Raw genomic sequence first — 55,825 nt, 5'->3', positions numbered from 1 at the left:
GTTCCCGCACTACGCGGACTACAACGCCTCCAAGGCCGGCATCCTGGCGCTCTCGCGCACGATGGCCGTCGAGCTCGCCCCCGAGATCCGGGTGCTCGCGCTCGCGCCGGGCGCCGTGCTCACGCCCATGCAGCGGGCCGAGTACACCGACGAGATGCTCGACGAGGTCAACGCCAACATCCCGCTGGGCCGGCACGCCGACCCGTCCGAGATCGCCGGCTTCCTCGTCTACCTGGCCTCCGACGACGCGCGTTTCATGACCGGTCAGCACTACATCGTCGACGGCGGCGAGACTGCGAGGGCAGCCCTGTGACCCGTACCACCACCCAGATCCCCATGCCGACCGTCGACATCTCCTCCTGGTCGGAGGCGATCCGTCGGCACGCCGTCCGCGCCAACCCGTACCGGGAGTTCGAGCGCACCGCCGCGCACGCCGAGGAGGCGCTCGCCACCCTCGACCACGACGACGTCCGCGCGCTGCTCGACTTCAAGCGCAAGGGCGGACCCGGCGGACGCCTGCTCATCCGCAACGGCGCGATCGACCCCGACCTGATGCCCACCACGGAGTCCACCGAGGACATCGAGAACGGGAAGGGCACCTACTACAGCGAGTTCACGCTGATCATGCTCGGCAAGCTGCTCGGCGAGCCCTTCAGCTACAGCCAGGAGCGCAACGGCGCGATCATCCACAACGTGCGGCCGGCCAAGCACAACGAGACCAACATCTCCTCGGACAGCTCGGCCGTCATCCTCGACCTGCACAACGAGAACATCTACCACCCGGTCCAGCCCGACTACCTGATGCTGAGCGGGCTGCGCCGCGACCCGGCCGGGGTCGCCAAGACGCTGGTGATCGGCGCGGACGAGATCCTGCCGCTGCTCAGCGCCGAGGACATCGAGACGCTCTCCGCGTTCCAGTTCCGCACGAGCGTCGACTACAACTTCGGCAACAGCGACGCCGCGCGCGGCAACGGCCCCGCGATCCGCGTCCTGTTCGGCGACCCGGCCTCGCCGATGATCGCGTACGACGACGAGTACATCGCCGGTACGAACCCCCGCGCCCAGGCCGCCCTCGACCGGCTGCGGGTGGTCCTGCACGAGAACATGTACGCGGTCGACCTCGGTCCCGGCGAGACCCTGCTGCTCGACAATCTCAAAACCGTGCACGGCAGAACCGCGTTCACGGCACGCTACGACGGGACCGACCGCTGGCTGCAGCGGCTGCTGGTCTCGCGTGACCTGCGCCGCGCCGAGATGCTGCTCGGCGACGCGCAGCGGACCGTGACGTGGAACTACGAGCCGGGGAAGTTCTATGGGTACGTCGACTACCGATGACCGTGCCGTGCCGCCGGCCGACCTCAAGGCCGAGCGGACGCGTGACCGGGTCGCCCTGGCGGCGATCTTCGCGATCCCGCTGATCTGGGGCATCGGCTTTCCGCTCACGCACAACGCGGTGGAGGTGGTCGACCCCGGTCTGTACGCGTTCGCCCGCTCGCTGGTCGCGACGGTGGCGCTGCTGCCGTTCGCCCTGCCGGTCGCGCTGCGCGCCAGCCGCAAGGCCGTCCTCGGCGGGCTCGTGCTCGGCCTGTTCAGCGCGCTCAACATCGTCAGCCAGAGCTACGCGCTGCACTACCTCTCCTCGGCGAGCACGGCGTTCTGCGTGACGATGTGCATCGTCTTCATCCCCTTCGTCTCGGCCGCGCTCGGCCAGGGGTGGCCGTCGAAGGTGGACCTCGCCTCGGTGGTCGTCGGTGTCATCGGCGCGTTCATCGTGCTCGGGCCCGACCTCGACGACATCTCCGTCGGCTATCTGTGGGGCGGGCTCGCGGCCTTCGCCATCGCGATGACCATCTCGATCATCGGGAAGCTGACCTCGGAGCCCGAGTCCGGGCAGGTCGACCGGCTGGCCCTGGGCTTCTTCCAGGTCCTGTTCGGCACCCTGGCGCTGCTGTACTTCCCGTTCAAGCGGGACCTCGCGCCGCTGACCGAGACCAGGGTGTGGATCGCGGTCGTCTTCATGGGCGTCCTGTCGACCGCCCTGGCGATCTACCTCCAGACCCGCTACCAGCGGCGCGTCGGCAGCGCCCGCACCTCGGTGATCTTCAACCTGGACCTCGTGTTCGCCAGCCTCTTCGGGCTCGTCAACCGCGAGTCGCTGAGCCTGTCGCAGATCTTCGGCGGCGCGGTCATCTTCCTCGCGTCGATGCTGGAGAGCCTGCGGGACATGTGGATCAAGGCGAAGGAGAAGGGGCGGACGAAGGAGAAGGAGCAGGCGACGGCGGACGGGCGGATCCCCGCCCAGTCCGCGTCGGACCAGGCCCCTTAGGGCCTGTCCGGCGGATCATGACCGGGGCCGCGGCGTCTGGCACGGCGCCTCGCCGCGTTGCCGAAACGCCCCGATAGCTCCCGCTATCGAGACGCTCCGGCGCCTTGCGATGCACCGCACCAGACGCCGCGTCCTATCCGGCCCTGATCCGCCGGACAGGCCCTAGGCGGCGGTTCGCCACGGGCTCCGCGAGAGCGGCCCCGTGGCGAACCCGCTCCTGTGTCACGGCGTCCGTACGAGCGCGTCCTGACGGATGCCGGTCTCCGCGAGCGGCTCCGGGGACGCGCCGTCGCGCCGTCCGCGCCGGCCCAGCCACAGCAGCCACCCCCACAGCAGCACGAACGCGACCGCGCCCACGGCGAGCCCGGCGCGCAGCCCGGGCGTGCGGAAGTCGCAGCCCACCGAGGTGCGCGCGCCGTCCACCCGTACCGCCACCAGGCCGCCGTACGCCTCCGCCGGGCGGCCCTCGCAGCTCCAGCCGGCGATCCTCGGGGCGGCGATCACGACCGTGCCCCGCGTGCCCGGCAGCAGCCGCGCGCGGATGCCGCTGTCGGTGACCTCGACCGCGACCGGGGCCGAGGCCTTCAGGTCGGTGACGGCCGCCGTCAGACGGGACCGGTCCAGGCAGCCGATCTCGTGCTTCTTGCCGCGCTGGCCCTTCAGGGAGACGAGCGCGCCCGCCGCCTTCTGCTCACCGAGGGAGGTCAGCGCGGCCCGCCGCTTCGGCAGCTCGCCGGTCATCTTCACGACCTTGCCGTCCTCGCCGAGCCGGGCCTTCCCCCGGAAGTCCGGCGCCCACAGGAAGACCTCGGTGCCGACCGGGCAGGCCGCCCCCTTCGCCGGGAGCGTGTACACCGACGCGCCGAGCAGCAGTTCCTGGTTGCGGAACGGCGAGGCCCCGTACCGGGGCGCCGGCGCGCCCTCCGGGCGGACCGTCACCAACGGCAGCAGCGCGTCCGCCTCCGTCCGCACCACCCGGTCGCCGCGCCAGCGCGCGCCGACGCCGAACAGCGCGTCCGTCACCGGGTTGTCCAGACTCTGCAGGTTGCGTCCGCGCGAGGTCCAGCCGCCGCCGAGCGAGGCGAGCGTGGTCGTGAGCACCGACGGCGTGTGGCTGCTGTAGTACGCGGCGCCCTGGCCACCGAAGAGCATCGGCTCGTTGCCGGTGATCTGCTCGCGGCCCGAGTCGGTGCGGTACGCGGGCCAGCCGTCGGCCTTGTCGAGCGCCGCCGTCCGCCGGTCCTGCTCCGCGCCCCACGCCGGGTAGTCGTCGAGCCTGCCGAGCCGCTCCCGGTCCGCGTACGCCGTCGTCGCCGCCGCCTGCGCGACGAGCACGCCCGCGAGCAGCGCGGCCGCAACCACCGGCAGCTTCCCGCGCCGGGCCAGCCACAGCCCGCCGCAGGCGCCCGCGACACCGAGCGCGAACAGCGGGTACGACCAGCCGGTGACCAGGTCGCTGGTGATCGCGCCCAGGCCGGCCACCGCGACCACGCCGACACCGCCGAGCAGCGCGCGCCGCCCGGGCCAGCCGTGGGAGAGGACGGTCCACGCGGCGATGACAAGCACTCCGGAGAGGACGAAGGTCTGCCGGTACGGGCTGCCGTTGGGCGTGGCGAAGACGTGCCACACCAGGTGCGTGGGTCCCCACTGCATCGACACGGCGACCGCGACCGTGAAACCGGCCCACAGCAGCCGCTCCCGCCGGGGCACCTTCCGGTGGAAGAGGAGGGCGCCGGCGAGCAGCAGGGTTCCGGTGCCGACGAACGCGGCGGGGGTGGTGAAGCTGTACGTGGCGGGGAGCAGCCGGGCGAAGAAGTCCGTCCAGGCGGCGGGCTGGAACTGGTTGGTCCAGCCCGGGTACGCGCGCGTGGAGCCGAGGAACACCGGGACGAGGACCGGCGCGGCGAGCCCGATGCCGAGCAGCACGGTCGCGACCGCCCGCACGACCACCCGGACCCGCAGCTCGTGGACGACCGCGAGCCGGACCAGGAGGACGAGCGCGGCGCCGATCGTCGCCATGTAGGCGGTGTAGAAGTTGCCGACCCAGCACAGCGCGACGACCAGTGGCCCGAGCAGCGGCCTGCGGCCCTGCCGTACCCACTCGCCGACCAGGCACAGCAGCGGGAAGGCGATCAGTCCGTCGAGCCACATCGGGTTGTAGGTGGCCTCGATGACCGACCAGCCGCACAGCGCGTACGAGGCGCCGAGCACCGCCGCCGCCCACCACGCGCCGGGCCGCGTCCGCAGCAGCGCCAGGGTCATGGCGGCCCCGGCCGCGGCCATCTTCAGGAGCGTGACGGCGTAGACCGCGTACTCGATGTCGTCGCGCGGGAAGAGGGCGACGAGCAGCGCGAACGGGCTGCCCAGGTAGGTCCCGAGGTCGGGCAGGAAGCTCGAGCCCCAGCCGGACTGCCAGTTGAGCAGCAGCCCGCCGTCCGCCCGTCCGTGCAGCAGGTCCCAGAGATGGGCGTGGTACGGGACGAACTGGTTGGCCAGGTCGTTGACGCCCCGGCGCTCGGGACCGAAGGGGAAGGTGCGGGCGACCGCGTCCCCGACGCAGACCGCGAGCGCGGTGAGGAGGGCGGCGAGCGAGGCGGCGGGTCCCGTGCCGCGACTTTTGACAGCCGATGTCGTCTGAGCAGGCATGATGGTGCGAATATGCCAGTACGGAAGGCGAAAAAGTGATCTAGCGGGCCTCGTTCACGCAATGGTCGACTCCTCGTCATGTTTCGAATCGGCAAGGGTCATCCACGTCGGTTGTCGTGTCCTTCGTGCTGCTCTCGATCGTGGTCCCGTGTTTCAACGAAGAGGAGATCATCGGTCGCTTCCACGACCATGTGACCTCGGAACTCTCCCGCTTCGACGGGGAATTCGAGCTGGTCTACGTCGACGACGGAAGTCGCGACCGGACCCTCCCCCTGCTGGAGGAGATCGCCGAATCCGACCCGCGCGCCCGCTATGTCTCCTTCAGTCGCAACTTCGGCAAGGAGGCCGCCATGCTGGCCGGCCTCCAGCACGCCGAGGGCGACGCCGTCGTCATCATGGACGCCGACCTCCAGCACCCGCCGGAGCTCGTGCACCGCATGCTGGCGCTGCACTCCGAGGGGTACGACCAGGTCATCGCCAAGCGCACCCGCAAGGGCGACCGGGTGACCCGTACGCTGACCGCCCGCGCCTACTACTGGGCGATCAACCGGCTGGTCGACGTGGAGCTGGTGGACGGCGTCGGCGATTTCCGGCTGCTCTCCCGCCGTACCGTCGACGCGATCCTCGAACTCACCGAGTACAACCGCTTCTCCAAGGGCCTTTTCGCCTGGGTCGGATTCCGCACCACCACATTCGAGTACGAGAATGCGGTGCGTGAGGAGGGCCGCTCGAAATGGACCTTCGGAAAGCTGCTCAACTACGGGCTCGACGGTCTCCTCTCCTTCAACAACAAGCCGCTGCGGGCCGCCGTCTACCTGGGCATGGTCCTGGTCTCCGTGGCGCTCGCGTACGCGGCCTGGATCGTCGGTGACGCGTTGGTCAACGGCGTCGACACGCCCGGCTACGTCACCCTCCTCGTGATCGTCACCGCGCTCGCCGGCGTCCAGATGGTGATGCTGGGGCTCGTGGGCGAGTACGTCGGACGTATCTACTACGAGGTGAAACGGCGGCCCCACTTCCTGGTGAAGGCGACGAACGCGGACGTTCCACGCCCGAGGTCCGCGAGCACCGCCACCACCCGAACGCGTGAGTCGTTGATCGAGACAGTCACGTCGAAGTAGTGGCCCCGGCCACGGCGACTGCCTACCATCGATCACCGCAAGGTCGTTCTACTGACGCACGACCCACGCCGGGAGGCTCCATTGCACCGCCGCACCGCGCTCTCCGTCTCCGCCGCGCTCCTCGCCGCGGCCCCGCTGCTCGCCGCGTGCGGCGGTGAGCCCCACCCCGGGGCGGCGGCCGTCGTCGGGGGCGAGCGGATCGAGGTGTCCAGCCTCCAGGCGCAGGTGCGGGACGTGCGGACCGCACAGGAGGCGTCCCCGCAGGCCGCGCAGCTCATCCAGGCCACCGGCGACCTCAGCCGCGAGAAGCTCAACGTGATGATCTTCGACCGGGTGGTCGACAAGGTCGCCGAGGACAACGGGATCACGGCGAGCCGCGGCGAGATCCAGCAGACGCGCGCCGAGTTCGCGAAGCAGAGCGGCGGCAAGGAGCAGCTCGCCGCGACGCTGCTCCAGCAGCAGGGCGTCGCCCCGGACCAGATCGACGGGGTCGTGCGCCGCACGGTCCTGATGAACAAGATCGCCGAGAAGCTGGGCATCGCGAACACGCCGGAGGGGCAGAAGAAGCTCCTCGGGATCTTCACGGCCGCGTCCGAGGAGCTCGACATCGACGTGAACCCGCGCTTCGGCGCGTGGGACGACACGAAGATCCAGCTGGGCGCCTTCACCGCGCCCTGGCTGCGGCAGATCAGCCAGGACCCGGCGGCCGCGGAGGCGGGCGCGTAGCGGGTGTCCCGGGCCTTTCCGGCGCCACGTAAGGTCGGAAGGGTGAACGCCGAATCACCCGCAGAGCCCTTGGAGCAGCCGGCCGACCCCGGTCGCGTCGTCCTGCTCACCGCCAGCCACCGTGTGGCCCCCGGACTGCTGTCCTGGCCCGCCTGGCAGGCGCTGCACGGCGCCGACCGGGTGCTGTGCGCCGACGAGCACCACCCGCAGCTTCCGTACCTCCGCGAGGCCGGTGTCGCCGTCGAGCACGCCCGCCCGGACGCGCGGGAGCTTGTCGACGCGTGCGCCGGGGGCCGGACCGTGCTGGTCCTGCCCGGCGGCGAGGGCGACCGGGCACTGACCGACGGGCTCGCCCGCCTCGCGGGGTCGGGCCGCGTCACCATGCCCGACCTGGAGCTGCTGCCCGGCTCCTACGACCTGCCGGGCGCCCGCCTCCTGGACCTGGTGCAGGTCATGGACCGGATCAGGCGCGAGTGCCCCTGGTCCTCGCGCCAGACGCACAAGGGGCTCGCCAAGTACGGCATCGAGGAGTCGTACGAACTCGTCGAGGCGATCGAGGACGGCGACCGGGACGAGCTGCGCGAGGAACTCGGCGACGTGCTCCTCCAGGTCGTCTTCCACGCGCGGATCGCGGAGGAGGACGAGGAGGCGCCGTTCTCCGTGGACGACGTCGCGGGCACGATCGTCGAGAAGCTGATCCACCGCCATCCGCACGTCTTCGGCGACGCGAAGGCCGAGACGCCGGAGGAGGTCAAGGAGCACTGGCTGCGGACGAAGGCCGTCGAGAAGCAGCGCGACTCGGTCACCGACGGCGTCCCCCTCGGCCAGCCGGGCCTCGCCCTCGCCGCGAAGCTCGCGGGCCGGGTCCGCACGGCCGGCCTGGACGTTCCCCTCCCCCAGGGCGAGGGCATCGGCTACGAACTCCTGACCCTGGCGGCCGAGGCGGAGGCGGAGGGCGTCGACCCGGAAGCCGCCCTCCGTGCGGCGGCCCGCGCCTACCGCGACGCGATCCTCGCGGCGGAGGACCAGTAGGTTCCGCCGCTCACGGCGTGTGGGGGGAACGGGCCGCCGGGTTGTGCCAGTGGGGTTCCGGGCGGGCCAGGAACCATTCCGCCGTGCCCAGGGGGCGGGCGTCCGCCGCCGGCGCCGGGAGGCGGTCGTGGTGGACCCGGGGGACGCCCAGGTCGTCAAGGGCGGGCAGGGTCTCCGCCAATAACTCTGGCGGGCCCGCCATATACACGTCGTGCGCCCGCCAGTTGCCGCACGCGTACAGCGCCCGCAGCAGCCGCTCCGTCGCCTGCTCCCGAGGACGTTCCGGTGCCGAGGCGATGTACGTGACGTTCAGGCCGGGTATCCGCTCCCGCAGCCGCTCGGCGTCCTCCTTCCCGTACAGGTACTCCTTCGCCCGGGCGACCAGGAAGAGCCGCGCCCCGACCCCCTCGGGGCCGGCCGCGACCTCCTCCAGGAGCGCCTTGACCGGCGCCCAGCCCGTCCCGGCGGCGATGTACGTGCGCGGGACGTCCGGCGCGGTCCGCGCGGTCAGCGCGCCGCCGGGCGCGCTCAGCCGGAGCGGCTCGCCCACCCCTACCGCCTCGACGAGCGCCGTGCTCATCGCCCCGCCCGGGATCCGGCTCACATGCAGGTCCACCGTCCCGTCCGGCCGCGCCGCGTTCGCCATGGAGTAGGTCCGCCACACCCGGGGCACCCGCAGCGAGCTGACCCCGACGTACTGCCCCGGCCGGTACGCGAAGGGCCTGCGCGGCTTCACCGTGAGCACCGCCAGGTCCTCGTCGAGCCGCTCGTGCCGGACGACGACGGCGTCCCACCAGGCCGGCTCGCCCTCCGCCTCGGCCTGCTCGGCGCCCCGCATCATCTGCTCGGCCACCTGCCCGTACGCCTCGCCCCAGGCCTTCTCCGCCTCGATGCTCCAGGCGGTTCCGGCGGCGTGCGCGAACGCGGCGGTCAGGCTGGATCCGACGGCGGCGTAGAGCGCGGGGGAGGCCAGGAACTTGCGGTGGTCGCGGCCCAGATGGGCGAGGTAGTCCGCGAGCCCGGGGTCCTCCAGACGGGTCACGACATGGGTGAGCGCGGCGAAGAGCCGGTCGCGCTGGGCCCGCAGGTCCTCGGGGAAGAGTTCGCGGACGCCCGGGTTGTGCCAGAACAGATGGGAGTAGAAGAAGGCGACGGCATGCTCGGCCCGTCTCTCGACGACGGCGAACGTGCTTCTGAGCAACTCGGCATCCACGCGGGAGAATCTAGGCCACGGCCCTTCACAGGACGATCACATCTCGTGGACCGGTCGCCCGGAGGGCCGGCGTGCCGCCGACCTTGTAACGTCGCAGGGTGAGCACGCCCCCCGCCGACAGCACCGCCGAGCACCCCGCCGACAAGCCCGCCGGGCACCCCGCCCCCGAGCTCTTCACCTGGGAATTCGCGACCGACCCGTACCCCGCCTACGCCTGGCTGCGCGAGCACGCGCCCGTGCACCGGGCCAAGCTGCCCAGCGGGGTCGAGGCCTGGCTGGTGACGCGGTACGCGGACGCCCGGCAAGCGCTTGCCGACCAGCGGCTCTCGAAGAACCCGGCACACCACGACGAGCCGGCGCACGCCAAGGGGAAGACGGGGATCCCGGGGGAGCGCAAGGCCGAGCTGATGACGCACCTGCTCAACATCGACCCGCCCGACCACACCCGGCTGCGGCGCCTGGTCTCCAAGGCGTTCACCCCGCGCCGGGTCGCCGAGTTCGCGCCCCGGGTGCAGGAGCTGACGGACCGGCTGATCGGCGGCTTCGCGGCCAGGGGCTCGGCCGACCTCATCCATGAATTCGCTTTCCCCCTGCCCATCTACGCCATCTGCGACCTGCTCGGGGTGCCCGAGGAGGACCAGGACGACTTCCGGGACTGGGCCGGGATGATGATCCGGCACGGCGGAGGGCCGCGCGGCGGGGTGGCGCGGTCGGTCAAGAAGATGCGCGGCTATCTCGCGGAGCTGATCCACCGCAAGCGGCTCGATCCCGGCGACGACCTGATCTCGGGGCTCATCAAGGCCTCCGACCACGGCGAGCACCTCACCGAGAACGAGGCCGCCGCCATGGCCTTCATCCTTCTGTTCGCCGGCTTCGAGACGACCGTAAATTTGGTCGGTAACGGCGTCTATGCCCTACTTGGTCACCCCGGTCAGCGCGAGCGCCTGCAGGCCTCGCTCGCCGCGGGCGAGCGGGGGCTCCTGGAGACCGGTGTCGAGGAGTTGCTGCGCTACGACGGGCCGGTGGAGCTGGCGACCTGGCGGTACGCCATGGAGCCGCTGACGATCGGCGGCCAGGAGATCCCGGCGGGCGACCCGGTCCTGGTCGTCCTCGCGGCCGCCGACCGCGACCCGGCGCGCTTCGACGCGCCCGACACGCTGGATCTGGCCCGGCGCGACAACCAGCACCTCGGCTACGGGCACGGCATCCACTACTGCATCGGCGCGCCGCTCGCCCGGCTCGAAGGACAGATCGCCCTCGCGACGTTGTTGACTCGCCTTCCGGACCTGCGACTTGGCGCCGATCCGGACGAACTGCGGTGGCGCGGAGGACTCATCATGCGCGGCTTGCGCACCCTTCCGGTGGAGTTTGCCCCAGTTGTGAAGTGACGCTCCGTCAAGACTGTGACTTTTACGTGATCTCCGCTGCATCGACTTGTGACTGACGTTCGAATGCCGCTACGTTCACCGTCACCTCAGCAGTCACACGGAAGGCAGCCCGCATGCGCTCCGGGAACGGTCGACACCGCAGACCCCGCCAGGCCCCCGCCATCGTCGTCGCCGCAGGCGTGACGGGATCGGCCCTCGCGCTGCCCCTCCTGGCGGCGGGCTCCGCCTCCGCCGCGGACGCGGCGACCTGGGACCGGGTCGCCGAGTGCTCCTCGGGTGGTCAGTGGAGCGCGCACTTCGGCAACGGGCTCTACGGCGGACTCCAGTTCTCCCAGGAGAGCTGGGAGCGCCACGGCGGTCTCGCATACGCGACGAGCGCCGACCTCGCCAGCCGCGCCCAGCAGATCGCGGTGGCCGAAAAGGCCCTTGCCGCGGGCGACACCCAGTGGGCCACCTGTGCGCCGATCGCCGGCCTGACCAACGACGGCGCCAAGCCGGACGTCGACCCCGGACCGGGCGTCAAGCCGTCCGAGCCCACGGGCCCGCTCCCCGAGTCCAACCGCACCTCCGGCCTCCCGTCGGACTCCGCGCAGTCCGCGGCCCCCTCGGACAAGTCCTCCACCCCCTCCTCCGAGGCCTCCACGCCGTCCACGGCCACTCCCGAGACCTCCGCCACGCCCGAGACGTCCCCCACGGCGCCCGAGACCTCCGGTACCCCGTCCGCGCCGGGCAACGGCAAGCACCGGGGCGACGCGGCACCGGAAGAGACGGGCAATACGGACAAGGATCGCGAAAAGGGCCGCCACGCCCTGCCTTCTGACACGCAGACGACGGACGGTTCCGTCGAGAGCGGTGCGAAACTGGACAGTACGGACAACACGCCTGCAGAGGACATCACCGACGCTATCGGCGAATACACCGTCAAGCCCGGCGACAACCTCACCGAGATCGCCCAGCGGAACGAACTCCCCGGCGGCTGGGGCGCCCTGTACGACGCCAACCGCACGGTCGTGGGCGCCGACCCGGACCTCATCATCCCTGGCCAGAGCCTCGATCTGACGCCGGACAAGGCTGCGGACAAGGCCGCGGACAAGGCTGCCGGGGCGGACGCGCCGCAGGGGTAGTTCGGGGCTGAATGTCCGGTTCTGTGCAAGTGAGACATGGGTCTCTTCGTCTCAACTGGCGTGTCTCGTCCACGAACTCCCCTTCCGTCACCTCTCACCTGCGTAAACGCCCTTTGTCCCGAGGCAAGTAGGGGGGATTTGTCCCCCATGGACGTCTTTGAACTTCCCCCGGGTCTGTGTCTACGGTCGTGACCGCTCGCCACCGCGGGCCCCGTCGACCGAAACGCCGAATCCTGCCGTCGGCCGATGGGAACAGTCGTCGCGTCAAGCGCCGTAGGCAGGAGCGGGGGACCCAAGGTAAGTGCCGTCCCCGGCCGTTGAGACAGACGGCCGAAGGACCGGCTTGGGGTGAAGCCGCGCGCAAGGTCGCGCGGCCGGGCAACTCACATGGCCCGAACCCGACAGCTCACCTCGCAGGCGTCGGTGAGGAGAAGTCCCATGCTGTTTTCCGCCAAGGGCAAACACCGTCGTCCCTCCAAGGCCACCCGCGCCGTCGCCCTCGCCGGTGTCGCCGGTGTCGCCGTCGCCGCCCCCCTGATGGGCGCCGGCACCGCCTCGGCCGCCACCGTCTCCGAGTGGGACAAGGTCGCCCAGTGCGAGTCCGGCGGCAACTGGTCCATCAACACCGGCAACGGCTACTACGGCGGCCTGCAGTTCTCCAACTCCACGTGGGCCGCCTTCGGTGGCACCGCGTACGCCGCGAGCGCCGACCAGGCCTCGAAGTCGCAGCAGATCGCCATCGCCGAGAAGGTCCTCGCCGGCCAGGGCAAGGGTGCCTGGCCGAGCTGTGGTGTCGGCCTCTCGTCCGCCACCCCCGGTGTCGTCGCGGAGAGCGCGCCGCAGCCGGAGCGTCAGGCCGAGCAGCCGACGACCCGCAGCGAGCAGCGGACCGCCCCGAAGGCCCCGGCCAAGAAGGCCGAGTCCAAGAAGACCGTCACCACCCCGACCGGCAAGAAGGTCAAGAAGGGTGACGGCGAGTACAAGGTCGTCGCCGGTGACACCCTGAGCACGATCGCCGCCGCCCACGACGTCAAGGGCGGCTGGGCCAAGCTCTTCGAGCTCAACAAGGACGTCGTCGAGGACGCCGACCTGATCTACCCGGGCCAGCAGCTCCACCTGAAGTGAGCCCGGCGGCTCGCGTGAGTCCGGCGGCTCGCGCGCGCCCCACGACCCTCCCGCGGTGACCACCCCGGTCCGCAGCGTCCTTCCCCCGTGCGCTGCGGGCCGGGGTTCCGCGCTGTCCGGGGCCGGGTCGCGGACGGTCCTCGGTGCGGCCCCTGGTACGGACCCCGCCCGGTTACCGCCGAGTAGATTCGGGGCCCTTTGGCCCGAGATGCATGCCCTTGGGTCCTTTTTCGTCCCAGGGGGCGGGCGCCCGGCTGGCTGGAGCCCTGGAGCCGGTTAGGCTCTTGTCGCAAGGCCAAAGCGACCCTGCACCGCAAGCGTCACATCTAGCGTCACATCCCAGAAGGAGATGCTCGTGCCGTCCATCGACGTCGTCGTAGCCCGGGAAATCCTGGACTCCCGAGGCAACCCCACGGTCGAGGTCGAGGTCGGCCTCGACGACGGCAGCACCGGCCGTGCTGCCGTTCCGTCCGGTGCCTCCACCGGTGCGTTCGAGGCCATTGAGCTCCGTGACGGAGACAAGAACCGCTACCAGGGCAAGGGCGTCGAGAAGGCCGTCCTCGCCGTGATCGAGCAGATCGGCCCGGAGCTCGTCGGCTACGACGCCACCGAGCAGCGCCTGATCGACCAGGCCATGTTCGACCTGGACGCCACCGACAACAAGGCCTCCCTCGGCGCCAACGCCATCCTCGGCGTCTCCCTCGCCGTCGCGCACGCCGCGTCCGAGGCCTCGGACCTCCCGCTCTTCCGCTACCTCGGCGGCCCGAACGCGCACCTGCTGCCCGTTCCGATGATGAACATCCTGAACGGCGGCTCGCACGCCGACTCCAACGTGGACATCCAGGAGTTCATGATCGCGCCGATCGGCGCGGAGTCCTTCTCCGAGGCCCTGCGCTGGGGCACCGAGGTCTACCACACCCTCAAGTCCGTCCTGAAGACCAAGGGCCTGTCCACCGGCCTCGGCGACGAGGGCGGCTTCGCCCCGAACCTGGACTCCAACCGCGAGGCGCTCGACCTCATCCTGGAGGCCATCAAGCAGGCCGGCTACGTCCCGGGCAAGGACATCGCGCTGGCGCTCGACGTCGCCGCGTCCGAGTTCTACAAGGACGGCTCGTACGCGTTCGAGGGCAAGTCCCGCTCGGCCGCCGAGATGACCGAGTACTACGAGGAGCTCGTCTCCGCGTACCCGCTCGTCTCCATCGAGGACCCGCTGTTCGAGGACGACTGGGCCGGCTGGAAGGTCCTCACGGACAAGCTGGGCACCAAGGTCCAGATCGTCGGCGACGACCTGTTCGTCACCAACCCGGAGCGCCTGGCCCGCGGCATCGAGGACGGCGCCGCCAACGCGCTGCTCGTCAAGGTCAACCAGATCGGTTCGCTGACCGAGACCCTCGACGCCGTCGAGCTGGCCCAGCGCAACGGCTTCAAGTGCATGATGTCGCACCGCTCCGGCGAGACCGAGGACGTCACCATCGCCGACCTCGCCGTCGCCACCAACTGCGGTCAGATCAAGACCGGCGCCCCGGCCCGCTCCGAGCGCGTCGCCAAGTACAACCAGCTCCTGCGCATCGAGGAGATCCTCGACGACGCGGCGGTCTACGCCGGCCGCAGCGCGTTCCCGCGCTTCAAGGGCTGATCCGTAGCCCCTGAGCACCCCGAGTCACCCTCGGTTACGTACGTCCCCGCACCCGGTCCCGTACCGTGTGCGGGGACGTCCGTTCTGAAGGGGAGGCGCGTACATGGCCCGGGACCGGTTCTCGACCGCGACCAGGATCCGGCTGCTCGGCGAGCAGACCGCAGCCCGCGTGTACCGCTCCCAGACCCGCCGCCAGGCCCGCCGCTCCCGGCTCACCGGCCGCGCGGCCTTCCTCGCCCTGGTCGTCTGCTCGCTCGTCGTCGCCCTCGCGTACCCGATGCGGCAGTACGTCTCCCAGCGCGGCGAGATCGCCGAGCAGGAGCGCCGGGCCGCCGAGGCCGCCGCGCGCGTGGAGGAGCTGCGGGACGAGAAGGCCCGGCTCCAGGACCCCGCGTACGTGCGCAGGCTCGCCCGTGAGCACCTGCACTACGTGATGCCCGGCGAGACCGGCTTCACCGTGAACGACCCCGAGGCCGAGCGCGACCGCCGCGCCGAGCAGGGCGAGGCCGACCGGCCTTGGTACTCCGACCTCTGGGACGGCGTCGACCGCGCCGACGCGGGCCGCTGACCCGGCGACGCGCGATGATGGACCACTGACCGCCCGACCGCACTCGCCCCGACGCACCGCCCGACGCAACCGCACCCGACGACGAGAAGACAAGACGCAGCATGGAAACGCCCCCTCCGCAGACCGCCCGCACCGAGCCGACCGAGGCGGACGTCGCCGCGTTCGAGGCCCAGCTCGGTCGCCCGCCCCGGGGGCTGCGCGCCATCGCGCACCGCTGCCCCTGCGGCAACCCGGACGTCGTCGAGACCGCGCCGCGGCTCCCGGACGGCACCCCGTTCCCCACCACGTACTACCTGACCTGCCCCCGGGCCGCCTCCGCGATCGGCACCCTGGAGGCCAACGGGGTCATGAAGGAGATGCAGGCCCGGCTCGCCACCGACCCGGAGCTGGCCGCCGCCTACCGGGCCGCGCACGAGGACTACATCGCCCGCCGTGACGCCATCGAGGTCCTGGAGGGCTTCCCGAGCGCCGGCGGCATGCCGGACCGGGTCAAGTGCCTGCACGTCCTCGTCGGCCACTCGCTGGTGGCGGGCCCCGGCGTGAACCCGTTCGGCGACGAGGCGCTCGCGATGCTGCCGGAGTGGTGGGCCAAGGGCCCCTGCGTCACTCCCTGCGCCGACAAGGAAGAGGACGCGACGTGACCCGGGTCGCGGGCATCGACTGCGGTACGAACTCCATCCGGCTGCTCGTCGCCGATCTCGACCCCGAGACCGGCGAGCTGGTCGAGCTGGACCGGCGGATGAAGGTCGTCCGCCTCGGCCAGGGCGTCGACCGGACCGGCCGGCTCGCCCCCGAAGCCCTTGAGCGGACCTTCGCCGCCTGCCGCGAGTACGCCGCCGTCATCAAGGAACTGGGCGCCGAGAAGCTGCGGTTCGTGGCCACCTCGGCCTCCCGGGACGCCGAGAACCGCGCGGAGTTCGTGAGCGGCGTCCTGGACATCCTGGGCGTCGAGCCCGAGGTGATCACGGGCGACCAGGAGGCCGAGCTCTCCTTCACCGGCGCCACCGGCGAACTGCACGGCACGGAGAAGTACCTCGTCGTCGACATCGGCGGCGGCTCCACCGAGTTCGTCGTCGGCAACAGCCACGTCGAGGCCGCCCGCTCCGTCGACATCGGCTGCGTCCGGCTCACCGAGCGCCATGTGCGCAGCGACCCGCCGGCCGCCGACGAGGTCGCCGCGATCCGCGCCGACATCCGGGCCGCCCTGGACCTCGCCGAGGAGACCGTGCCGATCCGCGAGGCCGGGACCCTGGTCGGGCTCGCGGGCTCGGTCACCACGGTGGCCGCCATCGCGCTCGGGCTGCCGGAGTACGAGTCGGAGAAGATCCACCACTCCCGCGTCCCGTACGAGAAGGTCGCCGAGATCGTCGAGCGGCTGCTCGCGTCCACCCACGACGAGCGCGCGGCGATCCCCGTGATGCACCCCGGGCGGGTCGACGTGATCATCGCCGGGGCGCTCGTCCTGCTGGAGATCATGGAGCGGACCGGGGCCCGCGAGGTCGTCGTCAGCGAGCACGACATCCTCGACGGAATCGCACTCTCGGTGGCATAACGGGCACGCCGCGCGGCCACCGGCGACACCGCGTCGGGAAAGTTCGTGAAGTTCTTCACAAGGAAAAGGGCCCTGGTGGGGGTCGGGGAGGGCCATCTGGGCCTCCAACACCCCTGCCGGGGCTCTTTCGTAGGCCGACGGCCCTGTTCGCTCGATGTTTCCATCGTGTGAACGCACCCCATGGTTCAGGGTTACCGGAGCCTCTCCGGGCCAGTTCAGTAGGGGTGAACAACGTTCACCCCTGCACTGTGGTTCCTTTGCACGACCATGACCTGGGTCACGTGGGCGGCGGAGTGTAGCAGAGGTGGTCCACAACCTTGTGAAGGGGCGCACGAGCGACCCCCCTGGGAGGGGTGGATACTCGGATGCATGAGCACCACGGAGCGTCCCAGGATCCTCGTAGTAGGCGGTGGGTACGTAGGCCTGTACGCAGCTCGACGCATCCTCAAGAAGATGCGTTACGGAGAGGCGACCGTCACGGTCGTCGACCCGCGCTCGTACATGACGTACCAGCCCTTCCTCCCCGAAGCCGCCGCAGGCAGCATCTCCCCCCGCCACGTCGTCGTCCCGCTGCGACGCGTCGTGCGCGGAGCCGAGGTGCTCACCGGCCGCGTGACCACCATCGACCAGGACCGCAAGGTCGCCACGATCGCGCCGCTCGTCGGCGAGGCGTACGACCTGCCGTTCGACTACCTGGTCGTCGCGATGGGCGCGGTCTCCCGCACCTTCCCGATCCCCGGCCTCGCCGAGCAGGGCATCGGCATGAAGGGCGTGGAGGAGGCCATCGGCCTCCGCAACCACGTTCTGGAGCAGCTCGACAAGGCCGACTCCACGACCAACGAGGAGGTCCGCCGCAAGGCGCTGACCTTCGTCTTCGTGGGCGGCGGCTTCGCCGGCGCGGAGACCATCGGCGAGGTCGAGGACATGGCCCGGGACGCGGCGAAGTACTACACCAACGTGAAGCGCGAGGACATGCGCTTCATCCTGGTCGACGCCGCCGACAAGATCCTCCCCGAGGTCGGCCCGGAGCTGGGCCGCTGGGGCAAGGAGCACCTGGAGAGCCGCGGAGTCGAGATCTACCTCTCGACGTCCATGGACTCCTGCGTCGACGGTCACGTCGTGCTGAAGAACGGCCTCGAGGTCGACTCCAACACGATCGTGTGGACCGCGGGCGTCAAGCCCAACCCGGCGCTCGCCCGCTTCGGCCTCCCGCTCGGCCCGCGCGGCCACGTGGACGCCCAGCCGACCCTCCAGGTCACCGGCACCGACTACATCTGGGCCGCCGGCGACAACGCCCAGGTCCCGGACCTCGCCGCGATCAAGGCCGGCGTCCCGGCCGAGCGCGCCTGGTGCCCGCCGAACGCCCAGCACGCGCTGCGTCAGGCGAAGGTCCTCGGCGACAACGTGGTGTCCGGCATGCGGGGCTTCCCGCAGAAGGACTACTCGCACGCCAACAAGGGTGCCGTGGCGGGTCTCGGCCTCCACAAGGGCGTCGCGATGATCGTCATGGGCAAGATGAAGATCAAGCTCAAGGGCCGGCTCGCCTGGTACATGCACCGTGGCTACCACGGCATGGCCGTGCCGACCTGGAACCGCAAGATCCGCGTCTTCGCCGACTGGACCCTCGCGATGTTCCTGAAGCGCGAGGTCGTCTCCCTCGGTGCGATGGAGACCCCGCGCGAGGAGTTCTACGAGGCGGCCAAGCCCGCCCCGGCTCCCGCCGCCGCGAGCCAGGAGAAGGCCAAGGCCTCCTAGCTCCACCGCTTCACCGCTGTTCCCGCAAGGGCCGTCCGCCATCCGTGGTGCGGACGGCCCTTCGGCGTGTCCGGACGCCGACGGGTCGCGCCGAGCGCCGCCCGGGTGTTTTGCCGAGTCGTTGCGCGCCTACGGGACGAAAAACGCCTACGGAGGGTGTTTACGTGGTGACGAGCATTTCTGGGGCACGACATCACGGAGGTGTGCACCATGGCCGACGCCGCTTTGCGGCTGACCACTCTCGCGGAGGACCTGCTGGGGGCCCCGCTCCCGGTGCGGCTGCGAGCCTGGGACGGCACCGAGGCCGGGCCCGCGGACGGCCCCGTCCTGATCGTCCGGCACCGCCGGGCCTTGCGCCGGCTGCTGTGGAAGCCCGGCGAACTCGGCCTGGCCCGGGCGTGGGTGGCCGGTGAGATCGACGTCGAGGGCGACCTCTACACCGTCCTCGACCGGCTCGCCGGGGTCTTCTGGGACCGCGGCGAGGCGACCAGGAGCGCCCTGGAGTCCGTACGCGACCCGAGGCTGCGCGCCGCGGCCGCCGCGTTCCTGAAGCTGGCCGGGCCGTACCCGCCGCCCGCGCCGCCCGCCGAGGAGGTCCGCAGGCGCTCCGGCTCCCGGCACAGCAAGCACCGCGACAAGCAGGCGATCAGTCACCACTACGACGTGGGCAACGACTTCTACGCGCTCGTCCTCGGGCCGTCGATGGTGTACTCCTGCGCGTACTGGACGGACGGCGGGAACCTGGAGGACGCCCAGCGCGACAAGCTGGACCTGATCGCCCGCAAGCTGCGCCTGAAGGAGGGCGACCGGCTCCTGGACGTCGGCTGCGGCTGGGGCTCCATGGCCATCCACGCGGCCCGCGCTTACGGCGCCCAGGTCGTCGGTGTCACCCTCTCCCGCGAGCAGGCCGCCTTCGCCCGCAAGCGGATCGCCGAGGAGGGCCTGACGGACCGGATCGAGATCCGCGTCCAGGACTACCGGGACGTCAAGGACGGCCCGTACGACGCGATTTCCTCGATCGGCATGGCCGAGCACGTGGGCGAGGTCCAGTACCGCGAGTACGCCGACATACTGCACTCCCTGCTCAAGCCCGGCGGCCGGCTGCTCAACCACCAGATCTCCCGCCGCCCCGAGCCGGACGAGGCCGCCTACGAGGTGGACGCGTTCATCGACGCGTACGTCTTCCCCGACGGCGAACTCGCCCCGATGGGCCGCACCCTGACGACCCTGGAGGACGCCGGCTTCGAGGTGCGGGACGTGGAGGCGATCCGCGAGCACTACGCCCTGACGCTGCGCCGCTGGGTGGCCAACCTGGAGGCCGACTGGGACCGGGCCGTACGGCTCACCTCGCCGGGCCGGGCGCGGATCTGGCGGCTCTACATGGCCGCCTCCGCGGTCTCCTTCGAGCGCAACCGGATCGGCGTCAACCAGTTCCTCGCGGTGAAGACCCCGGAGTCGGGGACCTCGGGCGTGGCGCTGCGGCCGCGGGTCTGGAACGAGAAGGCGTAGCGGCTTCCCCGTACGCCGAAGGGCCGGGCTCCCGCGGGGGGAGCCCGGCCCTTGGCCGTCGTATCGCTGCCGTACGGACCGGAGTTACTCGGTCTTGATCGCGGTCAGCATGTTCAGCCTGGCCGCGCTGCGGGCCGGCCACAGCGAGGCGAGGACACCGACGAGTCCGGCCAGGACCAGGAAGATCCCGATCCGGTCCCAGGGCAGGACCAGCGCGTAGCCCGGCAGGCTCTTGGCGAACGACTCGCCGATCGCCCAGCCGAGGAACGAGCCGAGGCCGATGCCGACCAGGGCGCCGAAGAGCGAGATGACCACGGCCTCCAGACGGACCATCCGCTTCACGCGGCGCCGGTCGAGACCGATCGCCCGCAGCATGCCGATCTCCTGCTGACGCTCGAAGACGGACATGGCCAGGGTGTTGACGACGCCCAGGATCGCGATGATCAGGGCCATCGCCAGCAGGCCGTACATGATGTTCAGGAGCAGGTTGATCTGGCCGCCGAACTCGTCACGGATGTCCTTCTGGTCCATGACCTTGATGGCCGGGTTGTCGCCCATGGCCTTGGCGAGCGCCTTGTCGTTGGCCGCCGAGGCACCGCCGTCCATCGAGACGAAGATCTGCGGGATGTACGTCTCCTGCTCGTGGGCCGTGATCGTCTTCGCGTCGATCATGACCGGCGAGAGGAACTCGCTGTCCTTGAAGATCGCGCCGACCGTCAGCTTGCCCTTCTGCTTGTCGCCGTACTCGACCGGCAGCGTGTCGCCGACCTTCCAGCCCTGCTTGGTCGCCGTCTTGTCGGCGACGGCGATCCTGCCCTCGCGGAGCGAGCCGAGCGAGCCCTGCACGGTCTCGACCTTGATGAGCTTCTCGATGTCGCCCGGGGTGACACCGGAGGCCGAGACGTCCTTGCCCTTGAGCGTGAACCAGCCGGCCATCTGCGGGGAGACCGCGGTGGCGCCCGGGGCCTTCTCGATCGCGGCCAGCGCCTCCTTGTTCATGCCGCCGCCGCTGGCCATGGTGACCATGTAGTCGGCGCGGATCTGGTCCGTCGTCATCTTGTCGAGGGCCGTGCCGACCGACGTGCCGAGCACGGTGAGGCCGGTCACCAGGGTCAGACCGATGGCGAGCGCGGAGCCGGTGGCGCCGGTGCGGCGCGGGTTGCGGACCGCGTTGAGACCGGCGAGCTTGCCGGAGACCCCGAAGAGACCGACGAAGAGCGGGCGGATCAGGGCGATCACCGGGCGGGAGAGCAGCGGGATCAGGACGATCACGCCGACGAGGGTGAGGAAGGCGCCGCCCGCGATGAGCAGCTGGCCCTCGTCGCCGCCCTTGCCGGCACCCATCACGATCAGGACCGCGCCGATCGCGGTGATCACGGCGCCGATGGAGTTGCGGACCACCAGCGACTTGGTGGTCGCCGCCGCGTGGACGCTGCTCATGGCGGCGACCGGCGGGATCTTCGCGGCGCGGCGGCCGGGCAGCCAGGCGGCCACGATGGTGATCTTGACGCCGACGGCGAGCGCGGCGATGAGCGGGGTGGCGGTGAGGACCAGCGGGCCGCCGGGCACCTTCAGGTCGAAGGCGTTCATGCCCGAGCGGAGCGCGACGGCGAGCCCGATGCCCAGGGCGTAGCCGACCGTCGAGGCGATGACGCCGACCAGGCCGGCCTCGATGAGGACGGACCGGGTGATCTGCCGACGGGAGGCGCCGACGGCGCGCATCAGGGCGAGTTCCCTGGTGCGCTGGGCGACCAGCATGGTGAAGGTGTTGGCGATCAGGAAGATGCCGACGAAGAGCGCGATGCCGGCGAAGCCGAGCAGGACCTTCTTCAGCGCGCCGAGGCCCTCCTCGATGTCCTTGGCCTGCTGGTCGGCGAGGGCCTGGCCGGTCTGGGCCGTGGCGGACTTCGGGACGACCTTCAGGACCTCGTCCAGGAGCTTGGCGGCGTCCGTGCCGGGCTTGGCGGTGATGGTGGCGTCGCGGTAGAAGCCCTGCTTCACGTACTGCTGCTGCGCGACGGAGTTGTCGAACACGACCAGGCTGCCGCCGGCCTGGACCGCGCCGTCCTCGGTCGTGAAGACGCCGGAGAGGGTGTACTCCTTCACCGGGCCGTTGGTGGCCACGCGGACGGTGTCGCCGACCTTGTAGCCGCCCTTGGCCGCGGTGTCCTTGTCCAGGGCGATCTGGTTGTCCTGGAGCGGGCCCGCGCCCTGGGTGAAGTCGAACGCCCGGTCCTTGCCGTCGGCGCCGGGGGCGAAGTTGGTGCCCTTGTTGGACCAGCCGACGCCGATCAGCTTGCCGTTCTTGTCCGGCACGCCGGCGAAGCCGTCGACGCGGCCGGTGACCGAGGCGACGCCGTCGAGCTTGCCGACCTTGTCGAGCACGGCCTGCGAGAGACCGGGCGTCTTGGCGGCCTCTTCGGGGCGCGGGTACATGGTCACGGCGACGGCGACGTCGTCGTAGCTCTTCGCGGACTGGTTGCGGAAGGCCTGGGAGAGGGTGTCGGTGAAGACCAGGGTGCCGGAGACGAAGGCCACGCCGAGCATGACGGCGAGCACGGTCATCAGCAGCCGGGCCTTGTGCGCGAGCACGTTGCGCAAGGCGGTACGGAACATGGGTGTGTGTCCTGGAGTGGGGCGCCCCCGGTGAGCGGGGACGCAGAACGTCTAAGGGCAGCGGAGGCGGGGCCGGGTGCGTGGGCCCCGGCGCGTCAGCTGGTGCGGCCCTTGGCGTCGAAGGCCTTCATCCGGTCGAGGACGCCGTCCGCCGTCGGGTTCAGCATCTCGTCGACGATCCGGCCGTCCGCGAGGAAGATGACGCGGTCCGCGTAGGAGGCGGCGACCGGGTCGTGGGTGACCATGACGACGGTCTGGCCGAGCTCGCGCACCGAGTTGCGCAGGAAGCCGAGGACCTCGGCGCCGGAGCGCGAGTCCAGGTTTCCGGTCGGCTCGTCACCGAAGATGATCTCGGGGCGGGAGGCGAGCGCGCGGGCCACGGCGACGCGCTGCTGCTGGCCGCCGGAGAGCTCGGTGGGGCGGTGGCCGAGCCGGCCGGAGAGGCCGATCATGTCGATGACCTTCTCCACCCACTGCTTGTCGGGCTTGCGGCCCGCGATGTCCATCGGCAGCGTGATGTTCTCCAGCGCGGTCAGCGTCGGGAGCAGGTTGAAGGCCTGGAAGATGAAGCCGATCTTGTCCCGGCGCAGCTGGGTCAGCTGCTTGTCCTTCAGGGTGGACAGCTCGGTGTCGCCGAGCCGCACCGACCCGGAGCTGAAGGAGTCCAGACCGGCCACGCAGTGCATCAGGGTCGACTTGCCGGAACCGGACGGGCCCATGATCGCGGTGAACTCGCCCTGCCGGAAGTCCACGGTGACACGGTCGAGGGCGACCACCTGGGTCTCGCCCTGTCCGTAGACCTTCGACAGATCCTGGGCGCGGGCGGCCACCGCGGTGGCGCGGGACACGGTGGGGGTGGTGGTCACGAGGCGGACTCCTGTCACTGCGGGTGTTCGGTGCTGTTCGGGAACCACTCCATCGTTTCGAACGTTGGGGCACGGGTCGTCCGCCCACATGCCCGTTCACGGGGGCGACTGGAGTCGGACCGGGCTGCCCGCCCCTCCTCCTGAGGTATGACGGGACCCCTGAGGGCGGGTGAGGCGGGGGTACCCCCGGGGGGATTGCCCGGTCGGGTGGCGCGGATGCGGCGAGTTTCCGTCATTCCCTCGGGCGGACCTTCGCGCTCGCGAGCCGCGTCACAGTTCGCCGGAACAGGCCCCACCTGCGCTGACGCACCCTCAGACGTCAATAAAATAAGACAACATCGGGCCAGCGTTCCGCTGAACGAGGGAAGCGTCCCGATAGGCTCATGTGCGAATGCGGAGCCGCGCCCCATGCCCGGATGGTGGAATGCAGACACGGCGAGCTTAAACCTCGCTGGCCTTCGGGCCGTGCCGGTTCGAGTCCGGTTCCGGGCACCATCACCCCCGTCGTCGGGCCGCCGGCTCCAGCGGCCTCGCTGACGATCTCGTAAAGATCCTCCCAGAGCACTAGAGAGTTTGCTTTGCTTCCGCATTACTCTTGACGCAAGGCCGCGCAGTGCGGCCATGGAGGAGTGAAATGAGGAGCAGCAACCCGGTCTTCTCGCGACGGGGGTTCAGCCGCGACAACGGCTACGCCGGTTTCAACGCGCAGCAGCCGCAGGCCGGGGGCCCCGCCGTCGGAACCAACCCGTACGCCGAAGGCGCGACCAACCCCTACGCGACGAACCCGTACGCGCAGGACACCCAGCTCGGGGCCCCGCAGCAGGCGCGCGGCAACGTGATGACGATCGACGACGTCGTGAGCCGTACGGCCATGACGCTCGGCACGGTCGTGGTCACCGCCGCCCTCGCGTGGTTCCTGCTTCCGGTCGACCCGGCGAACCTCGGCAAGTCCTACGGCATCGCCATCGGCGCCGCCCTCGTGGCGTTCGTCCTGGCCATGGTGCAGTCCTTCAAGCGCAAGGCCTCGCCGGCGCTGATCCTGGCCTACGCGGCGTTCGAGGGTGTCTTCCTCGGCGTCATCTCGGCCGCGGTCTCGACCTACATCTCGCCCGGTGTGGTCGTGCAGGCGGTGCTCGGCACGATGGCGGTCTTCGCCGGCGTGCTGATCGCGTACAAGATGCGCTGGATCCGTGTGACCCGCCGCTTCTACGGCTTCGTGATGGCGGCCGCGATCGGCTTCATCCTCCTGATGGCGGTCAACGCGCTCTTCTCGCTCTTCGACGGCGCCGGTGACGGCCTGGGCTTCCGCAGCGGTGGCCTCGGCATCCTCTTCGGTGTCATCGGCATCATCCTCGGTGCCTGCTTCCTCGCCCTGGACTTCAAGCAGGTCGAGGACGGCGTGACCTACGGCGCCCCGCGCGAGGAGGCCTGGCTGGCGGCCTTCGGCCTCACCATGACCCTGGTGTGGATCTACCTGGAGATGCTGCGTCTCCTGTCGATCCTGCAGGGCGGCGACGACTGACGCGCCACGCGTGTGTGACGAAGGGCCCGTCCGGCTTCCGCCGGGCGGGCCCTTCGCCGTCGGTCGGCAGGGCCCGTCGGCCGGACGGGCCCTGCCGTCAGTTCCCGAGGGCCGCGTCCAGGAGGACCCTGGCCGCGTCTCTCGCGTGGGCGGCCGGTTCGGGGGAGCCGTCGATGCCGGCGACGGCCATGGCGCCGTTGGCGAGCAGCGCCAGCTGGTCGGCCAGCTCCGACGGTGCGCCGAGGGCGTTCGTCTGCTCGGCGAAGTACTCCCGCAGGGCCTGCTTGTGGCCGCGGGCGATGGCGGCGACGTCCGGTGAGATGCCGCCCATCTCCCCGAAGGTGTTGATGAACGCGCAGCCCCGGAAGCCGGGGTCGGCGAACCACTCCCCGAGGTAGTCGAAGACCGCCAGGGCGCGCTCGTACGGGCTCGTGGCGTGCGCCGCCCCGTGGGCGGCGATGGCCTCCCGCACGGCCCCGTCGCGACGGTTGAGGACCGCCCAGACGAGATGGTCCTTGGACGGGTAGAGCTGGTAGAGGCGCTTGAGCGAGACGCCGGACGCGGTGCGGATGTCGTCCATGCCGACCGCCTGCACGCCGCGCTCGTCGAACAGCGTCTCCGCGGCTTCCAGGAGCTGTCGCTCGGCGGTCTCGGTGTCCATCGTCCGCTCACCCCCGGAGTGGGAGAACCATCGTTCTCCCACTGTACGCGCTCTCCGAGCTCCGGGTGTCAGAGCAGTCTGCGGGCGGCCCGGCGCAGGTCGTACTCGTGGATGATCGCCTTCGCGTGGCCGTACGCGAGGTCGTGGGCGCCCCGGAGCCAGCTCACCTTCTCCTCGAAGCGGACGAGGGAGGGGCCTTCCTCGACCGTGCGGAGCCAGTCGGAGACTTCACGACCGGTGCAGTGCGGGATGCGGGCGAGCAGCTTGCGATGGGTCTCTTCGGAGAATGCGTGGGACATGGGCGCCTCCGGACGCGTGGTGCCGTCGTGCTCCTTCCGGTCACCGTGCCTGAGCGTCGGCGCGTTGGCAACAGTGCCGGACCGGCGCGTAGGGTCGCGGAGTGCTTGATACGAGTGAACTGACCGCCGCCGTCGAGCGGTTCGCCGACCGGTTGCGGGCGGCCCCGCAGAGCCGCCTCCAGCGCGGCGCCGCCGCCGAAGGGCTCGCGCTGGCCAGGGAGTTGGCCCTGCGGGCGGAGCGGATCGAGGCGTCGGAGGGCGCGCAGGGCGGCGCTCCGGACGGGGCGTCCGCCGGGGGGCGCGTGATGCCGGACGCCGGCATGTTCGTCGTCGCCGACCAACTCCTGGTCGCCGGCACCGATCTGGCCGAAGCGTTGCGAACGGCCCCGGCCGGTCCCCGTGAGCGGGAACTGGGCGAGGCCGTGGGTCTGGTGCGGGAGGCCGCGGCGCGGTCCGGGGTGTAGGGCCGGAGCCCATGCCCGCCCCGCGCGCGTCAGTGCGAGGCGATCACGCGGTCGGCGAGGATGTACACGTTCTCCTCGTCCGCCTCGCCGAAGGAGAACGTCAGGGCGTACGCGCCCGAGACGCCCGAACCGCCGAGCAGCACCGGCGTGCGGCCGGACCGCAGCGCGTCGGCGAGGCGCTCCGCGGTCTCGCGGTGGCCGGGGGTCATGCAGAGCGTGGTGCCGTCGGCGAAGACGTACACGTCGAGCGTGCCGAGCGGGCCGGGGCGGACGTCGGTGAGCGCGGTACGCGTGTCGGCGAGCTCCTCGAGCCGGGAGACCGTGCGCTCGTGGTCGGTGACCACCGGCGTCTGGACCGGCACGAAGTCCGGGTGCGAGGGGTGGCGGCGGCGGGCCGCGGCCAGCTCGGGGGAGTCCTCCGCGTACTCGGTCAGCTCCGGGAACTCCTCCAGGACGCTGTCGACGCCGGCACCGACGCCGTCGAGCGCGGCGGCCTCGGCCTCCATCGCCTCCAGGCCCACGAAGTCGGCCTGGCGCGGGACGTAGAACGGGCCGCCGTCCTCGGCGGGACCGCCGAGCCCGCCGAGCAGGGAGGGCGCGTCGGCCGCGTCACGGGCCTCCTGGGCCGCCCAGAAGGCGCGCGCCTCGGCGAGCTCGCGCTCGCGCTCCTCGGCCAGCGCCTCGGCCACCGCGGCGCGTATCTCCGCGGCGGGCGTCTGGCGGGCGTGCGGGACGGACACCCCGTGCGCGGCGGCGAGTTCACCACGCAGGGCGACGACCTGCTTACGGAGACCGTGGGCAGCGTGCAGGGCAGCGGCACCCACGACCGTGGCGGCGGCCGTGGTCACCAGCAGGGCAAGAGACATGGCGCTCACTGACGTACTCCCGATTCCGAGTCGATCCCCCGACTTCCTACAACAGCCTGCCGTGAGACCGCGCCCCCTGTCAGTGCATTACGTCACGAAATGGACAGGTATTTGGGCCAGGTGTTTAGTCCCGTGACTGCTGTGACCTGCGGTTATGGCTCTCCCCCGGGACGTAGGTCACATCCTGGGGGAGATTCGGTCACGGCTGGGACGCGACGGGGTTAGGAGAGGGGCCTCAGGAGAGGCGCTCCCCGGCTCAGCTCAGGCGCTCGATCACCATCGCCATGCCCTGGCCGCCGCCCACGCACATGGTCTCCAGGCCGAACTGCTTGTCGTGGAACTGGAGGCTGTTGATGAGCGTGCCGGTGATGCGGGCGCCCGTCATGCCGAAGGGGTGACCGACGGCGATGGCGCCGCCGTTGACGTTCACCTTGTCCAGGTCCAGGCCGAGGTCCTGGTAGGAGGGGATCACCTGGGCCGCGAAGGCCTCGTTGATCTCGGCCAGGTCGATGTCGCCGACCGTCAGGCCGGCGCGCTTGAGGGCCTGCCGGGAGGCCTCGACCGGGCCGAGGCCCATGATCTCGGGGGAGAGGCCCGAGACGCCGGTGGAGACGATGCGGGCGAGCGGGGTCAGGCCCAGCTCGGCGGCCTTGGTGTCGGACATGATCACGAGCGCGGCGGCGCCGTCGTTGAGCGGGCAGCAGTTGCCCGCGGTGACCAGGCCGTCGGGGCGGAAGACCGGCTTGAGGCCCTCGACGCCCTCCAGGGTGACGCCCGCGCGCGGACCGTCGTCCTTGCTGACGACGGTGCCGTCCGGGGTCGTGACCGGGGTGATCTCGCGCTCCCAGAAGCCGTTCTTGATGGCCTGCTCGGCGAGGTTCTGGGACCGTACGCCGAACTCGTCCATCTCCCGGCGGCTGATGCCCTTCCAGCGGGCCAGGTTCTCGGCGGTCTGGCCCATGGCGATGTACGCGTCGGGGACGAGGCCGTCCTCGCGCGGGTCGTGCCAGGCGGAGCCCTCGGACGCGGCGACGGCGGCGGTACGGGCCTCGGCGTCGGCGAAGAGCGGGTTGTGGGTGTCCGGCCAGGAGTCGGAGTTGCCCTTGGCGAAGCTGGAGACCATCTCGACACCGGCCGAGATGAAGACGTCGCCCTCACCGGCCTTGATGGCGTGCAGCGCCATCCGGGAGGTCTGCAGGGACGAGGAGCAGTAACGGGTGATCGTGCAGCCGGGGAGGTGGTCCATCCCCATCTGGACGGCGACGATCCGGCCCAGGTTGTTGCCCTGCTCGCCGCCGGGGAGGCCGCAGCCCAGCATCAGGTCGTCGATGTCGCGCGGGTCCAGCTCGGGGACCTTGGCGAGCGCCGCCTGGATGATGGTCGCGGTGAGGTCGTCGGGCCGCAGGTCCTTCAGGGAGCCCTTGAAGGCCCGGCCGATCGGGGAGCGGGCGGTCGAGACGATGACGGCTTCGGGCATCACGGCTCCAGGAGGATGCGGAGAGGGCGGACAGAACGGGAAGTTACCTGTACGTACGCGACGGGTCACCGCCTTGACGGTGTGATGCGGACCTCTTTTCTAAGCGAGCGCTCAGTCGGGCCTCCCGTGGTGTCGTCCGCGCCCCCTCAGGGGCAGTGTGCCTCCTCGGGGCGGTGAGCCTCCTCGTGGCTTCTCAGGGCCGGTGGGCCTCCTCCGTGGACGGGGCGGGCTCCGGGGCCGCGGTCTCCGGCAGGCGCCGCCTGCGGCGGTGCTTGAGCAGCGCCCACGGCGCCCGCGCGCCCGTGACCTCGGTGCCCGCCTCCCGCGCCGCCTCCGCGGCGGCCTTCGCGACCGGCAGCATGTCCTCGTGGCGGTCCGGCTCGAGACGGTCCGTCTCGGGCCACACGCCGAGCACCGCGCAGACCGTCGGCAGGACCGCCATCGCCGCCGTCGCGTACCCCTCGGCCGACGGGTGGTAGTTGTCCGCGCCGAACATCTCGCGGGGGTTCGCCGCGAACTCGGGGCCCAGCAGGTCCCCCAGCGACACCGTCCGCCCGCCCTGCTCCACCACCACGATCGTCTGCGCCGCCGCCAGCTGCCGCGAGGCCCGCCGCGCCATCCAGCGCAGCGGCTGGTACACCGGCTCGATCGTCCCCAGGTCCGGGCAGGTCCCCACCACCACCTCCGCCCCGGCCGTCCGCAGCCGCCGCACCGCCGCAGCGAGCATCCGCACCGACTGCGTGGCCGGCATCCGGTGCGTCACGTCATTGGCGCCGATCATGATCACGCACACGTCCGGCGGCCCGGTGGGCGAGGCGAGCAGCAGCGACACCTGGCGCTCCAGGTCGTCCGAGCGCGCCCCCGGCAGCGCCACGTTCCGCAGCACCACCGGCCGCTCCGCGACCGCCGCGAGCCCCGAGGCGAGCAGGGCCCCCGGGGTCTGCCCCGCCCGGCGCACCCCCTGGCCCGCCGCCGTGGAATCACCCAGAAGGGCCAGCCGCAGCGGCCCGGGGCCCGGTTCCGGGCCCGCGAAGGAGCGTCCGTACAGCCCGTCCGCCCCGGGCGGCAGCGGGGCGACCCCGCCGCCCACGTTCCGCTTCGCCAGCTGCACCTCGGCCAGGACGACGCCCACCGCCGCCACGCCGAGCAGCCCGATGGACCCGCCTCCGTAGGCCGCGCCCGCCGCGATCCGCCGTGCCACCCTCGCCCTCGACATGGGGGCAGTCACCTCCTTCAAGCCGTTCAGGATCTAACTGCCCCGTAACCCGCTCCGACTACGCATACGCTGGACGCACCATTACGGAGACCCCGGAGATTACGGTGCAATTCCACGACTCGATGATCAGCCTCGTCGGCAACACCCCGCTGGTGAAGCTCAACAATGTGACGGCCGGCATTCAGGCCACCGTCCTGGCCAAGGTCGAGTACTTCAACCCGGGCGGCTCGGTGAAGGACCGCATCGCCCTGCGCATGATCGAGGCGGCCGAGGAGAGCGGCGCGCTCAAGCCCGGCGGCACCATCGTCGAGCCCACCTCCGGCAACACCGGGGTCGGCCTCGCGATCGTGGCCCAGCAGAAGGGCTACAAGTGCATCTTCGTCTGCCCCGACAAGGTGTCCACGGACAAGATCAACGTGCTGCGGGCGTACGGTGCCGAGGTCGTGGTCTGCCCCACCGCGGTCGACCCCGAGCACCCGGACTCGTACTACAACGTCTCCGACCGGCTCGTCCGGGAGACCCCGGGTGCCTGGAAGCCCGACCAGTACTCCAACCCGAACAACCCGCGCTCCCACTACGAGACCACCGGCCCCGAGCTGTGGGAGCAGACGGACGGGAAGATCACCCACTTCGTCGCGGGCGTCGGCACCGGCGGCACGATCTCCGGCACGGGCAACTACCTCAAGGAGGTCAGCGGCGGCAAGGTCACCGTCGTCGGCGCCGACCCCGAGGGCTCGGTCTACTCCGGCGGCTCCGGCCGGCCGTACCTGGTGGAGGGCGTCGGCGAGGACTTCTGGCCGACCGCGTACGACCGGAACGTGACGGACCGGATCGTCGCCGTCTCCGACAAGGACTCCTTCCAGATGACCCGCCGCCTCGCCAAGGAGGAGGGTCTCCTGGTGGGCGGCTCCTGCGGCATGGCGGTCGTGGCGGCCCTGGAGGTCGCCAAGGAGCTGGGCCCGGACGACATCGTGGTCGTGCTCCTGCCGGACTCCGGCCGCGGCTACCTCTCCAAGATCTTCAACGACGAGTGGATGGCCGACTACGGCTTCCTGGAGGACACCACCTCCGCCACCGTCGCCGACGTGCTCCGGCACAAGGAAGGCGTGCTGCCCTCGCTCGTCCACATGCACCCGGACGAGACGGTCGGCCAGGCGATCGAGGTGCTGCGCGAGTACGGCGTCTCGCAGATGCCGATCGTCAAGCCGGGCGCCGGTCACCCGGACGTCATGGCCGCGGAGATCGTCGGCTCGGTCGTGGAGCGGGAGCTCCTCGACGCGCTCTTCACCCAGCGCGCCTCCCTGGAGGACCCGCTGGAGCGCCACATGAGCGCGCCGCTGCCGCAGGTCGGCTCCGGCGAGCCGGTCGCCGACCTGATGTCCGTGCTCGGCGAGTCCGCGGACGCGGCGATCGTGCTGGTCGAGGGCAAGCCGACGGGTGTCGTCAGCCGCCAGGACCTGCTCGCCTTCCTCGCGAACGGCGGGGTGAAGGGCGTCGCGAAGTAGCGGACCCGGTGTGACCGGCCCGTGCCCTCACGTGGTCGAGCGGGCGTTCGTGAAAACGGTACGAGCGCGACACGTTCGCGCAGCACCCGCTTAACACGCGTACGGCACATTGGTCGTTGTCGGCGTCGAGGACTACGGAGCGGCTCCCGGAACTCCTCGCGACGCCGCGGACGCGGAGACCGGCCCTGACCCGGGCCCGTGTCCCTCGCGGGGACCGCCGTCGTCCCGCCCCCCAGTCACTGGGGGTGCGGCGGTCCCCGCGCTACTTCCCTCGCACCGGCGCCCTTCCGCCCGTCCCGGCGCTAGTCCCGCTCGTCGCGGCGCGCCGGGATCCGGTCGCGGAGCGCGTAGACCGCGTTGACGCCGACGATGCCGAGCCAGGCCACGATCAGGCCCTCCAGATCGGCCTGGGTGACGGCGATGGCGGAGAGCGGGACCGCCAGGACCAGCGAGATGATCCCGAAGCCGAACCGTTCGCCAAAACCCTCGGCGCCCGGCGTGCGGGGGCGTTCGCCGCGCGCGGTCGCCACCTGCCGCTCGCCGAGCCTGCGCCTGACCTGCCGGTCGATCGTGGCGTCCAGGCCCTGCTCCACCTTGCCGAGGAAGGAATCGACGAGGGCCGCCTCGTACTCCGTGCCCAGCTCCCGGCGGGCATGCAGGGTGGCGTCCAGTTCGTTCTTGAGCTCGTCCATGATGGCCACGGTAGGCAGCCGCGGGGTCCCGCGTCGGTAGGGGTAGCCCCCGCTTTTCTTGCCCTGCTGCATATCTTCATGCAGAGTGCGAGGTGGATGAATAACCGGGTGGGGACGAGCGGAAGGGGGACGGCGTGAGCGACAGTCCGGCCGGACGGCTGCAGGCGCTCTTCGAGGGGCACCGGCTGACACCGACACAGCGGCGGATCGCGCACTGCATGGTGCGGCGCGCCGGTGACGTGGCGTTCCTGTCCAGCGTCGAACTGGCCGAGCTGGCCGGTGTCAGCCAGCCCTCGGTCACCCGCTTCGCCGTGGCCCTCGGATTCGACGGCTACCCCGCCCTGCGCCGCCACCTCCGCGAGGTCGCCCCCGCGGGGGAGGCTCCCGCGAGCGCGGCGGCCGGTGAGCACAACGAGTACCAGCAGGCCGTCCTCGCCGAGATCGAGAACCTCCGCCACCTCGCCGAACTGCTCGCCGACCCCGCGCCCGTCGAGCGCGCCGGGCGGCTGCTCGCCGCCTCCCGGCCGCTGCCCGTGCTCGGGCTGCGGGCCGCCTCCTCGCAGGCGCGCGGCTTCGCGTACTTCGCCGGCAAGGTCCACCCCGACGTCCGCCTCCTCGACGAGGGCGGCTCGATGCTGACCGACCGCATCGACGCGACGGTACGGGCGGGGGCCACGGCCCTGCTCTGCTTCGCGCTGCCGCGCCACCCCCGCGAGGTCGTGGAGGCCCTGGAGTACGCCAGGGGGGCCGGGCTCACCGTGGTCACGGTCGCCGAGTCGGCGTTCGCACCCGTCGCCGCCCACAGCGACCTGCTGATCCCGGCCGCCGTCGGCACCGGCCTCGCCTTCGACACGGCCTGCGCGCCGATGCTCCTCGGCCGGGTCCTCCTTGAGGCGATGGCCGACGAACTGCCCGACGCGCAGGCGCGGTTGGAGGAGTTCGACACCAAGGCGGCGGCTCGCGGGCTGTTCGTGGAGTAGGGGCTCGGCGCTCGCGCGGAACCGTCAGACGTCGAGTTCGGCCTCGATCTTCTTCAGCTGGTGGCGGGCCATCGCCAGGTTCGCGCGCTTGTTGTCCAGGGCCAGATACAGGAACAGGCCGCTCGATCCCCGGCTCTTCAGTAGCCGGATCATGTGGTACTGGCCGCCGAGCGTGATCAGGATGTCCTCGATGTCCTCCTTGAGGCCGAGCATCTCCATCGTCCTGAGTTTGGCGCGGACCACGTCCGTGTTGCCGGCCGCCGCCATGTTCAGGTCGAGCTCCTTGCCGCCGCCGATCGTGCCGAGGGCCATGCCGCTGGTGTAGTCGACCAGCGCGGCGCCGATGGCGCCCTCGATGGTCATGGATTCCTTCAGAGCGGTCTCGGTGTTCGCCATGGGTGTCGCACTTCCTTTTCGGTTCACGTGGTTTACGAGATGGGTCGGTTCAGGTCTTTGCGGTCCAGGGCCCCGTCGACCAGCTCGCCGATCCGGGCGCTGGACCTCCGGGCCTCCAGATGGAGCCGGCCCACGTTGATCCGGGGCTCGGCGAGCAGGGTGAGCACGGCGGCGCCGCCGGCGGCGTACGTGGCGACATAGCCGCCCTCGCCCCGGACGAGCAGCTCGCGGAAGCCGCCCTGCCCGGTGGACTCGGTCATCCGCTGGGCGACCCCGAGGGCCGCCGCCGTCAGCGCGGCCACCCCCTCCGCCTCGGCGTCGACGGTGTCGTGGGCGAGGACGAGGCCGTCGATGCTCGCCGCGAGCGCCCCGGTCAGCTGGGGCAGCCGGGCCCGCAGCCGTCTCAGCTCGCCGAGCACCTCGGCTTCTGCGGACATCAGTAATCTCCTCTCGGCGCGCAGGCGCAGGGCACGCCTCATCACAGACTTGCCTCCAGGGCGTCGCGGAGCCGGCGCAGCAGGGCGATGTCCGGGTCGGGCGCGATGTCGCCGACCCAGGCCGGGACGGTGGGCACGGCGGCCATCACGGGGTCGGGCGGGGTCTCCACCAGGCCGGCGGCGGCGAGGCGGCGCACCTCCAGCAGCGTGTGGAAGGCCGGGCGGCCGAGCACCCGCGCGATCTCCGCCGGGGTGCGGACCCCGTCGGCGGCGGCGAGCAGCGCCCGCTGACGCAGGCTCACCGTCTGGCCCGGGGCGGGCGGGCGGGGCACCACGGGGGCGGTGTCGACGGAGCCGTACGGCCAGACGCTGTCGAGGAGTTCACGGCGGCGGACGGTCTCGCGCTCGACGGCCTCGGTCGAGACCGGCCGTACGGCACCGAACCAGTGGGCGACGCCGTAGCGGAACCGGGTCGGTCCCGTGGCGGGGGCGAGTGCGAAGAACGCGGCGTCGTAGACCGCGCCGAGGTGGCAGATCTCCAGCTCACCGTCGTGCAGCCGGCCGCTCTCGACCAGGAACCTGCCGACCTCGCGCCGCGCGCCCGCCCGGTCGACGGCCTCGTCCCAGCGCTCGCGGGCGAGCCGCCCGCCGGCGGTCAGGAGGACGTCGAGCCCTGGCGCGGCGGGGCTCTCGGCGTGGGTCACCCGGCCGTCGACGAGATAGAGCGTGCCGTGGTCGCGGAGCAGGGCGCCGGTGGCGCGCTCGGCGGCGAGGCGGACGAGCATGGGGGAGACGGTCATCCGAGCACCAGCTTCTCCGCGAGTTCGCGCAGCCGCATGCGGGCGAGCGCGAGGTTGCCGCTGTCCCGGTCGAGCCACAGGTGGAGGAAGACGCTGCTGTCGAAGGAGGTCTCGACGAACCGGAGGACGTGGTAGCCGCCCCGGGTCGTGACGATCAGGTCCTCGACGGGCGGTCCCTTGGTCAACGTCCGCTCGCGGAGCGCGAGTTCGGTTCCGGGGCGCAGGGCTATCTCCGTGCTGGGGCCGCGGGGGCCCGCGCTCGCGGCGGTGGAGGCGGCGGACGCGGAGGGCGGTCGGGTGGGCAGGGGCGGGACGACCGTCCCCTGGGCCGGCACGGGCACGCCCGCGCCCGGCACGGGCACGCCCGCGGTCGGCGGGGCGGTCGGTCGCGGCGGCGGGGCCGTACCGGCGAAGGAGTCGTACTCCGCGGCGGCGCGGGCCAGTTCGGCGGCCTCGGCGGCCGTCGCCTCGTGGTCTCCGACCGGCGATTCGCCCGCCGCGCCGAGGGCGAGCCCGCTGGTCCAGTCGACCAGCCAGGCTCCACGTGCGCCCGGCAGGCTCATGGCCTCCCACAGGCACTCGTCGATTCCGGGCACGCGGATTCCCCTCCCGATGCGGCGCGCGGACGTACGGCAGTGACGGTGACGCTACTCAACGTTTCCGTCGTGGGTAGGAGTTCTGGCATTTTCCATCGGAACATGCCTCAGGCTTGCTTGAATTCGCCCCCGCGTGATCGCTCCCCGTCGCGTGCGGTCAGTCCCCGCCGCGGCCGGGTCAGCCGTACCGCCCGGCGCCCTCGGTCGCCTGCCGCGCCGCCCGTGCGTCAGCCGCGCCGCTCCACGAAGGCCGCCACGTCGTCGAGGTCCTTGGCCAGCGCGCGGGCGGCCGCCTTGGCGCCCAGGCCGCTCAGCAACCTGGCCAGAAATCCCAGCCGGTTCCCCTCGGCCGGGCCTCCGGAGAACGTCATCCGCACCACGCTCGCACCTTCCCCGTCCGCGCGCAGCGCGATCTCGGAGACGTAGTGCATGCCGTGCGAGTCGGCCACCGTCACATAGCGGTCCGGCGGCACGGACTCGGTCACGGTCATCTCCTCCGTGGCCTCCTTGCCGAACATCTTCCGGGTCTCGCGCCACCGCGTGCCCACCCCGAAGGCGCCCTCGGTGAGGACGTCGACGCGCTCCACGCCGCCCAGCATCCGCTCCATGTTCCGCAGGTCCGTCATCGCTTCCCAGACCGGTCCCGGGGGCGCCTGGATCCGCCGCTCCACGACGATGCTCTTCATGGCCATGGCTCCATGGAAGCACCGGGTCCGTACCCCCGCCTCCGTTGTCGGTCCAGCTGGGTCAGCCCAGCAGCGCGTCCGCCCGGTCGCCGCCCGCCTCGGCGACGATCTCGTCCAGGCTCTGGGCCCGCCGCGCGGTCGAGAAGGCGACCCCGCCGTCCTCGTCCGCCACGGTGAAGCCGTGGACGGCCGGCCGGGGCAGACTGTTGTACGCGTAGTGGTGCGCGAAGTAGTACGCGCCGGTGTCCGGGACGGCCACGATGTCGTCCGGCCGCAGCAGCGGCAGCGGGAGCGCCGTGGCGAGCAGGTCCCCGGCGAAGCAGGCCGGGCCCGCCACGTCCTGGACGACGTCCTCGCCCGTGCGGGGGTGGCCCTCGGCGTCGTACGCGAGGACGCGCAGCGGCCAGGAGGCCGGGTCGTAGACGGTACGGGTGGCCACCTGCACGCCCGCGTGGGTGACGGCGACCGGGCGGGAACCGGAGGTCTTGGTGTACTCGACGCGGGTCAGGATCGTGCCGTGCTTGGCGAGCAGGGAGCGGCCGAACTCGGTGACGAGGCCGTACCGCCCGTCGAGGAGCCCGGGGACGGTCTCGGCGAGCAGCCCGGCGTACTCCGCGTACGTGGGCGCCTCCTCGTCGGAGGCGAAGTTCACCGGCAGCCCGCCGCCGATGTCGAGCGTGTCGATCTGCTGCCGCCCCGCCTTGGCGTTGATCTCCTCGGCGAGTTCGTAGACGGCGGCGACGCCCTCGGCCATGAGGGCGAGCGGGACGCCCTGGGAGCCGGTGTGGGTGTGCAGCCGGGTCAGCCAGGGCCGGTCGAGGTAGGCCCGGACGAGCGTGTCCCGCGCGCCCTCGTCGCGGAGTGCCACCCCGAACTTGGAGGTGGCCGTCGCCGTCGAGAGCGCCCCGATGGAACCGGCCCCGACCTGCGGGTTCACCCGGATGCCGAGGGGCGAGGCGGTCGGCGCGGAGGCGACGAGGGCGTCGAGCCTGGCCAGCTCCTGGAGGTTGTCGGCGTTGACGGCGATCCCGAGCGCGAGGGCCTGGCGCAGGTCGGCGGGGGTCTTGGCGGGCGAGTCGAGCACCGTGCGGGACGCGGGGAGGCCGGCGGCGCGGGCGAGGGCCAGCTCGCCGGGGCTCGCGACCTCCACGCCGAGCCCGCACGCGTCCAGCAGGCGCAGGACGGGCACGAGCGGGCAGGCCTTCACGGCGAAGGCGTGCAGCACGGGGGCGTCGGTGACGGCGGCGAAGGCCGCGACGAGGGCGGCGGCGGAGGCGCGGACGCCCTCGGTGTCGAGGAGGGCGAGGATCTGGCGGTCGGGGTCGGCGGGGGAGAGGAGCCCCTGCTCGACGGCGGCGCGGACGGCCCGGTCGCGACGGGCTCCGGCGGGGTGGGAAGCCATGGATCCATGGGACCACCACGACGGGTCCCGGCGCAGCTGTTGACTACAAGTATTCAGCAGTCCAGGATGTGAATATCTGGTTCACATCGTCAGGAGGCTGCCCCATGTCAGGACCCCGACCCGTACGGGCCCCGCGCGGTACGGAACTGAGCGCCCTGGGATGGCAGCAGGAAGCCGCCCTCCGGATGCTGCAGAACAACCTCGACCCCGAGGTCGCCGAGCACCCCGACAAGCTCGTCGTCTACGGCGGCACCGGCAAGGCCGCGCGCGACTGGCGCTCCTTCGACGCGATGGTGCGCACGCTGCGCACCCTGAAGCAGGACGAGACGATGCTCGTCCAGTCCGGCCGTCCCGTCGGCGTCATGCAGACCCACGAGTGGGCTCCGCGCGTCCTCATCGCCAACTCCAACCTGGTCGGCGACTGGGCGAACTGGGAGGAGTTCCGGCGCCTGGAGCAGCTCGGCCTCACCATGTACGGCCAGATGACGGCCGGTTCGTGGATCTACATCGGCACCCAGGGCATCCTCCAGGGCACCTACGAGACCTTCGCCGCCGTCGCCGCCAAGAAGTTCGGCGGCACGCTGGCCGGCACGATCACCCTCACCGCCGGTCTCGGCGGCATGGGCGGCGCCCAGCCGCTCGCCGTGACGATGAACGACGGCGTCGCGATCTGCATCGACGTCGACCCGCGCGCCATCGAGCGCCGTATCGAGCACCGCTACCTGGACGTCAAGGCCGACAACCTGGCCCACGCGCTCCAGCTGGCCGTCGAGGCCCGCGACGCCCGCCGTCCGCTCTCCATCGGCCTGCTCGGCAACGCGGCGGAGCTGCTGCCACAGATGCTGGCCGAGGGCGCGCCGATCGACATCGTCACCGACCAGACCTCGGCCCACGACCCGCTGTCGTACCTGCCGGTCGGCGTCGCCTTCGACGACATGGCCGACGCGGCCGCCAAGGACCCGGCGGGCTTCACCACCCGCGCCCGGGAGTCCATGGCCCGGCACGTCGAGGCCATGGTCGGCTTCATGGACGCGGGCGCCGAGGTCTTCGACTACGGCAACTCCATCCGCGGCGAGGCCCAGCTGGCCGGCTACGACCGCGCGTTCGCCTTCCCCGGCTTCGTGCCCGCCTACATCCGCCCGCTGTTCTGCGAGGGCAAGGGCCCGTTCCGCTGGGCCGCGCTCTCCGGCGAGGCGAGCGACATCCACAAGACCGACAAGGCGATCCTCGACCTCTTCCCGGAGAACGAGTCCCTGCACCGCTGGATCAAGATGGCCGGCGAGCGCGTCCACTTCCAGGGACTGCCCGCCCGCATCTGCTGGCTCGGCCAGGGCGAGCGCGACAAGGCGGGCGACATGTTCAACGACATGGTCGGCAACGGCACCCTCGCCGCGCCGCTCGCGATCGGCCGCGACCACCTCGACTGCGGCTCGGTGGCCTCCCCGTACCGGGAGACCGAGGCCATGCTCGACGGCTCCGACGCGATCGCGGACTGGCCGCTCCTGAACGCCATGGTGAACGTCGCCTCCGGCGCCTCCTGGGTCTCCATCCACCACGGCGGCGGCGTCGGCATGGGCCGCTCCATCCACGCGGGCCAGGTCTCCGTCGCGGACGGCACGAAGCTGGCCGGCGAGAAGATCCGCCGCGTCCTGACGAACGACCCGGGCATGGGCGTCATCCGGCACGTCGACGCGGGCTACGACATCGCCGAGCGGGTCGCCGACGAGAAGGGCGTCCGGGTCCCGATGCGCGAGGGCGACGACGCTGTGGACGGTGTCTCCGCGTGAGCGAGACGTTCCACGCCATGTGGCGGTCGCTGCGGCCCATCGGCCGCAGCGCCGCCTCCGGCGGCTACCGCCGCTACGCCTGGACGGACGCCGACGCCGACTGCCGGCTCTGGTTCCAGATGCAGGCCGAGGCGCGCCGGCTGAACTACGAGGTCGACCGCAACGGCAACCAGTGGGCCTGGCTCGGCGACCCGGCGGCCGGTGACGCCGTCGTCACCGGCTCGCACCTGGACTCCGTGCCGGACGGCGGCGCCTTCGACGGCCCGCTCGGCGTGGTGTCCGCCTTCGCGGCGCTCGACGAGCTGCGCGCGCGGGGCGTGGTGTTCAAGCGGCCCCTCGCGATCACCAACTTCGGTGACGAGGAGGGCGCCCGCTTCGGCCTTGCCTGTGTCGGCTCGCGCCTCACGGCCGGGCGGCTGACGAAGGAGCAGGCGTACGAGCTCAGGGACGGCGACGGGATCACCCTGCCGAAGGCGATGGAGGCCGCCGGGTACGACCCCGAGGCCATCGGCCCCGACCCCGAGCGGCTCGCCCGGATCGGCGCCTTCGTCGAGCTGCACGTCGAGCAGGGCCGCGCCCTCGACCTCTCCGGCGACGCCGTCGGCATCGCGTCCGCGATCTGGCCGCACGGCCGCTGGCGGTACGACTTCGCGGGCGAGGCCAACCACGCGGGCACGACCCGCCTGGTCGACCGGCGCGACCCGATGCTGACGTACGCCGAGACGGTCCTCGCCGCGCGGCGCGAGGCCGAACTCGCCGGTGCGGTCGCCACCTTCGGCAAGATCGCGGTCGAACCGAACGGCGTCAACGCGATCCCGTCCCTGGTCCGGGGCTGGCTCGACGCGCGGGCGGCGGACCAGGCCTCCCTGGACGCCGTCGTCGAGGGCGTCGAGACGGCGGCCCGCGACTACGCGAACCGCCACGGCATCGACCTCACGGTCGTACGGGAGTCCTTCACGCCGGTGGTGGAGTTCGCGCACACGCTGCGGGACGAGCTTGGCTCCCTCCTCGGCGGGAAGACCCCGGTGCTCGGCACGGGCGCGGGCCACGACGCGGGCATTTTGTCCGAATCGATCCCGACCGCCATGCTCTTCGTACGGAACCCCACGGGCGTCTCGCACTCCCCGGCCGAGTTCGCGGCCGAGGACGACTGCGTGGCGGGGGTCATCGCTCTTGCGGACGTACTGGAGGGCCTGGCGTGCAGGTGACGACGTACTGGCTGGAACACGCCTGGCTGGACACCAACGTGGAACCGGGCGTGGCGCTGGACGTGGCCGACGGCCGCGTCACAGCCGTACGCACCGGTCTCGACGCCCCGCCCCCGGGCGCGGAGGTCCTGCGCGGCCTGACGATCCCGGGCCTGGCGAACGCCCACTCGCACGCCTTCCACCGGGCGCTGCGCGGCACCGTCCAGGTCGGCTCGGGCACGTTCTGGACCTGGCGTGAGGTCATGTACCAGGTGGCGTCCGAGCTGACGCCGGACACGTACCACGCGCTGGCCCGCGCGGTGTACGCGGAGATGGCGCTGGCCGGCATCACGTCGGTCGGCGAGTTCCACTACCTCCACCACGCCCCCGGCGGCACCCCGTACGCCGACCCCAACGCGATGGGCGAGGCCCTGATCCAGGCGGCCGCCGACGCGGGCATCCGGATCACGCTCCTCGACACCGCCTACCTCTCCTCCGGCTTCGGCGCGGCGCCCGACCGGCACCAGCTCCGCTTCTCGGACGGCACGGCGGAGGCGTGGGCGGAGCGGGTCTCGGCGCTCAAGGAGCGGAAGGGCGTCCGGATCGGGGCGGCGATCCACTCGGTCCGTGCGGTCCCGGCGGACCAGCTGTCGACGGTCGCGGGCTGGGCGCAGTCGCGCGCGGTGCCGCTGCACGTCCACCTGTCGGAGCAGACCGCCGAGAACGACGCGTGCCTGGCGGCCCACGGCCGTACGCCCACACAGCTCCTCGCGGACCACGGGGTCCTCGGCGCGCGGACGACGGGCGTCCACAACACCCACCTCACCGACACCGACATCTCCCTCCTCGGCTCCTCGACCACGGGCACGTGCATGTGCCCGACGACGGAACGGGACCTCGCGGACGGCATCGGCCCGGCCGTCGCCCTCCAGCGGGCGGGCTCGCCGCTCTCGCTGGGCAGCGACAGCCACGCGGTGATCGACCTCCTGGAGGAGGCGCGGGCCATGGAGCTGAACGAGCGGCTCCGCTCCCGCACGCGCGGCCACTGGACGGCCGCCGCGCTGCTGCGCGCGGCGACGGCCGACGGTCACGCCGCGCTCGGCTGGGACGGGGCGGGAACCCTGGAGGCGGGCGCGCTCGCCGACTTCACGACGATCGCCCTGGACTCCGTCAGGACAGCGGGACCGGTGCCGCGTCTGGCAGCCGAGACGGCGGTATTCGCAGCGTCGGCCGCGGATGTGCGCCATGTGGTCGTGGGCGGCCGGACGATCGTCCGGGACGGCGCGCACGTGACGATCCCGGACGTGCCGGGTGCCCTTGCGGACGCGATCGCCGCCGTGCGCGGCTGAAGGAAGGACCTCTCATCATGAACAGCGGCCCCGCGACGAGGAACAACCCGGCGGCGATCTCCGCCCCCACGAGCGCGAACAGCGCCGTGGCGACGGAGGCCACCGCCATCGTCAACATCGCCAGCCTGGTCACGAACGATCCCTCCCTCGGTGACGGCACACCCCTTGGACTGATCCAGGACGCGGCCGTCGTCATCGAGGGCGACCAGGTCGTCTGGGTCGGTGAGACAAGCAAAGCACCGGCCACTGACAACCGGGTCGACGCCGACGGCAGGGCCGTGATCCCCGGCTTCGTGGACTCCCACTCGCACTTGGTCTTCGCGGGCGACCGCACCGCGGAGTTCAACGCGCGGATGTCCGGCCAGCCCTACAAGGCGGGCGGCATCAGGACGACGGTGGCGGCGACCCGGGCGGCGAGCGACGAGGAACTGTCGTCGAACGTGGCCCGCTTCATGGCGGAAGCCCTCCGCCAGGGCACGACGACCTTCGAGACGAAGTCGGGCTACGGCCTGACGGTCGAGGACGAGGCGCGCGCGCTGCGCATCGCGTCCACGCACACGGACGAGGTCACGTACCTGGGCGCGCACATCGTCTCGCCGGACTACGCCGACGACCCGGCCGGCTACGTGGACCTGGTGACCGGCGAGATGCTCGACGCCTGCGCCCCGTACGCGCGTTGGGTGGACGTCTTCTGCGAGAAGGGCGCCTTCGACGGGGACCAGGCGCGGGCGATCCTCACGGCCGGCAAGGCGAAGGGCCTGCACCCGCGGGTGCACGCCAACCAGCTGAGCTTCGGCCCCGGCGTCCAGCTCGCGGTGGAACTCGACGCGGCGAGCGCGGACCACTGCACGCACCTGACGGACGCCGACGTGGACGCCCTGGCCTCGGGCGCCACGGTGGCCACCCTCCTCCCGGGGGCGGAGTTCTCCACCCGGGCCCAGTGGCCGGACGCCCGCCGCCTGATCGACGCGGGCGTGACGGTGGCCCTGTCGACGGACTGCAACCCGGGCTCGTCGTTCACGTCGTCCGTCCCGTTCTGCATCGCGCTCGCCGTACGGGACATGGGCATGACCCCGGACGAGGCGCTCTGGTCGGCCACGGCGGGCGGCGCGCGAGCCCTGCGCCGCACGGACGTCGGCCGCCTGTCCCCGGGCGCCCGCGCCGACCTCACCGTCCTGTCCGCCCCGTCCCACGTCCACCTGGCCTACCGCCCGGGTGTTCCCCTGGTGTCGGAGGTCTGGCGGCGCGGTACGCGGGTGGTCTGAGCGGGTGCGGGGTTCTCCCCGTTCACCGCCGTCCCACGAACTCCTGATGCAGTGCGCCAACGCCCACCTGCATGAGGCCTACGTGTACCGCACACCTCTGCGCAGGCGGCTCCTGAACGGCTTGCAACAGCGAAGCTAGTCTGCGCAACCTCGGCAGAGGCCTTGGCCGGCGCCCCGGAAGGCGCGGTCGCAGCGGTCGCAGTTCTGCAGGGGGAGGACGCCGGGTGGTGCCGCAGGTGCCGGTGGAAGTTCCGGCGGAAGCCACTCACGGAGCCGGTGGGCGAGGAGGCGGGCGGGCCAGCGGATGGTACCGGCGGGCAGTTCGGCGGTGAGCGTGCGGACGACGACGGCCGGGGTGACCTCCCGGTCCAGCCACCGCTGGACCTCGGGCGCCAGACGGCGTACGTCGCTCTCCGAGAGGAGCAGCCGGGACTCGCGCTGCCGCAGACCGGCGAGGAGTTCGGCGGCAGGCTTCAACTCCGAGCTGAGCGGCGGTTCTTCGGTCTCGACCGGAGCCGTCCGTGGCGCCCGTCGCGTGACGGGCCGGGAGCGCTTGACGAGATCGACGGGACCAGGGTGCTCGAACCAGGTAGTGACCGTCGTGAGTTTGGCGCCCCTCCCGCGCACGACCTGCCGCTTCAGGTACCCGGCGGTCTCCAGCTCCCGCAACGCGCCCGCGATCCGCACGGCGCCTTCCGGGAAGCGGGCGGTGAGGATGCTGATCCCGACGAGAGCGCCGTCGGGCAGCGACTGGATGTACACGCCGATGCCGATCGCGCAGGCGGACAGGTCCTTGTGCTGGGCGAGATGGTTGCCCACGACGGTGAACTTCTCGTCGTGGCGGTGACGTACGTGCGTCACTCCGGCGCGCGGGGGTGAGACGGTACTAAACTGCGGAGCAGTCATGGGGAAGCGCCTACTTCCTTGATGATCAGGCCCTCGGTCGGGATGCCAGTCCCGTCGGGGGCCGAAATCGTTTGCGGCATATGCAAGTTGGCGCGACCGTACCGCGCCGACCCGCCGTTCTGCCAACTTGTGACCCGAAAGCGTGAGCTGTCGGGTTTGGACGGAAATGGTTCTTCCCCCACGTTCTTTCCCGGGATCTCACGGACCGCCGCCAGACCCTGAACCGGGTCGCGGAAAACCGGGACCCACTCAGCGCTCCGCCTCGCCGAGCGCTTTCCGCAACCAGTCCAGCCCGCCCTGCGCCAGCAACTCGTCCGCCAGGCGTCCTGCCGTCTCCGTGACGATCCGGCCCCGGCTGTTGTCGATCCAGCGCTGGGCGCTCTCGTAGCCCTGCGCCTTGTACTCGATGCCCTGCAGCAGGCACTCCAGCTTGTCGGCATCCCGCGCGCAGATCGCCTCGGCCGAGCCCTTGGCCTCGTACTCGTCCACCAGGTCCCGGATCGTTTCGGCCAGGACGTCGGGCATGCCGGCAGTCTGGTCGGCCGTGACTGCTCGGGGATCGGCGGCGGTCGAATACTTCTTGCCGAGGTAGTTGACGTCCCCCGTACGGGACTCCTGGGTGTCGTGCCACACCGCGAGGAACGCGGCACGGGCCGGATCTGCGCCTTCGAGCTTCGCGATGACCGAGGCGATCAGTGCCGTACGCCAAGAGTGCTCCGCCACGCTCTCGGGGTCCCGGACTCCGGCCATCCACCAGCCCGTGCGGCGCGCGTTCTTGAGCGTGCCCGCCTCGAACAGGAAGTGCGCCACGGCGGAGAGGTCGTTGTCGGCCACCGTCCCGTCTCCTTTCACGCCTCTGCGAGGCGGATCGCGTACCGGATGCCTTCGAGCTCTCGGCGCACCCGCGCCGAAGGCCCGGTGTCATCCAACATCATCGGAAGTCGGTCGCGCAGGGACCGTGCCGCGGATGAGGGGCGCCTCAGAAGGTGCGGCCGGGACGCGATCAGAACCCACAGGGTGTGCATGTTGAGGCCGAAGAACCCATGGTTCGGGGTCAGGCCACGTACGAGATGGTCCAGCAGCCTGCCGCCGTGCCATGGGCCCCAGCCGGGCCGCGCGATGAAGTCGTCGGAGAGTTCGACACGGGCCGATTCGCCGATCCAGTACGCCCAGTAGTTCAGGTTCGCCGTCTCACCTGCGTCTGTTGCGCTCAGGGTCGTGGCGATGAAGTGGTCCATGCGTTCCCGATCACCATGGCGCGCGGACACCGTGGCGACGGAGCGGTCGTTGAGCCATTGGGAGAGCCAGTCGTCAGGCCGTTCCTTCCGTTGCTGGTGCGCCAGCCATGGCTCTTCGGGTGCCGACCAGACCGGATGAACCCGTACTGGTGGTCACTTCAAGCCCTTGCCGGTGCTTCGTACCGTCGTGGCAACACCGATGAGTGATGACACAGCGTAGTGGAAGAGGTACGCCATGGATGCGGAATCGGAGACCCGAGGAAACGGGGAGGAGCGGACCCGCGTCTTCCTGTACGACCGTCACGCCACGAGCATCACGGCGGCGCTCGACATCCGACTCGCTCGCTGCCGCACCTTCGCGGAGCAGCAGGGTTGGGAGATCGTCGGTACCTGGATCGACCTCGGAGATCACGCGCTGTCGGATGAGCGACCCCAGTTCAGCGCCTTGTGCCGGGCCATGGCGGCCACGCCGGGGCCCGTCGTGTGCCTCGTCGACGACTTCGACCGGTTGAACCGGGCGGCGGGCCATCGCGCCGTCATGCGCCACCGTGTCGGTTCCGCGGGCGGGTACTGCGCGACGGCGTCCGGAGAGTTCGACCGAGCAGACCCGGCACAGCGGCACAGGGCTTGGTCCGGCGACCGGTTCGATGTCCTGGACACCCTCACATGGCTCCAGGAATCCCGGGAGGCACGCGAGCGTGATCGCCGAGCGTACGGCTGACCGTCTGCGATGCCGAGAGCCAGGAATCGGCGACGCGCAGACCATGGCCCCTCAGTCCAGGCAGAACTCGTTGCCCTCGACGTCCTGCATGTTGAGGCACGACTCGTTGTACTCGTCGGCGAGCAGGAGCTGGCCGCGGACCGCGCCGAGTGCGACCAGGCGGGCGCACTCCGCCTCCAGGGCGGCGAGGCGCTCCTCGCCCACGAGTCCGGTGGCGGCGCGGACGTCGAGGTGCACGCGGTTCTTGACGACCTTGCCCTCGGGGACGCGCTGGAAGTACAGGCGCGGTCCGGCTCCCGTGGGATCCATGGCGACGAACCCCGCACCCTGTCGCTCCGGCGGCAACGAGCCGTCGTACGCGGCCCAGTCGGCGAAGCCCTCGGGCGGCGGCGGTACGACGTACCCCAGCACCTCGCACCAGAACCGGGCGACCCGCTCCGGTTCCGCGCAGTCGAACGTGATCTGGACCTGCCTGAGGGACGTCATCGGGCCACCCTAGCGGCGACGGCGGCGTGAGCGCCCCTGAGATTCGGGGGGCGCGAGACGTCGTGCGCGCACCCGACCACCACGTCCCATTCGTCGCTTGATCACCACGAATTCCCCTCGGTCACAGGTTGGTCGAGTAGCCCTGTCCCGGAGGGATTTCGACCGGTACCGTCCTGTAGCGGCAGGACTCAGGGGGGAAGACCGGGGGGTCGGAGAGTTGAGCGCTGTCCGTGATCAGGCTGCCCGCGTGCGGGGGAAGCACGCAGGCCGGCCGAGGTTCGTGCAGGTCGTGACGGTGGAGGAGCTCGGGCCGCGCGAGATCGAGGCGTGGCGGGAGCTGCGCGGCAAGAGCGGCGCGCCCGAGAACGCCTTCATGGGGCCCGAGTTCGCCCTCGCCGTCGCCGCCGTGCGGCGCCGGGTGCGGGTCGCCGTGTGGTGGGAGGACGGGGAACCCGTCGGGTTCTTCCCGTACGAGAAGGGGGCGTTCGGGCACGGGCGGGCCGTCGGGCTCGGGGTGTCCGACTGCCAGGGCGCCGTCCTGCGGCCCGGGCTCGCGCCCTCGCCCCGCGCGCTGCTCCGGCTCTGCGGGCTGTCCGCGTGGGAGTTCGACAACCTGGAGCGCGGGCAGGAGCTGCTCCGAGGGGGCGCCCCCGAGGCGTTCGCCTCGCCCGTCATCGACGTCGGGCAGGGCTATCCCGCGTACGAGGAGTTCCTGCGCGGCCACTCGCCCAAGTTCCTCAAGACCACCCTCGCCAAGGAGCGCCGGCTCGGGCGGCAGGTCGGGCCGCTGCGCTTCGTCTTCGACGAACGCGACCCCGCCGCCCTGCGCACCCTCATGGAGTGGAAGTCCGCCCAGTACCGCAGGACCGGCCGCCGGGACCGCTTCGCCAAGGACTGGATCAGCGGCCTGGTGCGACGGCTCCACGCGCTGCGCGAGCCCGGCTGCTCCGGAGTCCTGTCCGTGCTGTACGCCGGTGAACGGCCGATCGCCGCCCACTTCGGGCTGCGCTCCCGCACCGTCCTCTCCTGCTGGTTCCCGTCCTACGACCCCGAGTTCGCCAAGTACTCGCCCGGTCTCGTCCTCCATCTGCGGATGGCCGAGGCCGCCGCGGCCGCCGGGATCGGCATGCTCGACCTCGGCCGCGGCGCCGCCGAGTACAAGGACGCCCTCAAGACCGGTGAACTGACCGTCCACGAAGGGGCCGTGACCCGGCCCGGGATACGCGCCGCGATCCACTGGCTCGGCCACGAGCCCACCCGCCGCGTCCACAGCTTCGTACGCAACCGGCCCGCGCTCGCCGCGCGCGGCCGCCGCACCCTCAACCGGCTCGCCCGCCTGCGCGGCGCCGCCGGACAGCCCTGAGCCGACAGCGGGGGATCCATGCGCTTGCGACCACGAACCGTCGTCGACCTCGACCTCGGCTCACCCGAAGGACCCGTCCTCTCCCTGCGCCCCGCACCCGGCGGCCCGCCGCCGGGACCCGGTGACGTCTACGCCCTCGTACGCCTCAGGGGCCGGCCTGCCGCCACCCTCCTGGGGCACGTCCGGGAGGGCGACGATCCGGCCGAGGTGCTGTCCGCCCTGGCCCGGGACCAGCTCCTGCCCGCCCGGGGCGGCGAGTCGTACGGCCGCTCGCACGGCGACCCGCACGACCCGCACGGCGACCCGCACGGCGACCCGCACGGCCTCCGGCACCGTCACGGTCTGCCGCCCGTCGAGCCGCGCATCCTCCCGCCCCGCGCCTGTGTCGTCGTCGCCACGCGCGAGCGCGCCGATCAGCTCGCCCGCGCCCTGGACTCCCTCCTCGACCAGGACCACCCCGACCACGAGATCCTCGTCGTCGACAACGCGCCGCGCACGCGGGAGACCGAGGAACTGGTCACCCGCAAGTACGGCGACCGCGTCCGGTACGTCCGCGAGGACACCCCCGGGCTCGCCGTCGCCCACAACACCGGCCTCGCGCACGCCCGCGCAGAGGTCGTCGCCTTCACCGACGACGACGTCGTGGCCGACCCGCACTGGCTGACCGCCCTCACCACGCCCTTCGCCGCCGACCCGCGGCTCGGCTGCGTCACCGGCCTCATCCTGCCCGCCCGGCTGCGGACGCCCGCCCAGATCCTGCTCGAATCCCACGGCGGCTTCGCCAAGGGCTTCGCGCCCCGGCTCTACGACCCGCTGCGACCGCCCGCCGACGAACCGCTCTTCCCGTTCACGGCCGGCAGCTTCGGCTCCGGCGCCAACATGGCCTTCCGCACCAGGGCCCTGCAGGCCGCGGGAGGCTTCGACCCGGCCACCGGCACCGGCACGGCGGCCCGGGGCGGGGACGACCTGTACGCCTTCGTCGCCGTCCTCTCCGCCGGTTTCCGGCTCCGCTACACCGCCGACGCCCTCGTCTGGCACCACCACCGCGAGACCCCGCAGGACCTGCGCAACCAGGCCTTCGGCTACGGCGCGGGACTCACCGCGTACCTCACCGCCACGCTCGTCCGCCGCCCCGCCCTGCTGCCCGCGTTCCTCGCCCGGCTGCCGCGCGGCCTCGCGCACGCCAGGTCCATCACCGCGCGGCGGGAAGAGGGAGCAGTCACTGGAGTGCCCGGTGCGCACGGCGCCCTCACCCATCCCTGGCCTCGCGGCCTCTCCCGACTGGAGCGACGCGGCATGCTCTACGGCCCTCTCGGCTACGCCAAAGCCCGTCTCCGGAACGGGGGTTCGAGATGAGCGCACCCGCCCACACCCGGATCCCGGTCCTGCTCTACCACGCCGTCTGCGACGAACCGCCCGCCTGGATCGCCGAATTCACGGTCACGCCCAAGGAGTTCGGGGCCCAGCTCGACGCGATCGTCGACAGCGGACGGACCCCCGTCACCGTCGGCGTACTCGCCGACCACCTCGCGCGGCGCGCGCCGCTGCCGCCCCGGCCCGTCGTCCTCACCTTCGACGACGGCTTCGCCGACCTGCCCGGACCGACCGCGGAGGCGCTCGCCTCCCGCGAACTGCCCGCCACCGCCTACCTGACCACCGGGGCGATCAGCCCGGGCCGGGCCTGTCTGCTGCCGCCCGCGCCGATGATGACCCTCGGCCAGGCGCCGCGCCTGGAGCAGTACGGGATGGAGGTCGGCGCCCACACCGCCACGCACCCGCAGCTCGACACGCTCCCGCCGAAGGAGCTGCGGCGCGAACTGCGCGAGCCGAAGGCCGTCCTGGAGGACGTTCTCGGCCACCCGGTCCGGCACCTCGCCTACCCGCACGGCTACAACAGCCCGGCGGTGCGCAGGGCCGTCGCCGCCGCCGGATACCACTCGGCCGTCGCCGTCCGGCACGCGCTCAGCTCCGAGACCGACGAGCGGTACCGGATCGCCCGGCTCATCGTCCGCCGCGGCCACACCGTCGCCGACGTCGAGGACTGGATGGACGGCCGGGGCGCCAAGGCGGCGCCGTACCCGGACTCGCTGCCGACGGTGGGCTGGCGGCTGTACCGCAGGGCCCGCGCGCTCGTCAGGGGCCCCGAGTTCGCGGGCTGATCCGCAGGGCCCGAGCAGCAGGCGCAAGGACAAGGACAGGACAGATCCGCGAGCAGTACGTAGGGGGAGTGCCACCGTGCAGCAACCAGTGCCCGCGCCGGTCGAGGAGGGCGGCGTGTCCGCGCCGGTCGAGGAAGGCGGCGGGTCCGCTCCGCCGCCCGCCGCCCGGCGGTCCGAGGCGGAGCCGGACGCTCCCGACGCGCGGTCCGAGGCGGAGCCGGACGCCGGCGCCCCCGCCACGCCGCGCCGCCGGCCCGCCTGGCGCGTACCGGGCCGCCCCGGCCCGCACACCCTCCTCAGCGCGCTCCCGCTGCTCGTCGCCGCCGTCCTCTGGCTGTACGCGCTGCCCCGGATCGGCTTCCGCGACATCGCCGACTACGGGCTCCTCGACCGCTTTCCGCTCGCCTTCTACGCCTCCCTGGCCGTCCTGACCTGCGGCTTCCTGGTGACCCTGCGGCGGGCGGGCACGGCCCCGTGGTGGCCCGCCGCGTACAGCGTCGCCCTGCTCGTCGCGCTGAAGGCGCCACCGGCGATCCTGTACGACTCCGTCCGGTACGCCTGGGCGTCCAAGCACGACGCCGTGATCACCCGGCTGCTCGCCGAGGGCACGGTGTACCCGCGGCGCGAGCTGTCCGGCGGGATGTCCGCGTACGACCAGTGGCCCGGGTTCTTCTCGCTCGACGCGGCGCTCGTCCGCGCCTTCGGCGTGGAGTCGGCGGCCTCGTTCATCAACTGGGCGCCGGTGGTCCTCGGCGTCCTGACCCTCCCCGTCCTCCTGCTGATCTACCGCACCTTCAGCGACGACTGGCGGCTCGTGTGGACGGGCGTGTGGATCTTCCAGCTGGCCAACTGGGTCGGCCAGGACTACCTGTCCCCGCAGGGCTTCGCGTACCTGCTCTATCTGACCGTCTTCGCCGCCGTCGTACGGCACTTCGTGCGGCCCGGGTCGGCCGGCCGGCTGCGCGACCGTACGCTCCTCGACCCGGCCGCGGCCGCCGTGCCGCCGCCGACGACGGTGAAGCAGCGCGCGATCGCCGTGCTGATCGTCGCCCCGCTGATCGCGACGATCAACGCCTCGCACCAGCTGACCCCGGTGATGCTCTGCGCCACGCTCTTCGCGCTCTGCCTCACCCGCCGCTACCGCAACATCGGGCTGCTCGTCGTGACCGGCCTGATCATGCTGGCCTGGGACCTCACGATGGGCCGGGTCCTCTTCCTGGAGACCATGAGCACGCTCAAGGACTCGGCGGGCGACCTGCTCTCCAACTCCCGTGCCGGTTACGCCGGTGAGCCGACCGGTCCCGGGCCCGAGCTGGTCGGCGCCGCCAACATCGTGATGGTCCTCGCGCTCGCCGCGCTCGCCGGCACGGCCGTGTTGCTGCGCCGACGGCTCGTCCGCAGCGCGCTGCCGTTGCTGCTGGCCGCCGCCGCGCCCGTCCCGATGTTCGCCGTCAACGACTACGGCGGCGAAATGCTCTTCCGCGTCTACCTGTTCGGCCTGCCCGGCACGGCGTTCTTCGCCGCCGCGGCGCTCGTCCCGGCGGCGGGCGCGGTGGGCCGGGGCGCGCGGGCGGCCCGTCGCGCCGCCGCCGTCGCGCTGCCGCTCGCGCTCACCGCCCTGCTGGCCGGCTTCCTGCCCTCGTACTACGGCAAGGAGGGCATGCACTACGCCCCGCCCGCCGAACTCGCCCTCACCCAGCGGGCCTACGACCGGGCGCCGGACGGTGCGCTGATCCTCGCCACGACGGGCTCCTTCCCGGGCGCGTACCACCGCTACGACCACTACGAGCGCTGGTTCTTCACCGAGCAGGAGGTGCCGGAGAACCTGAAGATGCTGAAGGACCCCGCGGGGTACCTCGCCCGGGGCATCCCCGAGGGCCGACCGGCGTTCGTCATCCTCACGCCGACGCAGGAGAAGGCGGTCATCGGCGAGGGCTATCTGCCGCCGGGCAGCTTCCGCACGCTTCAGGAGGACCTCAAGCGCTCGCCGCTCTTCCGTGTGGTGGAGGAGAGCGAACACGGCCTGGTCCTGGAGTACCGCCCACAGAGCTGACCCGCCCACAGAGCTGACCCGCTCACGGAGCTGACCCGCCCACGTCGACCGAACTCAGGAGTACGCACGCCATGGCACCCGCACACCTCCGGCCCAGAATCGGCCTCGCGGTCTCCGGCTGGGTCGCGCTCGCCGCCACCGCGCTGCCGGGCGGCTCGCCGCTGCGCTGGATCCCCGTCCTCGCGTTCGTGGCCCTCGTGCCCGGTCTCGCGCTGCTCCACCCGCAGCCGGGCGGGCTGCGGCCGGGCGCCCGTCTGGAGGCGCTCGCGCTGGCCGCGCCGGTCAGCCTGTCGCTGGCCACGCTCGCGGCGACGGCGCTCTTCCTCCTGGAGTCCTTCTCCACGACCGCGTTCCTGGTCGCGCTCGCCGCCTTCGTGACCGTCGTCGCCGCCCTGCCGGGCGTGCCGCTGCCGGCCGCGACCCGGGGCGCCGTCGAGCGCGAGAGCACGCGCGTGCGCGTCCGCTTCCGGGCCAAACGGAAGCCTGGTGGAGCGTGATGACCCGAGGCCACGCCGCGCCGCCGCCGCGCAGGGCGCCCATGATGGCGATAGCCCTCGCCGCGGTCGGTGCCCTCGCCGCAGCGCTGGGTGTCTGGAGCACCCAGGGCTCCGACGACCGCTGCCGGCCCGACCGCAAGCTCGTCCTGCCGTGCGACGGCGCGTGGTGGGGCGCGTACATCCCGTACGACGAGGACAGCTCGCTCACCAGGCCGGTGTACGCCTTCGAGCGGAAGATCGGCCGCAAACTCGACGTCATCTACACCTACCACGACATGTCGGGCAACCCGACGGACGGCGAACTCCTCACCCCCGACGAGGTGGAACTCGGCGAGGACCGGCTGCTGATGCTGGCCTGGGAGTCCACGGTGTGGAAGGAGAAGCACCACGCGAACTGGAGCGAGACCCAGCTCGGCTGGAAGAACATAGCGTCGGGGAAGTACGACACCTCGATCATCGACCCGCAGGCCCGCCGCCTCAAGGCGTACGGCAAGCGGGTCTTCTTCTCCTTCGACCAGGAGACCGACATGCGCATCAAGGAGGGCGCGGGCACCCCGGAGGAGTACGTGGCCGCCTACCGCCACCTCCGCGACCGCTTCGAACGCCTCGGCGTCCGCAACGTCGTCTGGGTCTGGACGGTCTCCGGCTACCTCGGCAACGCCGACCTGATGAAGGCGCTGTACCCAGGGGACAGGTACGTCGACTGGATCGGCATGGACCAGTACAACTACTACCAGTGCCACAAGTCCCCGAACTGGCTGGACTTCGAGTCGAGCCAGCGCCCCACGTACGACTGGCTGCGCACGAACATCTCCGCGAACAAGCCGATCATGCTGGCGGAGTTCGCCACGGCCCCCGACCCGACCCGCCCCGACCGCCAACGCGACTGGTACACCGCGATCCCCCGCGTGGCTCCCACCCTCCCCCGAGCCAAGGCCTACGTCCACTGGAACCGCCCGGTCCCCGGCGGCCCGGCCTGCGACCTGACGGTCAACTCGGGTCCGGCGCTGGACGGTTACCGCTCGGCGGGGCTGGACCCCTACTTCCGCCGGGGCGTGGCGGGTCGATAGTCCCGCGATCCTCGGCGGACGACATGATCACTACGATGGGCGTCTGTTGACCGAGGGGACGGGGGCGGGTGGCATGAGCGAGCTGGGCACGGCCGAGCGCGGTGCGGAGGCGAAGGCGCCGTTACCTGACCGCGTGTCCGAGGCCCCGGACACGGGCCACGAGCCGGAAGCGCCGGAGGAGCCCGAGGCGCCGGACGGGCCCGAGCAGCCCGACGACCTGGTCGAGCCCGAGGAGCCGGGGGAGCCGGAGCTCGAACGAGCCTTCCTGGGCGACGCCTTTTCGAAGCTGCGGGACACCCTTGTCGGTCCGCGCGAGCCCGCGGAGGGACCCGTCGACCGGTACGCGGTCGTGGAACGGCCGGACTTCAACGCCATGAAGATTCCGGATTTCGACGTGTCCCTCTTCGAGTACGGCAAGCCCCTGGAACGCCCGGACGGGCAACGCACCCCGCTGTTCGACGGTTCGCCCAGGCGCGAGCAGACCGAGCAGGGAAAGCTCGGGGACTGTGGCGTGATCGCCACCATGGGGGCCGTGGCCACGCACTTCCCCGAGGCGATCTCCGAGTGCGTCAAGGAGAACGAAGACGGCACGTACGAGGTGACTCTCCACCAAGTGGAGAAGAAGTACAGCGGCGGCTTGACCCAATGCGAACCGAACGGAGCCGTCACCGTTCTGACGATCACGCCGGATCTGGTCGTGCAGTACGACCAGCCGGGCAAGCCCGCCTACGGCCGTGCGGGCGCCGAACCCGTCGCTTGGCCCTCCGTCCTGGAGAAGGCCTTCGCCGGAGTGGACCAGACGTGGGAGGAAGACCTCTCCGACAAGGCATCCGGTTACGAACGGCTCGACAAGGGCACCCGCCCCAGTCACCGCGCCGAGATGCTGACCCAGCTCACGGGGCGGCCCGCCTACACCGAGGACATCCCCACGCAGTACGACATGAACGGCGTCAGCCCCGACCGGCAGCTCCTCTCCATGTTCCGGGAGAAGCTCGACGCGGGCTGCCCGATCCTGATCGGCACCCGAAAGATCGGCAAGGACGAGGGGCCGCTCCCCAAGGGCCTCGTGGACGGCCATGTCTACGAGGTGACCGGCGTGGACGAGCGAGGACTCATCCAGCTGCGCAACCCGCACAATCTCAACCATCCGACGCTCACGGCGAAGGAACTCAGGGCCAATTCCAGGCCCGATTTCACCACGATGGGATAAGGAAATGAGCAACGAAGTCTGGTTGTGGCCCCGGGTGGTCGGGGACTCGGACAATGCCCGGTTCTCGGTGATCCACCTCTATGCCCTGGCCGGCGAGCCGCTCCGTATTCGGCTCTTGGTGGTCGCCGACGAGGAGCGCACGTACGACCTGGAGCTGGGCGAGACCTTTCCCGTACGGGAAGAGACCTGGAAGTTCGAACGGGTCGACAACCTGGAGGGTGAGCGCTGGCTCGTGCTGCTGCGCAAGGTCGTCTGAGCGTCACCCGCCGCCCGAACGCCTTCCGCCCCGCAACCCCCGGACCGCCAGGGCCGTCATCGTGGCGCCGCACAGGGCGAGGAGGATGGGGAGGGGGGCTTCGGCGAAGGGGTGTTGGGCGGCCCAGCCTGCCCAGACCAGGATCCAGACCGCGCACGCCGTGACGCGGACGCTCGTGCCGAGGGCGCGGAGGAGGAGCGTCGCGAGGGTCAGGCACAGGGCCTGGAGGGTGATCGGGAGGGCCGGCAGGGCGTCCGTGGGGACGAAGACGGGGGCCAGGGTCGCGCCCGGTCCTGCCGCCTCCTCCGGGCGGAGGCCGAGGAGGGGCGGCGCGACGTGGAGGGCCAGGAACGTGGTGGCCAGGACCGTCGCGGCGTAGAGGCGCCGTACCCGGCGGCGTGCGACCGCCGCCGTGTGCAGGGCGACCAGCAGGAGCCCGGCCCCGAGGGTGACCGGCGGGAGCGCCGCGATCAGCTCCGTGCCCGAGAGGCGGTCCGCGGCCACCGCGTCCGTGTGCGCGAGCGGCAGCCAGAAGAGCGCGGTCGCGAGGCCGAGCAGCAGCCACAGCACCGTCCCTGGCCGGTCCTCCCGACCGCCGTCGTCGTCCGGGACGGCACTCGCCGGGCGCGGTACGTACACCGGCAGGCCCAGCGTGGACGCCTCCCGCGGCGCCCACTCCTGCTCGGCCGCCCGCCGCGCCCAGCTCGTCCCGTACTCGGTCTCCGCGCGGCCGCCCTTCAGGGCCCTGCGGAGACCGGGCGCCGAGGCCGCCGCCATCAGGGTCATCGAGCCGAGCATGGCGAGCCCGGCCCCCGAGATCCCGACCGGGCCGAGGAGCAGGGCCGCGCTGCCCAGGACGAGCACGCACATCGCGCCCTGGAGCGCGGCGAGCGCGCCCGTCCGCCCCTGGACCCGCAGCACCCCGATGTACAGCTCGACGGCCACCCGGGGCAGCGCGGCGGCGGCGAGCAGGCGCAGCACCGTCGTGCCGTGCTCGGCGTAGTCGGGGCCGAACGGCGCGAGGATGTACGGTGCGAAGACGACGAGCACGAGGACCACGGGGACCAGCAGCAGCG

At 71.8% G+C, this 55,825-nt stretch carries 53 protein-coding genes, 1 tRNA gene and 1 riboswitch (2 of these 55 only partly in view); of the genes, 33 read left to right on the top strand and 21 right to left on the bottom strand.

The window, feature by feature from the left end:
* The 3 genes in view from ACF09C_RS34090 to ACF09C_RS34080 are tightly spaced (each overlapping or abutting the next) and all read left to right on the top strand, a layout consistent with a single transcriptional unit that may run on beyond the window.
* Nucleotides 1-313, top strand: the final stretch of a protein-coding gene (locus ACF09C_RS34090; RefSeq protein WP_392097130.1) for an SDR family NAD(P)-dependent oxidoreductase. It extends 428 nt beyond the left edge of the window; 313 of the gene's 741 nt are visible here — the last part of the coding sequence; the start codon falls outside the window, past its left edge; it ends in the stop codon at nucleotides 311-313.
* On the top strand, nucleotides 310-1,335 hold the full coding sequence (locus ACF09C_RS34085) for a TauD/TfdA family dioxygenase (RefSeq protein WP_392097128.1): 1,026 nt from the start codon (nucleotides 310-312) through the stop codon (nucleotides 1,333-1,335). The genes ACF09C_RS34090 and ACF09C_RS34085 overlap by 4 nt, the downstream gene beginning before the upstream one ends.
* A complete protein-coding gene (locus tag ACF09C_RS34080; RefSeq protein ID WP_392097127.1) occupies nucleotides 1,313-2,326 on the top strand; it encodes a DMT family transporter in 1,014 nt (337 codons plus the stop codon). The genes ACF09C_RS34085 and ACF09C_RS34080 overlap by 23 nt, the downstream gene beginning before the upstream one ends.
* A gap of 222 nt (nucleotides 2,327-2,548) precedes the next feature.
* Here the strand turns inward: ACF09C_RS34080 and ACF09C_RS34075 are convergent, their stop codons facing one another.
* A complete protein-coding gene (locus ACF09C_RS34075) occupies nucleotides 2,549-4,972 on the bottom strand; it encodes a YfhO family protein (protein ID WP_392097125.1) in 2,424 nt (807 codons plus the stop codon).
* 125 nt (nucleotides 4,973-5,097) lie between these two features.
* Here ACF09C_RS34075 and ACF09C_RS34070 point away from each other — a divergent pair, with 125 nt between their 5' ends.
* From ACF09C_RS34070 to ACF09C_RS34060, 3 genes are all read left to right on the top strand, one after another.
* Nucleotides 5,098-6,093: a glycosyltransferase family 2 protein gene (locus tag ACF09C_RS34070; RefSeq protein WP_392097347.1), complete on the top strand. Its 996-nt coding sequence runs from the start codon at nucleotides 5,098-5,100 to the stop codon at nucleotides 6,091-6,093.
* Between the two features lie 81 nt (nucleotides 6,094-6,174).
* Nucleotides 6,175-6,819, top strand: a complete 645-nt coding sequence (locus ACF09C_RS34065; RefSeq protein ID WP_392097124.1) for a SurA N-terminal domain-containing protein — start codon at nucleotides 6,175-6,177, stop codon at nucleotides 6,817-6,819.
* A gap of 42 nt (nucleotides 6,820-6,861) precedes the next feature.
* Nucleotides 6,862-7,851, top strand: a complete 990-nt coding sequence (locus ACF09C_RS34060) for a nucleoside triphosphate pyrophosphohydrolase (protein WP_392097122.1) — start codon at nucleotides 6,862-6,864, stop codon at nucleotides 7,849-7,851.
* 10 nt (nucleotides 7,852-7,861) lie between these two features.
* On the opposite strand, the gene ACF09C_RS34055 is transcribed toward ACF09C_RS34060, so the two are convergent.
* Nucleotides 7,862-9,064: a globin domain-containing protein gene (locus tag ACF09C_RS34055; protein ID WP_392097120.1), complete on the bottom strand. Its 1,203-nt coding sequence runs from the start codon at nucleotides 9,062-9,064 to the stop codon at nucleotides 7,862-7,864.
* 98 nt (nucleotides 9,065-9,162) lie between these two features.
* Between ACF09C_RS34055 and ACF09C_RS34050 the strand changes: the two genes are divergently transcribed.
* The 9 genes from ACF09C_RS34050 to ACF09C_RS34010 all read left to right on the top strand — a co-directional run bounded on the left by ACF09C_RS34050 (nucleotide 9,163) and on the right by ACF09C_RS34010 (nucleotide 19,721).
* The gene (locus ACF09C_RS34050; RefSeq protein ID WP_392097119.1) at nucleotides 9,163-10,452 is read left to right on the top strand and encodes a cytochrome P450; all 1,290 of its coding nucleotides are present in this window, start codon (nucleotides 9,163-9,165) and stop codon (nucleotides 10,450-10,452) included.
* A gap of 113 nt (nucleotides 10,453-10,565) precedes the next feature.
* The gene (locus tag ACF09C_RS34045) at nucleotides 10,566-11,576 is read left to right on the top strand and encodes a transglycosylase family protein (protein ID WP_392097117.1); all 1,011 of its coding nucleotides are present in this window, start codon (nucleotides 10,566-10,568) and stop codon (nucleotides 11,574-11,576) included.
* A gap of 259 nt (nucleotides 11,577-11,835) precedes the next feature.
* A riboswitch (cyclic di-AMP (ydaO/yuaA leader) is annotated at nucleotides 11,836-12,011 on the top strand.
* A 3-nt stretch (nucleotides 12,012-12,014) separates the two neighbouring features.
* Nucleotides 12,015-12,701 carry a transglycosylase family protein gene (locus ACF09C_RS34040; protein ID WP_392097115.1) on the top strand — a complete coding sequence of 229 codons (687 nt, stop codon included), beginning with the start codon at nucleotides 12,015-12,017 and terminating at the stop codon, nucleotides 12,699-12,701.
* Between the two features lie 349 nt (nucleotides 12,702-13,050).
* A complete protein-coding gene (gene eno / locus ACF09C_RS34035) occupies nucleotides 13,051-14,337 on the top strand; it encodes a phosphopyruvate hydratase (protein WP_392097113.1) in 1,287 nt (428 codons plus the stop codon).
* 103 nt (nucleotides 14,338-14,440) lie between these two features.
* Complete coding sequence (locus ACF09C_RS34030; RefSeq protein WP_392097111.1) at nucleotides 14,441-14,905, top strand: septum formation initiator family protein; 465 nt, start codon at nucleotides 14,441-14,443, stop codon at nucleotides 14,903-14,905.
* A 101-nt stretch (nucleotides 14,906-15,006) separates the two neighbouring features.
* Complete coding sequence (locus tag ACF09C_RS34025) at nucleotides 15,007-15,546, top strand: DUF501 domain-containing protein (protein WP_392097110.1); 540 nt, start codon at nucleotides 15,007-15,009, stop codon at nucleotides 15,544-15,546.
* Complete coding sequence (locus tag ACF09C_RS34020) at nucleotides 15,543-16,457, top strand: exopolyphosphatase (RefSeq protein WP_392097108.1); 915 nt, start codon at nucleotides 15,543-15,545, stop codon at nucleotides 16,455-16,457. Before ACF09C_RS34025 ends, ACF09C_RS34020 begins: the two co-directional genes overlap by 4 nt.
* Nucleotides 16,458-16,826: 369 nt before the next feature.
* Nucleotides 16,827-18,212: an NAD(P)/FAD-dependent oxidoreductase gene (locus ACF09C_RS34015; protein WP_362417072.1), complete on the top strand. Its 1,386-nt coding sequence runs from the start codon at nucleotides 16,827-16,829 to the stop codon at nucleotides 18,210-18,212.
* A gap of 210 nt (nucleotides 18,213-18,422) precedes the next feature.
* Nucleotides 18,423-19,721 carry a class I SAM-dependent methyltransferase gene (locus ACF09C_RS34010; protein ID WP_392097106.1) on the top strand — a complete coding sequence of 433 codons (1,299 nt, stop codon included), beginning with the start codon at nucleotides 18,423-18,425 and terminating at the stop codon, nucleotides 19,719-19,721.
* An 84-nt stretch (nucleotides 19,722-19,805) separates the two neighbouring features.
* Here ACF09C_RS34010 and ACF09C_RS34005 read toward each other — a convergent pair whose 3' ends face one another.
* Nucleotides 19,806-22,337, bottom strand: a complete 2,532-nt coding sequence (locus ACF09C_RS34005; RefSeq protein ID WP_392097104.1) for an ABC transporter permease — start codon at nucleotides 22,335-22,337, stop codon at nucleotides 19,806-19,808.
* A gap of 95 nt (nucleotides 22,338-22,432) precedes the next feature.
* A complete protein-coding gene (locus tag ACF09C_RS34000) occupies nucleotides 22,433-23,203 on the bottom strand; it encodes an ABC transporter ATP-binding protein (protein WP_392097102.1) in 771 nt (256 codons plus the stop codon).
* 410 nt (nucleotides 23,204-23,613) lie between these two features.
* On the opposite strand from ACF09C_RS34000, the gene ACF09C_RS33995 reads away from it, so the two are divergent.
* Nucleotides 23,614-23,698, top strand: a tRNA-Leu gene (locus ACF09C_RS33995).
* Between the two features lie 139 nt (nucleotides 23,699-23,837).
* Nucleotides 23,838-24,725, top strand: coding sequence for a Bax inhibitor-1/YccA family protein (locus tag ACF09C_RS33990; protein WP_362417059.1), 888 nt, complete (start codon nucleotides 23,838-23,840; stop codon nucleotides 24,723-24,725).
* 97 nt (nucleotides 24,726-24,822) lie between these two features.
* On the opposite strand, the gene ACF09C_RS33985 is transcribed toward ACF09C_RS33990, so the two are convergent.
* Entirely contained in the window at nucleotides 24,823-25,386 is a 564-nt protein-coding gene (locus tag ACF09C_RS33985; RefSeq protein ID WP_392097101.1) for a TetR/AcrR family transcriptional regulator, read from the bottom strand.
* Nucleotides 25,387-25,454: 68 nt separating this feature from the next.
* Nucleotides 25,455-25,685 (bottom strand): DUF4287 domain-containing protein, encoded by a 231-nt coding sequence (locus ACF09C_RS33980; protein ID WP_362417053.1) that lies wholly within the window; start codon nucleotides 25,683-25,685, stop codon nucleotides 25,455-25,457.
* A 101-nt stretch (nucleotides 25,686-25,786) separates the two neighbouring features.
* On the opposite strand from ACF09C_RS33980, the gene ACF09C_RS33975 reads away from it, so the two are divergent.
* Nucleotides 25,787-26,149: a hypothetical protein gene (locus tag ACF09C_RS33975; protein WP_392097099.1), complete on the top strand. Its 363-nt coding sequence runs from the start codon at nucleotides 25,787-25,789 to the stop codon at nucleotides 26,147-26,149.
* A 29-nt stretch (nucleotides 26,150-26,178) separates the two neighbouring features.
* On the opposite strand, the gene ACF09C_RS33970 is transcribed toward ACF09C_RS33975, so the two are convergent.
* The 3 genes from ACF09C_RS33970 to ACF09C_RS33960 all read right to left on the bottom strand — a co-directional run bounded on the left by ACF09C_RS33970 (nucleotide 26,179) and on the right by ACF09C_RS33960 (nucleotide 29,693).
* Nucleotides 26,179-27,015, bottom strand: coding sequence for a hypothetical protein (locus ACF09C_RS33970; protein ID WP_392097345.1), 837 nt, complete (start codon nucleotides 27,013-27,015; stop codon nucleotides 26,179-26,181).
* 256 nt (nucleotides 27,016-27,271) lie between these two features.
* Nucleotides 27,272-28,492 (bottom strand): acetyl-CoA C-acetyltransferase, encoded by a 1,221-nt coding sequence (locus ACF09C_RS33965; protein ID WP_392097098.1) that lies wholly within the window; start codon nucleotides 28,490-28,492, stop codon nucleotides 27,272-27,274.
* Between the two features lie 193 nt (nucleotides 28,493-28,685).
* Complete coding sequence (locus ACF09C_RS33960) at nucleotides 28,686-29,693, bottom strand: SGNH/GDSL hydrolase family protein (RefSeq protein WP_392097343.1); 1,008 nt, start codon at nucleotides 29,691-29,693, stop codon at nucleotides 28,686-28,688.
* 119 nt (nucleotides 29,694-29,812) lie between these two features.
* On the opposite strand from ACF09C_RS33960, the gene ACF09C_RS33955 reads away from it, so the two are divergent.
* Nucleotides 29,813-31,213 (top strand): cystathionine beta-synthase, encoded by a 1,401-nt coding sequence (locus ACF09C_RS33955; protein WP_362417044.1) that lies wholly within the window; start codon nucleotides 29,813-29,815, stop codon nucleotides 31,211-31,213.
* Nucleotides 31,214-31,515: 302 nt separating this feature from the next.
* Here ACF09C_RS33955 and ACF09C_RS33950 read toward each other — a convergent pair whose 3' ends face one another.
* Nucleotides 31,516-31,905 (bottom strand): hypothetical protein, encoded by a 390-nt coding sequence (locus ACF09C_RS33950; RefSeq protein ID WP_392097097.1) that lies wholly within the window; start codon nucleotides 31,903-31,905, stop codon nucleotides 31,516-31,518.
* 134 nt (nucleotides 31,906-32,039) lie between these two features.
* Between ACF09C_RS33950 and ACF09C_RS33945 the strand changes: the two genes are divergently transcribed.
* Entirely contained in the window at nucleotides 32,040-32,885 is an 846-nt protein-coding gene (locus tag ACF09C_RS33945) for a MurR/RpiR family transcriptional regulator (RefSeq protein WP_392097095.1), read from the top strand.
* Nucleotides 32,886-32,909: 24 nt separating this feature from the next.
* On the opposite strand, the gene ACF09C_RS33940 is transcribed toward ACF09C_RS33945, so the two are convergent.
* The 6 genes from ACF09C_RS33940 to ACF09C_RS33915 all read right to left on the bottom strand — a co-directional run bounded on the left by ACF09C_RS33940 (nucleotide 32,910) and on the right by ACF09C_RS33915 (nucleotide 37,202).
* Nucleotides 32,910-33,281 carry a hypothetical protein gene (locus ACF09C_RS33940; RefSeq protein ID WP_392097093.1) on the bottom strand — a complete coding sequence of 124 codons (372 nt, stop codon included), beginning with the start codon at nucleotides 33,279-33,281 and terminating at the stop codon, nucleotides 32,910-32,912.
* A 32-nt stretch (nucleotides 33,282-33,313) separates the two neighbouring features.
* A complete protein-coding gene (locus tag ACF09C_RS33935; protein ID WP_362417032.1) occupies nucleotides 33,314-33,718 on the bottom strand; it encodes a roadblock/LC7 domain-containing protein in 405 nt (134 codons plus the stop codon).
* A 41-nt stretch (nucleotides 33,719-33,759) separates the two neighbouring features.
* Nucleotides 33,760-34,518 (bottom strand): transcriptional regulator, encoded by a 759-nt coding sequence (locus tag ACF09C_RS33930; RefSeq protein ID WP_392097091.1) that lies wholly within the window; start codon nucleotides 34,516-34,518, stop codon nucleotides 33,760-33,762.
* Nucleotides 34,515-35,114, bottom strand: coding sequence for a hypothetical protein (locus ACF09C_RS33925; RefSeq protein ID WP_392097090.1), 600 nt, complete (start codon nucleotides 35,112-35,114; stop codon nucleotides 34,515-34,517). The genes ACF09C_RS33930 and ACF09C_RS33925 overlap by 4 nt, the downstream gene beginning before the upstream one ends.
* Nucleotides 35,115-35,341: 227 nt before the next feature.
* Nucleotides 35,342-35,806, bottom strand: coding sequence for an SRPBCC family protein (locus ACF09C_RS33920; protein WP_392097089.1), 465 nt, complete (start codon nucleotides 35,804-35,806; stop codon nucleotides 35,342-35,344).
* Nucleotides 35,807-35,861: 55 nt separating this feature from the next.
* Entirely contained in the window at nucleotides 35,862-37,202 is a 1,341-nt protein-coding gene (locus ACF09C_RS33915; protein ID WP_392097087.1) for a diaminopimelate decarboxylase, read from the bottom strand.
* 104 nt (nucleotides 37,203-37,306) lie between these two features.
* On the opposite strand from ACF09C_RS33915, the gene hutU reads away from it, so the two are divergent.
* Genes hutU through hutI form a run of 4 tightly spaced genes read left to right on the top strand, consistent with a single transcriptional unit; the run spans nucleotide 37,307 to nucleotide 42,790 of the window.
* Nucleotides 37,307-38,989 (top strand): urocanate hydratase, encoded by a 1,683-nt coding sequence (gene hutU, locus ACF09C_RS33910; protein ID WP_392097086.1) that lies wholly within the window; start codon nucleotides 37,307-37,309, stop codon nucleotides 38,987-38,989.
* Between the two features lie 17 nt (nucleotides 38,990-39,006).
* Nucleotides 39,007-40,197, top strand: a complete 1,191-nt coding sequence (locus ACF09C_RS33905; protein WP_392097341.1) for an allantoate amidohydrolase — start codon at nucleotides 39,007-39,009, stop codon at nucleotides 40,195-40,197.
* A complete protein-coding gene (locus ACF09C_RS33900) occupies nucleotides 40,188-41,525 on the top strand; it encodes a formimidoylglutamate deiminase (RefSeq protein WP_392097084.1) in 1,338 nt (445 codons plus the stop codon). Before ACF09C_RS33905 ends, ACF09C_RS33900 begins: the two co-directional genes overlap by 10 nt.
* 17 nt (nucleotides 41,526-41,542) lie before the next feature.
* A complete protein-coding gene (hutI, locus tag ACF09C_RS33895) occupies nucleotides 41,543-42,790 on the top strand; it encodes an imidazolonepropionase (protein WP_392097083.1) in 1,248 nt (415 codons plus the stop codon).
* A 135-nt stretch (nucleotides 42,791-42,925) separates the two neighbouring features.
* Here the strand turns inward: hutI and ACF09C_RS33890 are convergent, their stop codons facing one another.
* From ACF09C_RS33890 to ACF09C_RS33880, 3 genes are all read right to left on the bottom strand, one after another.
* Nucleotides 42,926-43,651: a helix-turn-helix domain-containing protein gene (locus ACF09C_RS33890; protein WP_392097082.1), complete on the bottom strand. Its 726-nt coding sequence runs from the start codon at nucleotides 43,649-43,651 to the stop codon at nucleotides 42,926-42,928.
* Nucleotides 43,652-43,945: 294 nt separating this feature from the next.
* Nucleotides 43,946-44,530 (bottom strand): HD family hydrolase, encoded by a 585-nt coding sequence (locus tag ACF09C_RS33885; RefSeq protein ID WP_392097081.1) that lies wholly within the window; start codon nucleotides 44,528-44,530, stop codon nucleotides 43,946-43,948.
* A 14-nt stretch (nucleotides 44,531-44,544) separates the two neighbouring features.
* The gene (locus tag ACF09C_RS33880; protein ID WP_392097079.1) at nucleotides 44,545-44,934 is read right to left on the bottom strand and encodes a hypothetical protein; all 390 of its coding nucleotides are present in this window, start codon (nucleotides 44,932-44,934) and stop codon (nucleotides 44,545-44,547) included.
* Nucleotides 44,935-45,169: 235 nt separating this feature from the next.
* On the opposite strand from ACF09C_RS33880, the gene ACF09C_RS33875 reads away from it, so the two are divergent.
* A complete protein-coding gene (locus tag ACF09C_RS33875; RefSeq protein WP_392097078.1) occupies nucleotides 45,170-45,655 on the top strand; it encodes a recombinase family protein in 486 nt (161 codons plus the stop codon).
* A gap of 51 nt (nucleotides 45,656-45,706) precedes the next feature.
* Here the strand turns inward: ACF09C_RS33875 and ACF09C_RS33870 are convergent, their stop codons facing one another.
* Entirely contained in the window at nucleotides 45,707-46,141 is a 435-nt protein-coding gene (locus ACF09C_RS33870) for a VOC family protein (protein WP_392097077.1), read from the bottom strand.
* 247 nt (nucleotides 46,142-46,388) lie between these two features.
* Between ACF09C_RS33870 and ACF09C_RS33865 the strand changes: the two genes are divergently transcribed.
* The 8 genes from ACF09C_RS33865 to ACF09C_RS33830 all read left to right on the top strand — a co-directional run bounded on the left by ACF09C_RS33865 (nucleotide 46,389) and on the right by ACF09C_RS33830 (nucleotide 54,749).
* Entirely contained in the window at nucleotides 46,389-47,504 is a 1,116-nt protein-coding gene (locus ACF09C_RS33865; protein ID WP_392097076.1) for a GNAT family N-acetyltransferase, read from the top strand.
* Nucleotides 47,505-47,522: 18 nt separating this feature from the next.
* Nucleotides 47,523-48,860, top strand: a complete 1,338-nt coding sequence (locus ACF09C_RS33860; protein ID WP_392097075.1) for a glycosyltransferase — start codon at nucleotides 47,523-47,525, stop codon at nucleotides 48,858-48,860.
* Nucleotides 48,857-49,663, top strand: coding sequence for a polysaccharide deacetylase family protein (locus tag ACF09C_RS33855; RefSeq protein WP_392097073.1), 807 nt, complete (start codon nucleotides 48,857-48,859; stop codon nucleotides 49,661-49,663). The genes ACF09C_RS33860 and ACF09C_RS33855 overlap by 4 nt, the downstream gene beginning before the upstream one ends.
* 76 nt (nucleotides 49,664-49,739) lie before the next feature.
* The gene (locus ACF09C_RS33850; protein WP_392097071.1) at nucleotides 49,740-51,716 is read left to right on the top strand and encodes a hypothetical protein; all 1,977 of its coding nucleotides are present in this window, start codon (nucleotides 49,740-49,742) and stop codon (nucleotides 51,714-51,716) included.
* Nucleotides 51,717-51,787: 71 nt separating this feature from the next.
* Complete coding sequence (locus tag ACF09C_RS33845; RefSeq protein WP_392097069.1) at nucleotides 51,788-52,213, top strand: hypothetical protein; 426 nt, start codon at nucleotides 51,788-51,790, stop codon at nucleotides 52,211-52,213.
* Nucleotides 52,213-53,283, top strand: a complete 1,071-nt coding sequence (locus ACF09C_RS33840) for a glycoside hydrolase family 26 protein (RefSeq protein ID WP_392097068.1) — start codon at nucleotides 52,213-52,215, stop codon at nucleotides 53,281-53,283. The genes ACF09C_RS33845 and ACF09C_RS33840 overlap by 1 nt, the downstream gene beginning before the upstream one ends.
* Before the next feature lie 46 nt (nucleotides 53,284-53,329).
* Complete coding sequence (locus tag ACF09C_RS33835; RefSeq protein ID WP_392097067.1) at nucleotides 53,330-54,493, top strand: C2 family cysteine protease; 1,164 nt, start codon at nucleotides 53,330-53,332, stop codon at nucleotides 54,491-54,493.
* Between the two features lie 4 nt (nucleotides 54,494-54,497).
* A complete protein-coding gene (locus ACF09C_RS33830) occupies nucleotides 54,498-54,749 on the top strand; it encodes a DUF6406 domain-containing protein (protein ID WP_392097065.1) in 252 nt (83 codons plus the stop codon).
* A 3-nt stretch (nucleotides 54,750-54,752) separates the two neighbouring features.
* On the opposite strand, the gene ACF09C_RS33825 is transcribed toward ACF09C_RS33830, so the two are convergent.
* Nucleotides 54,753-55,825, bottom strand: partial view of a lipopolysaccharide biosynthesis protein gene (locus ACF09C_RS33825; RefSeq protein WP_392097063.1) — the 3' portion only. 997 nt of this gene lie beyond the right edge of the window; only the last 1,073 of its 2,070 coding nucleotides appear in the window; its start codon lies beyond the right edge, outside the window; the stop codon is at nucleotides 54,753-54,755.

The sequence above is a fragment of the Streptomyces sp. NPDC014870 genome (genome assembly GCF_043081505.1).
In the GTDB taxonomy this organism is placed as follows: Bacteria; Actinomycetota; Actinomycetes; order Streptomycetales; family Streptomycetaceae; genus Streptomyces.
This window is presented reverse-complemented; position numbering and strand designations above follow the sequence as displayed.

Excerpts from the sequence above, each read along its gene's own strand:
- ACF09C_RS34080 (WP_392097127.1), top strand. The coding sequence starts at position 1,313 with ATGGGTACGTCGACTACCGATGACCGTGCCGTGCCGCCGGCCGACCTC.
- ACF09C_RS34075 (WP_392097125.1), bottom strand. The coding sequence starts at position 4,972 with ATGCCTGCTCAGACGACATCGGCTGTCAAAAGTCGCGGCACGGGACCC.
- ACF09C_RS34045 (WP_392097117.1), top strand. The coding sequence starts at position 10,566 with ATGCGCTCCGGGAACGGTCGACACCGCAGACCCCGCCAGGCCCCCGCC.
- ACF09C_RS34040 (WP_392097115.1), top strand. The coding sequence starts at position 12,015 with ATGCTGTTTTCCGCCAAGGGCAAACACCGTCGTCCCTCCAAGGCCACC.
- eno (WP_392097113.1), top strand. The coding sequence starts at position 13,051 with ATGCTCGTGCCGTCCATCGACGTCGTCGTAGCCCGGGAAATCCTGGAC.
- ACF09C_RS34030 (WP_392097111.1), top strand. The coding sequence starts at position 14,441 with ATGGCCCGGGACCGGTTCTCGACCGCGACCAGGATCCGGCTGCTCGGC.
- ACF09C_RS34025 (WP_392097110.1), top strand. The coding sequence starts at position 15,007 with ATGGAAACGCCCCCTCCGCAGACCGCCCGCACCGAGCCGACCGAGGCG.
- ACF09C_RS34015 (WP_362417072.1), top strand. The coding sequence starts at position 16,827 with ATGAGCACCACGGAGCGTCCCAGGATCCTCGTAGTAGGCGGTGGGTAC.
- ACF09C_RS34010 (WP_392097106.1), top strand. The coding sequence starts at position 18,423 with ATGGCCGACGCCGCTTTGCGGCTGACCACTCTCGCGGAGGACCTGCTG.
- ACF09C_RS34005 (WP_392097104.1), bottom strand. The coding sequence starts at position 22,337 with ATGTTCCGTACCGCCTTGCGCAACGTGCTCGCGCACAAGGCCCGGCTG.
- ACF09C_RS33990 (WP_362417059.1), top strand. The coding sequence starts at position 23,838 with ATGAGGAGCAGCAACCCGGTCTTCTCGCGACGGGGGTTCAGCCGCGAC.
- ACF09C_RS33985 (WP_392097101.1), bottom strand. The coding sequence starts at position 25,386 with ATGGACACCGAGACCGCCGAGCGACAGCTCCTGGAAGCCGCGGAGACG.
- ACF09C_RS33980 (WP_362417053.1), bottom strand. The coding sequence starts at position 25,685 with ATGTCCCACGCATTCTCCGAAGAGACCCATCGCAAGCTGCTCGCCCGC.
- ACF09C_RS33970 (WP_392097345.1), bottom strand. The coding sequence starts at position 27,015 with ATGTCTCTTGCCCTGCTGGTGACCACGGCCGCCGCCACGGTCGTGGGT.
- ACF09C_RS33965 (WP_392097098.1), bottom strand. The coding sequence starts at position 28,492 with ATGCCCGAAGCCGTCATCGTCTCGACCGCCCGCTCCCCGATCGGCCGG.
- ACF09C_RS33950 (WP_392097097.1), bottom strand. The coding sequence starts at position 31,905 with ATGGACGAGCTCAAGAACGAACTGGACGCCACCCTGCATGCCCGCCGG.
- ACF09C_RS33940 (WP_392097093.1), bottom strand. The coding sequence starts at position 33,281 with ATGGCGAACACCGAGACCGCTCTGAAGGAATCCATGACCATCGAGGGC.
- ACF09C_RS33935 (WP_362417032.1), bottom strand. The coding sequence starts at position 33,718 with ATGTCCGCAGAAGCCGAGGTGCTCGGCGAGCTGAGACGGCTGCGGGCC.
- ACF09C_RS33930 (WP_392097091.1), bottom strand. The coding sequence starts at position 34,518 with ATGACCGTCTCCCCCATGCTCGTCCGCCTCGCCGCCGAGCGCGCCACC.
- ACF09C_RS33920 (WP_392097089.1), bottom strand. The coding sequence starts at position 35,806 with ATGGCCATGAAGAGCATCGTCGTGGAGCGGCGGATCCAGGCGCCCCCG.
- ACF09C_RS33915 (WP_392097087.1), bottom strand. The coding sequence starts at position 37,202 with ATGGCTTCCCACCCCGCCGGAGCCCGTCGCGACCGGGCCGTCCGCGCC.
- hutU (WP_392097086.1), top strand. The coding sequence starts at position 37,307 with ATGTCAGGACCCCGACCCGTACGGGCCCCGCGCGGTACGGAACTGAGC.
- ACF09C_RS33905 (WP_392097341.1), top strand. The coding sequence starts at position 39,007 with ATGTGGCGGTCGCTGCGGCCCATCGGCCGCAGCGCCGCCTCCGGCGGC.
- hutI (WP_392097083.1), top strand. The coding sequence starts at position 41,543 with ATGAACAGCGGCCCCGCGACGAGGAACAACCCGGCGGCGATCTCCGCC.
- ACF09C_RS33880 (WP_392097079.1), bottom strand. The coding sequence starts at position 44,934 with ATGGACCACTTCATCGCCACGACCCTGAGCGCAACAGACGCAGGTGAG.
- ACF09C_RS33875 (WP_392097078.1), top strand. The coding sequence starts at position 45,170 with ATGGATGCGGAATCGGAGACCCGAGGAAACGGGGAGGAGCGGACCCGC.
- ACF09C_RS33870 (WP_392097077.1), bottom strand. The coding sequence starts at position 46,141 with ATGACGTCCCTCAGGCAGGTCCAGATCACGTTCGACTGCGCGGAACCG.
- ACF09C_RS33860 (WP_392097075.1), top strand. The coding sequence starts at position 47,523 with ATGCGCTTGCGACCACGAACCGTCGTCGACCTCGACCTCGGCTCACCC.
- ACF09C_RS33855 (WP_392097073.1), top strand. The coding sequence starts at position 48,857 with ATGAGCGCACCCGCCCACACCCGGATCCCGGTCCTGCTCTACCACGCC.
- ACF09C_RS33845 (WP_392097069.1), top strand. The coding sequence starts at position 51,788 with ATGGCACCCGCACACCTCCGGCCCAGAATCGGCCTCGCGGTCTCCGGC.
- ACF09C_RS33840 (WP_392097068.1), top strand. The coding sequence starts at position 52,213 with ATGACCCGAGGCCACGCCGCGCCGCCGCCGCGCAGGGCGCCCATGATG.
- ACF09C_RS33830 (WP_392097065.1), top strand. The coding sequence starts at position 54,498 with ATGAGCAACGAAGTCTGGTTGTGGCCCCGGGTGGTCGGGGACTCGGAC.